This is a genomic window from Dasania marina DSM 21967 (assembly GCF_000373485.1).
Lineage (GTDB): Bacteria > Pseudomonadota > Gammaproteobacteria > Pseudomonadales > Dasaniaceae > Dasania > Dasania marina.
The window spans coordinates 910016-967686 of sequence record NZ_KB891575.1 but is presented as its reverse complement, the minus strand read 5'-3'; the positions used below and the strand labels follow the sequence as shown (position 1 = coordinate 967686).

General features: G+C 45.9%; 48 protein-coding genes (2 of these 48 running past the window's edge). 13 read left to right on the top strand and 35 right to left on the bottom strand.

Going from position 1 to position 57671, the window contains the following annotated elements:
* A protein-coding gene (locus B067_RS0104470; RefSeq protein ID WP_019528861.1) for a GGDEF domain-containing protein crosses the window boundary here: on the top strand, window positions 1-1687 show its 3' portion. It extends 83 nt beyond the left edge of the window; only the last 1687 of its 1770 coding nucleotides appear in the window; the start codon falls outside the window, past its left edge; the stop codon is at window positions 1685-1687.
* 67 nt (window positions 1688-1754) lie between these two features.
* Here the strand turns inward: B067_RS0104470 and fba are convergent, their stop codons facing one another.
* From fba to tkt, 4 genes are all read right to left on the bottom strand, one after another.
* The gene (gene fba, locus B067_RS0104465) at window positions 1755-2819 is read right to left on the bottom strand and encodes a class II fructose-bisphosphate aldolase (RefSeq protein ID WP_019528860.1); all 1065 of its coding nucleotides are present in this window, start codon (window positions 2817-2819) and stop codon (window positions 1755-1757) included.
* 247 nt (window positions 2820-3066) lie between these two features.
* Entirely contained in the window at window positions 3067-4224 is a 1158-nt protein-coding gene (locus B067_RS0104460) for a phosphoglycerate kinase (protein WP_019528859.1), read from the bottom strand.
* A gap of 53 nt (window positions 4225-4277) precedes the next feature.
* A complete protein-coding gene (locus B067_RS0104455) occupies window positions 4278-5285 on the bottom strand; it encodes a type I glyceraldehyde-3-phosphate dehydrogenase (RefSeq protein WP_019528858.1) in 1008 nt (335 codons plus the stop codon).
* Between the two features lie 5 nt (window positions 5286-5290).
* Window positions 5291-7294 (bottom strand): transketolase, encoded by a 2004-nt coding sequence (tkt, locus tag B067_RS0104450; protein ID WP_019528857.1) that lies wholly within the window; start codon window positions 7292-7294, stop codon window positions 5291-5293.
* 199 nt (window positions 7295-7493) lie between these two features.
* Between tkt and B067_RS0104445 the strand changes: the two genes are divergently transcribed.
* The 5 genes from B067_RS0104445 (at window position 7494) to B067_RS0104425 (ending at window position 12875) form a co-directional block, all read left to right on the top strand.
* Window positions 7494-8498 carry an ArsR/SmtB family transcription factor gene (locus B067_RS0104445; RefSeq protein WP_019528856.1) on the top strand — a complete coding sequence of 335 codons (1005 nt, stop codon included), beginning with the start codon at window positions 7494-7496 and terminating at the stop codon, window positions 8496-8498.
* A gap of 49 nt (window positions 8499-8547) precedes the next feature.
* Window positions 8548-9759: a methionine adenosyltransferase gene (gene metK / locus B067_RS0104440; RefSeq protein WP_019528855.1), complete on the top strand. Its 1212-nt coding sequence runs from the start codon at window positions 8548-8550 to the stop codon at window positions 9757-9759.
* A gap of 71 nt (window positions 9760-9830) precedes the next feature.
* The gene (gene ahcY / locus B067_RS0104435) at window positions 9831-11195 is read left to right on the top strand and encodes an adenosylhomocysteinase (protein ID WP_019528854.1); all 1365 of its coding nucleotides are present in this window, start codon (window positions 9831-9833) and stop codon (window positions 11193-11195) included.
* A 111-nt stretch (window positions 11196-11306) separates the two neighbouring features.
* Window positions 11307-12134 (top strand): methylenetetrahydrofolate reductase [NAD(P)H], encoded by an 828-nt coding sequence (metF, locus tag B067_RS0104430; protein WP_019528853.1) that lies wholly within the window; start codon window positions 11307-11309, stop codon window positions 12132-12134.
* Window positions 12135-12149: 15 nt separating this feature from the next.
* A complete protein-coding gene (locus tag B067_RS0104425) occupies window positions 12150-12875 on the top strand; it encodes a 16S rRNA (uracil(1498)-N(3))-methyltransferase (protein ID WP_019528852.1) in 726 nt (241 codons plus the stop codon).
* A gap of 96 nt (window positions 12876-12971) precedes the next feature.
* Here B067_RS0104425 and B067_RS0104420 read toward each other — a convergent pair whose 3' ends face one another.
* The 9 genes from B067_RS0104420 to pilG form a co-directional block, all read right to left on the bottom strand.
* Window positions 12972-14288: an NAD(P)/FAD-dependent oxidoreductase gene (locus tag B067_RS0104420; protein ID WP_019528851.1), complete on the bottom strand. Its 1317-nt coding sequence runs from the start codon at window positions 14286-14288 to the stop codon at window positions 12972-12974.
* A 503-nt stretch (window positions 14289-14791) separates the two neighbouring features.
* Window positions 14792-15262: a chemotaxis protein CheW gene (locus B067_RS0104410; protein ID WP_019528849.1), complete on the bottom strand. Its 471-nt coding sequence runs from the start codon at window positions 15260-15262 to the stop codon at window positions 14792-14794.
* Entirely contained in the window at window positions 15259-16230 is a 972-nt protein-coding gene (locus tag B067_RS21150; protein WP_156820739.1) for a chemotaxis protein CheB, read from the bottom strand. Before B067_RS21150 ends, B067_RS0104410 begins: the two co-directional genes overlap by 4 nt.
* Before the next feature lie 12 nt (window positions 16231-16242).
* Window positions 16243-22200 carry a hybrid sensor histidine kinase/response regulator gene (locus tag B067_RS0104400; RefSeq protein ID WP_019528847.1) on the bottom strand — a complete coding sequence of 1986 codons (5958 nt, stop codon included), beginning with the start codon at window positions 22198-22200 and terminating at the stop codon, window positions 16243-16245.
* Window positions 22201-22225: 25 nt separating this feature from the next.
* Entirely contained in the window at window positions 22226-23101 is an 876-nt protein-coding gene (locus tag B067_RS0104395) for a CheR family methyltransferase (protein ID WP_019528846.1), read from the bottom strand.
* Window positions 23102-23150: 49 nt separating this feature from the next.
* Window positions 23151-25247: a methyl-accepting chemotaxis protein gene (locus B067_RS0104390; protein WP_019528845.1), complete on the bottom strand. Its 2097-nt coding sequence runs from the start codon at window positions 25245-25247 to the stop codon at window positions 23151-23153.
* 60 nt (window positions 25248-25307) lie between these two features.
* Entirely contained in the window at window positions 25308-25850 is a 543-nt protein-coding gene (locus B067_RS0104385; RefSeq protein ID WP_019528844.1) for a chemotaxis protein CheW, read from the bottom strand.
* 32 nt (window positions 25851-25882) lie between these two features.
* Window positions 25883-26245 (bottom strand): twitching motility response regulator PilH, encoded by a 363-nt coding sequence (gene pilH, locus B067_RS0104380; protein WP_019528843.1) that lies wholly within the window; start codon window positions 26243-26245, stop codon window positions 25883-25885.
* Window positions 26246-26323: 78 nt separating this feature from the next.
* The gene (gene pilG / locus B067_RS0104375; RefSeq protein WP_019528842.1) at window positions 26324-26710 is read right to left on the bottom strand and encodes a twitching motility response regulator PilG; all 387 of its coding nucleotides are present in this window, start codon (window positions 26708-26710) and stop codon (window positions 26324-26326) included.
* A 285-nt stretch (window positions 26711-26995) separates the two neighbouring features.
* Between pilG and gshB the strand changes: the two genes are divergently transcribed.
* The 5 genes from gshB (at window position 26996) to B067_RS0104350 (ending at window position 30713) form a co-directional block, all read left to right on the top strand.
* The gene (gshB, locus tag B067_RS0104370) at window positions 26996-27949 is read left to right on the top strand and encodes a glutathione synthase (RefSeq protein ID WP_019528841.1); all 954 of its coding nucleotides are present in this window, start codon (window positions 26996-26998) and stop codon (window positions 27947-27949) included.
* A gap of 12 nt (window positions 27950-27961) precedes the next feature.
* Window positions 27962-28855, top strand: coding sequence for an energy transducer TonB (locus B067_RS0104365; RefSeq protein WP_156820738.1), 894 nt, complete (start codon window positions 27962-27964; stop codon window positions 28853-28855).
* 30 nt (window positions 28856-28885) lie between these two features.
* Complete coding sequence (locus tag B067_RS0104360) at window positions 28886-29467, top strand: YqgE/AlgH family protein (RefSeq protein WP_019528839.1); 582 nt, start codon at window positions 28886-28888, stop codon at window positions 29465-29467.
* Window positions 29468-29470: 3 nt separating this feature from the next.
* Window positions 29471-29899 carry a Holliday junction resolvase RuvX gene (gene ruvX, locus B067_RS0104355; RefSeq protein ID WP_019528838.1) on the top strand — a complete coding sequence of 143 codons (429 nt, stop codon included), beginning with the start codon at window positions 29471-29473 and terminating at the stop codon, window positions 29897-29899.
* A 223-nt stretch (window positions 29900-30122) separates the two neighbouring features.
* Complete coding sequence (locus tag B067_RS0104350) at window positions 30123-30713, top strand: hypothetical protein (protein WP_019528837.1); 591 nt, start codon at window positions 30123-30125, stop codon at window positions 30711-30713.
* An 11-nt stretch (window positions 30714-30724) separates the two neighbouring features.
* On the opposite strand, the gene B067_RS0104345 is transcribed toward B067_RS0104350, so the two are convergent.
* The 18 genes from B067_RS0104345 to B067_RS0104255 form a co-directional block, all read right to left on the bottom strand.
* Window positions 30725-31753 carry a transporter gene (locus B067_RS0104345; RefSeq protein WP_156820737.1) on the bottom strand — a complete coding sequence of 343 codons (1029 nt, stop codon included), beginning with the start codon at window positions 31751-31753 and terminating at the stop codon, window positions 30725-30727.
* A 130-nt stretch (window positions 31754-31883) separates the two neighbouring features.
* A complete protein-coding gene (gene hldE / locus B067_RS0104340) occupies window positions 31884-33314 on the bottom strand; it encodes a bifunctional D-glycero-beta-D-manno-heptose-7-phosphate kinase/D-glycero-beta-D-manno-heptose 1-phosphate adenylyltransferase HldE (RefSeq protein WP_019528835.1) in 1431 nt (476 codons plus the stop codon).
* A 149-nt stretch (window positions 33315-33463) separates the two neighbouring features.
* A complete protein-coding gene (locus B067_RS19640) occupies window positions 33464-35404 on the bottom strand; it encodes a nucleoside-diphosphate sugar epimerase/dehydratase (protein ID WP_035801182.1) in 1941 nt (646 codons plus the stop codon).
* 570 nt (window positions 35405-35974) lie between these two features.
* Window positions 35975-36574 (bottom strand): sugar transferase, encoded by a 600-nt coding sequence (locus B067_RS0104330; RefSeq protein ID WP_019528833.1) that lies wholly within the window; start codon window positions 36572-36574, stop codon window positions 35975-35977.
* Window positions 36567-37733 (bottom strand): DegT/DnrJ/EryC1/StrS family aminotransferase, encoded by a 1167-nt coding sequence (locus B067_RS0104325; RefSeq protein ID WP_019528832.1) that lies wholly within the window; start codon window positions 37731-37733, stop codon window positions 36567-36569. The genes B067_RS0104330 and B067_RS0104325 overlap by 8 nt, the downstream gene beginning before the upstream one ends.
* A gap of 69 nt (window positions 37734-37802) precedes the next feature.
* Complete coding sequence (locus B067_RS21775) at window positions 37803-38468, bottom strand: hypothetical protein (RefSeq protein WP_156820736.1); 666 nt, start codon at window positions 38466-38468, stop codon at window positions 37803-37805.
* Window positions 38437-39066, bottom strand: a complete 630-nt coding sequence (locus B067_RS0104315) for a GNAT family N-acetyltransferase (protein WP_019528830.1) — start codon at window positions 39064-39066, stop codon at window positions 38437-38439. Before B067_RS0104315 ends, B067_RS21775 begins: the two co-directional genes overlap by 32 nt.
* A 1187-nt stretch (window positions 39067-40253) precedes the next feature.
* Entirely contained in the window at window positions 40254-41321 is a 1068-nt protein-coding gene (locus B067_RS0104305) for a glycosyltransferase family protein (protein WP_019528828.1), read from the bottom strand.
* A complete protein-coding gene (locus tag B067_RS0104300; protein ID WP_019528827.1) occupies window positions 41312-42535 on the bottom strand; it encodes an oligosaccharide repeat unit polymerase in 1224 nt (407 codons plus the stop codon). Before B067_RS0104300 ends, B067_RS0104305 begins: the two co-directional genes overlap by 10 nt.
* A complete protein-coding gene (locus tag B067_RS0104295; RefSeq protein ID WP_156820735.1) occupies window positions 42528-43574 on the bottom strand; it encodes a hypothetical protein in 1047 nt (348 codons plus the stop codon). The genes B067_RS0104300 and B067_RS0104295 overlap by 8 nt, the downstream gene beginning before the upstream one ends.
* A 10-nt stretch (window positions 43575-43584) precedes the next feature.
* Window positions 43585-44781, bottom strand: coding sequence for a hypothetical protein (locus tag B067_RS0104290; RefSeq protein ID WP_019528825.1), 1197 nt, complete (start codon window positions 44779-44781; stop codon window positions 43585-43587).
* 3 nt (window positions 44782-44784) lie between these two features.
* Window positions 44785-45615: a hypothetical protein gene (locus tag B067_RS0104285; RefSeq protein WP_019528824.1), complete on the bottom strand. Its 831-nt coding sequence runs from the start codon at window positions 45613-45615 to the stop codon at window positions 44785-44787.
* Window positions 45608-46729, bottom strand: a complete 1122-nt coding sequence (gene wecB, locus B067_RS0104280) for a non-hydrolyzing UDP-N-acetylglucosamine 2-epimerase (protein WP_019528823.1) — start codon at window positions 46727-46729, stop codon at window positions 45608-45610. Before wecB ends, B067_RS0104285 begins: the two co-directional genes overlap by 8 nt.
* 125 nt (window positions 46730-46854) lie before the next feature.
* Complete coding sequence (locus B067_RS0104275; protein ID WP_169335541.1) at window positions 46855-47931, bottom strand: Wzz/FepE/Etk N-terminal domain-containing protein; 1077 nt, start codon at window positions 47929-47931, stop codon at window positions 46855-46857.
* Window positions 47932-48072: 141 nt separating this feature from the next.
* Entirely contained in the window at window positions 48073-49248 is a 1176-nt protein-coding gene (locus tag B067_RS0104270; RefSeq protein WP_019528821.1) for an O-antigen ligase family protein, read from the bottom strand.
* Complete coding sequence (locus B067_RS0104265) at window positions 49245-50372, bottom strand: glycosyltransferase (RefSeq protein WP_019528820.1); 1128 nt, start codon at window positions 50370-50372, stop codon at window positions 49245-49247. The genes B067_RS0104270 and B067_RS0104265 overlap by 4 nt, the downstream gene beginning before the upstream one ends.
* Window positions 50373-50551: 179 nt before the next feature.
* On the bottom strand, window positions 50552-51721 hold the full coding sequence (locus B067_RS0104260; RefSeq protein WP_019528819.1) for a hypothetical protein: 1170 nt from the start codon (window positions 51719-51721) through the stop codon (window positions 50552-50554).
* Between the two features lie 2 nt (window positions 51722-51723).
* Entirely contained in the window at window positions 51724-53220 is a 1497-nt protein-coding gene (locus B067_RS0104255; protein WP_019528818.1) for an MBOAT family O-acyltransferase, read from the bottom strand.
* Window positions 53221-53373: 153 nt separating this feature from the next.
* Between B067_RS0104255 and B067_RS0104250 the strand changes: the two genes are divergently transcribed.
* Window positions 53374-54195, top strand: a complete 822-nt coding sequence (locus B067_RS0104250) for a lipopolysaccharide kinase InaA family protein (RefSeq protein WP_019528817.1) — start codon at window positions 53374-53376, stop codon at window positions 54193-54195.
* A 27-nt stretch (window positions 54196-54222) separates the two neighbouring features.
* Window positions 54223-55440, top strand: a complete 1218-nt coding sequence (locus B067_RS0104245; protein ID WP_019528816.1) for a CDP-glycerol glycerophosphotransferase family protein — start codon at window positions 54223-54225, stop codon at window positions 55438-55440.
* Between the two features lie 7 nt (window positions 55441-55447).
* Here the strand turns inward: B067_RS0104245 and B067_RS0104240 are convergent, their stop codons facing one another.
* The 4 genes in view from B067_RS0104240 to B067_RS0104225 are tightly spaced (at most 53 nt apart) and all read right to left on the bottom strand, a layout consistent with a single transcriptional unit that may run on beyond the window.
* Window positions 55448-55840: an FAD synthase family protein gene (locus tag B067_RS0104240; RefSeq protein WP_019528815.1), complete on the bottom strand. Its 393-nt coding sequence runs from the start codon at window positions 55838-55840 to the stop codon at window positions 55448-55450.
* A gap of 53 nt (window positions 55841-55893) precedes the next feature.
* Window positions 55894-56682: a lipopolysaccharide kinase InaA family protein gene (locus B067_RS0104235; RefSeq protein ID WP_019528814.1), complete on the bottom strand. Its 789-nt coding sequence runs from the start codon at window positions 56680-56682 to the stop codon at window positions 55894-55896.
* 1 nt (window position 56683) lies between these two features.
* Complete coding sequence (rfaP, locus tag B067_RS0104230) at window positions 56684-57499, bottom strand: lipopolysaccharide core heptose(I) kinase RfaP (RefSeq protein WP_019528813.1); 816 nt, start codon at window positions 57497-57499, stop codon at window positions 56684-56686.
* Window positions 57499-57671, bottom strand: partial view of a glycosyltransferase family 4 protein gene (locus B067_RS0104225; protein ID WP_019528812.1) — the end only. 970 nt of this gene lie beyond the right edge of the window; only the last 173 of its 1143 coding nucleotides appear in the window; its start codon lies off the right edge, out of view — the gene reads right to left on this strand; it ends in the stop codon at window positions 57499-57501. Before B067_RS0104225 ends, rfaP begins: the two co-directional genes overlap by 1 nt.

Below are 57671 nucleotides of genomic sequence, written 5' to 3'. Positions count from 1 at the left end.
CCTGCGTCAGGCCAAGCTACACGGCTATGAAGCGCTAACCCGCGGCCCGGCTAACAGCCCTTTGCACAACCCACTGCAGCTATTCGACACCGCCAGTAAATCGGGCAACCTCTCCAAGCTGGAGTTTGCCTGCCGCGATGCCGCTTGTAAGCGCTTTAGCCAGTATGAAGCTGATGGCAAGCTGTTTATCAATGTTAGCCCTATTAGTTTAGCCGAGGCAGGCTATGAACACGGCATGACCGACTGGATATTGTCACAATATAGTATACCCGCTAAAAATATTGTTATAGAACTTTCCGAACAATACCCTTTAGATGATTATGATTTATTAAAGCGCTCCTTTGACCACTTTCGCGACAAAGGCTTTCAAGTCGCCATAGACGACTTAGGCGCCGGTTACGCCGGCTTAAAAGCCTGGTCAGAGCTGCGCCCTGACTATGTCAAAATTGATAGGCACTTTATAGAAAACATCAACGAAGACCCTGTAAAGCGCGAGTTTGTACGCTCTATACAAGAAATAGCCAAGGAGCTGGACTGCAAAGTTATCGCCGAAGGCATAGAAACCGCTGAAGAGCTAGCGGTAGTGCACGCCTTAAAAATTCAATTTGGCCAAGGTTATTATTTGGGCAGGCCTAAAGCCATACCCGCCAATTTTCACTCCATACAAGACAAACTGCTATCGATCAACAATCATCAAAGCATTATCTGCCTATCGCAGACCGTAGCCGACTTATCGCTAAGCTACCCAGCCATACATAAAAACTGGTCGCTCAACCGCGTCATAGATTTATTTCACAGCAACAAAGGCCTACGCTGCTTACCCGTTACCGAAGGCGACAGCCCGCTGGGGCTGATCGAGCGCCAAGCTGTTTTAGAGTTAATGACCGGCCGCTACAGCCGTGAACTCTACGGCCACAAATCAGTGCTAAGTTTTATGAGTAAGCAAGCTGTGATAGTGGACCTTAACACCTCTTTAGAAGAAGTCAGCCGTAAACTCACCACCAGCCAAAGCGACAACCTGCAGCAAGATTTTATTATCACCAACAATAGCGCCTATTACGGCATAGGCAAAACCAGCACCTTGCTACAAAAAATTACCGAGCAGCAAATTCGCTATGCCCGTTACGCCAACCCTTTAAGCCAACTGCCAGGTAATGTACCCATCTACGAACATGTGGATAAATTACTACAACAACAAAGCCCCTTCACCATAGCCTATTTTGATTTAAACAATTTTAAAGCCTTTAATGATTATTATGGCTATAACATGGGCGACCAGGTATTGCAGCTGCTGTCCGATATACTTAAAAAAATGCTTATCAGTGCCGATGATTTTATTGGCCATATAGGCGGTGACGACTTTATTGCCACCTTTGAACGCAGCGACTGGCTGCAGCAATGCGAAATCATTAAGCGTGACTTTGAGCAACAGGTGAAACGCTTTTACAGCCCAGAAGTGCTAGAGAAACAAGGGCTATGGCAGATTGACAGGCAGGGCAAAAAACAATTTTTCGGACTGCTAACTTTAGCCATAGGCCTAGCCCAACCCGATATACACGATTGTAAATCCCATCACGATGTCGCGGCCCTAGCAGGAGAAGCTAAAAAACAGGCCAAGCGCAGTGACAGTGGCATTTTTATTTCTCGCCGCCGCCGACCGCAGGGCGAAGCCTGCGTACCACTGTAACCCCATACACTTTTATCTAGACAAAAAAAGGCGGCACTAAGGCCGCCTTACTACGCTATTTTTACGCTTAGTTTACTTTTGCATCTAACTCGCCAGCTTCATAACGCTGGAACATAGCCTCTAAAGACACAGGCTTAATCTTGCTGGCGTTACCCGCTGTACCAAAGGCCTCAAAACGCGCTTGCACGATATCGCGCATGGCGTTGATGGTTTGCTGTAGGTATTTACGGGGATCAAACTCGGCAGGGTTTTCCGCCATATAGCGACGTATCGCGCCAGTAGAAGCCAAGCGTAAATCGGTATCTATATTCACCTTACGCACACCGTGCTTAATGCCTTCGCAGATTTGCTCTACCGGCACACCGTACGTTTCGGGGATGGCACCACCAAATTCATTGATAATCGCCAACCAGTCTTGCGGCACTGAGGAAGAACCGTGCATCACCAAGTGGGTGTTGGGTATACGCGCGTGTATGGCCTTGATACGAGCTATATCTAAAATATCGCCAGTAGGTGGTCGGGTAAATTTGTAAGCCCCGTGCGAGGTACCACAGGCTATGGCCAAGGCATCAACATTGGTTTGCTTAACAAAGTCAGCAGCTTCTTCAGGATCAGTAAGCATTTGATCGTGGCTTAATTTACCCACGGCACCGACGCCATCTTCTTCACCGGCTTCGCCGGTTTCTAATGAACCCAAGCAACCTAACTCACCTTCTACCGACACACCACAGGCGTGAGCCATGGCCACAGTTTGCTTAGTCACATCAACATTGTATTGATAGCTAGCAGGGGTTTTACCATCGGCCTCTAAAGAGCCGTCCATCATGACTGATGAAAAACCTAATTGAATAGAACGCTGACAAATGGCTGGGCTGGTGCCGTGATCCTGATGCATAACCACCGGAATCTCAGGAAACTCTTCTATGGCCGCCAATATCATGTGACGCAAAAACGGCGCACCGGCGTACTTACGAGCACCCGCAGAGGCCTGCATAATCACGGGGCTGTTGGTAGCACGGGCTGCTTCCATAATGGCGCGTGTTTGCTCTAAGTTATTAACGTTGAATGCAGGCACGCCATAACCGTGCTCGGCGGCGTGATCCAACATTTGACGCATGCTGATAAGTGCCATGATAGTTTCCTTTATAATTGACCTAAGTTTTAAATATTTCTGTCTTTATCGCAGCGCTATGCGTAACGCGGCTGTATTTTGTTTTTCAAGCCGTTAAGCTTTTAACGGCTATGGATACCGGCGCAAGGCCGGTATGACGGTGTAGTTTTCTTTCGTCATACCGAACTCGATTCGGTATCCACATATTCACACCAGCTACCACAATGTTTTGCTTACCCCTTGCAGCTTGCCACTTACAGCTAGCTTTTTACCCTTTCGCCCGCTGCTCCAGCATAGCCACCGCGGGTAATACCTTCCCTTCTACATATTCTAAAAACGCGCCGCCGCCGGTAGAGATATACGATACTTTATCGGCGATATTGTATTTGTCTATGGCGGCTAAGGTATCACCACCACCGGCTACCGAAAAGCCCTCACTGTTGGCTATGGCCTCGCTTAAAGCTTGGGTGCCAGCGCCGAATTGGTCAAACTCAAAAACCCCTACCGGACCATTCCATAAGATAGTTTTGGCCTTGCTTAAGATCTCGGCTATTTCGGCTGAAGCTTGCGGGCCTATATCAAAAATACTGTCGTCGGCTTGCACCTCGTCGGCATTTTTTAACTCGGCGGCACCGCCCCACTCTTTGCTAGTCACTACATCTCTAGGTACCGGTATGGTGGTTTTGGCCATCAATGCTTGCGCTACGGGGATTAAGTCGTGCTCACACAAGGACTTACCCACTGGCTTGCCGCTGGCCGCCAAGAAGGTATTGGCTATGCCACCACCCACGATTAACTGATCGGCCACCTCCGATAAAGTTTCTAACACGCTAAGCTTAGTTGAAACTTTTGAGCCGCCTACTATCGCCACTAAAGGCCTAGCAGGGTTAGCCATAACTTTGGCCAAGGCATCTAACTCACCAGCCAATAAAGGCCCAGCGCAGGCCACCGGGGCAAATTTGGCCACACCGTGGGTAGACGCTTGGGCGCGGTGGGCGGTGCCAAAGGCGTCCATCACAAATACATCGCAGAGGCTGGCATAGGCTTTGGCTAGCGCTTCGTCGTCGGCTTTTTCGCCCTCGTTAAAGCGCACGTTTTCTAATAAGGCCAGCTCACCATCGGCCAGCTCTACGCCTGCGCGCCAATCGCTAATAAGCGGCACCTTGCGGTTTAGCAGGCCACCCAAATGCTCGGCTACGGGTGCTAGTGAATATTGGCTTTCATACTGGCCTTCGGTGGGACGGCCTAGGTGTGACATCACGATAACTTTAGCACCTGCCTTCAGGGCTAACTCAATGGTGGGTAACGCGGCGCGTATGCGGGCATCGCTGTTGACCTTGCCTGCGCTAATGGGCACGTTTAAATCTTCACGGATTAATACACGTTTGCCGGCTAAGGCCAGGTCGGCCATTTTAATGACGCTCATTGAGAGTTCCTTTGACTGCTATCCGTTATCATTATTAAGGCTATATCGTTATTTTACTGCTGCTGATACCAGTACTGGCTGATATCCAGCATGCGGTTAGCATAGGCCCATTCGTTATCAAACCACACCAACACATTAACCAAGCGGCCATTAACCCGCGTTTGTGCTGCGTCTACCACGCCCGAGCGGGTATCGTGGTTAAAGTCACAGGAGGCCAGCGGCTCATGGCTAATACCTATTATGCCCTTGAGTTGCTGCTCGGACGCCGCTTGTAAGCGCTCATTAACCTCAGCACTAGTAGCAGTCTGTTTGACGATAATCGATAAGTCCATCGCCGACACATTGGTAGTAGGTACCCGCAAAGCTCTGGCAGTAAAACGGCCGCTAACACAGGGCAGCAACCTATCGATGCCTTGAGCCAAGCCCGTATCCACAGGGATAATAGACTGGCTGGAAGCGCGGGTTTTGCGCAAGTCGGTATGGTGATAGCCATCCAGCACGGGCTGGTCGTTCATCACCGAGTGTATGGTGGTAATGCCACCAGACTCTATGGTGAAAGCCTGATGCAAAATATCGATGACCGGCACTATGCAGTTACTGGTGCAAGAAGCCGCCGAAGCTATAGTGTCGCTGACACTGAGCTGCTGATGATTGACCCCATACACCAAGGCATTAATATCGGCCTCACCGGGCTGAGAGAGTAATACCCGCTTCGCGCCCTGAGCCAAATGCTGCTGCAAATCGGCTTGGCTATCAAAGCGGCCGCTGCATTCCAACACCAAATCAACCTGATGTTGCCGCCAGGGCAAGTCGCTGAGGGATCGGTGATGGCTAATCGCTATGCTATCGCCATTCACCAGCAGCGCACCGTCACTGCTACTCACTTCGGCCTTAAAGCGGCCGTGGGTGCTGTCGTATTTGGTGAGGTGCACTATGGTGGGCAGGTCGGCCGGCTCATTAATGGCCACCACTTGCATATGCTCGCGGTAGCCACCCTCATAAAGGGCGCGCAATACGCAGCGCCCTACGCGGCCATAACCATTAATTGCCAAGCGTATCATGGTGTTTACTCAGCTATACAATCGTTGATCGCTTCAACAACGTTTTCAACGGTAAAACCAAAGTGCTTCATTAAGTCAGCCGCAGGGGCTGACTCGCCAAAACTATCCATGCCTACGATGCGGCCATCTAAGCCCACGTATTTGTACCAAAAATCACGGTGCAAAGCTTCCACCGCCACACGGGCTAAGACATTACTAGGTAATACGCTTTCGCGGTATGCGGCATCTTGTCTGTCGAATACTGAGGTAGAAGGCATAGAAACGACGCGGATGTTTTTACCCGCCTCTTTACTAGCCAAGGCAGCTTTGGCAGCCATCACTAAGCCCACTTCCGAGCCGGTAGCAATCAAGATGGCATCGGGCTCGCCATCGCAATCACTTAAGATGTAACCACCTTTGGCAATATTCGCCACTTGCTCATCAGTACGAGTTTGGTGCTCTAGGTTTTGACGGGAGAAAACCAGAGCAGCGGGGCCATCGCGGCGCTCTAGCGCGGCCTTCCAGCTAACCGCTGACTCTACCGCATCACAGGGGCGCCAAGTATCCAGATTCGGGGTGGCGCGCAGGGCCGTTAATTGCTCTACCGGCTGGTGGGTAGGGCCATCTTCACCCAAGCCTATAGAATCGTGGGTATAGACAAAAATGCTGCGTAGCTTCATTAACGAGGCCATGCGAACGGCATTGCGAGCGTATTCCATAAACATCAGGAAGGTTGCACCGTAGGGGATAAAACCACCGTGTAAGGCGATGCCGTTCATCATCGCTGACATGGCAAACTCGCGCACGCCGTAAAACAAGTAGTTACCCGAGGCGTCGTCAGCAGTGATGCCTTTAGAGTCATTCCACAGGGTTAAGTTAGAGCCCGCCAAATCGGCAGAGCCACCTAATAGCTCAGGCAACAAGGGGCCGTAGGCATTAAGAGTATTTTGTGAAGCTTTGCGCGAGGCAATAGTGGCGCCATCGGCCTGTAATTGTTTGATGTAGGCATCGGCTTGGGCGCTAAAGTCTTCAGGCAGGTCGCCACTGAGGCGCCTAGCTAGCTCTATGGCCAGTTCAGGATGGGCTTCTGCATAGGCTTCGAAGCGCTTATCCCAATCACTTTCTAGGGCTTGGCCTTGCTCTTTGCCGTTCCAACCCTGGTAGATATCAGCGGGGATCTCAAAGGGCGCGTGGGTCCAGCCTAAGGTCTCGCGTACTAGCGCAATTTCATCATCACCTAGCGGCGCACCGTGGCAATCTTCTTTGCCTTCTTTATTCGGCGAGCCTTTACCAATAATGGTTTTGCAGCAAATCAAAGTAGGTTTATCAGAAGCGTGGGCCTCTTCTATCGCCATCTTAATCGCGGTGCTGTCGTGGCCGTTGACCGCAGGTACTACATGCCAGCCATAAGCTTCAAAGCGCTTGGGGGTATCGTCGGTAAACCAACCTTCTACTTCACCATCTATAGAGATGCCGTTGTCGTCATAAAACGCAATCAGCTTGCCTAGGCCTAAAGTACCGGCTAATGAACTGGCTTCGTGAGAAATGCCCTCCATCAAACAGCCATCACCTAAGAACACATAAGTGTGGTGATCGACCACATTGTGGCCGGGGCGATTAAATTGCGCCGCTAACGCCTTCTCGGCAACCGCCATGCCCACAGCATTGGTAAGGCCCTGACCCAGAGGGCCGGTGGTGGTTTCTATACCGGGGGCATAACCGTATTCGGGGTGGCCCGGGGTTTTGGAGTGTAATTGGCGGAAATTTTTCAGTTCTTCTATGGGGAGATCATAGCCGCTGAGGTGTAGTAGCGAGTAAATCAACATGGAGCCATGGCCATTAGATAGCACAAAGCGGTCGCGATCAGGCCAGTTTGGGTTGGCAGGGTTGTGCTGTAGGAAGTCGTTCCACAGAACTTCGGCTATATCAGCCATGCCCATAGGGGCTCCCGGATGGCCGGATTTGGCTTGCTGCACAGCATCCATACTGAGTGCGCGGATGGCGTTAGCTAATTCGCTACGTGACGGCATTGATTGGAACTCCAAGAAGGTCATTTTGAAAGCCGGCTATTTTCTCCCACCCACGACTATACAGCAATGCCCAGAGCGCATTTGCTGACTAAAAATAGTGCTTTTTAATCGAATTCCCTAGTCTAGCACCAGCAACCCACTAAAAATCTATATCGAAATATTTTGATATAGATAAAAACAGCTGTTAGACTGCGCGCCTATGAACACTCAAACAGCCCCATTAGTTGACCACAGCAGCACGCAAGAGCAAGCACTAGCCTATGCGCAAACCCTGCTGGCCCTGTGCAAAGCCAGCGCCGATCACCTGCGGCTGGATATTTTGCGGGTACTGAGCCGCGACTCGTTTGCGGTGTTAGAGCTGTGCACCATACTGGACTACAAGCAATCAGGGCTTAGCCATCATTTAAAACTATTAGCGACTGCGGGCTTGTTAATTACCCGCCGCGAAGGCAATACCATTTTTTACCGTCGCGCCCAGCACGCCAGCGATCACCAGCTAGACAGCTTGCAGCGCAGCATTTTTAACGCCGCCGATCAGCTCAGCCTTAGCCCCGAAGTGGAACAACGCCTACTAGCGATACAAAACAGCCGCGCGCAACGCTCCCGTGATTTTTTCAATCGCCATGCTGACAGCTTTAATAAGCAACAAGAACAAATTGCCGCCTACGAATTATACGGCAGCCATACCGCCAGCCTGGTCTTGAGCAATGGCAACAGCGCCGGCAATGTTTTAGAAGTAGGCCCCGGCGAAGGCGCTTTTTTAGCGGAGCTAGCGCCACACTTTACTACCGTTTACGCGCTGGATAACTCCGAGCAAATGCTGAGCAAAGCGCAAGCCTTTGCGCAACAACAAGCCTTAAACAATATTGAATTTATCCACGGCGACAGCAAACACCCCGCCTTAAAGAATATTGCTGTCGATAGCATAGTGGTGAACATGGTGTTGCATCACGTGCCCTCACCCGCCGCTATGTATAGCGACTTGGCGCAGCTGTTGAACAGCCAAGGCCGTTTATTCATCACCGACCTGTGCAGTCACGATCAATTGTGGGCACAGCAATCCTGTGGTGATTTGTGGTTGGGTTTTGAACCCGAAGATTTAAGTAACTGGGCCGAAAGCGCCGGCTTAATCGAAGGCCAGAGTGTGTACCTCACGCAACTCAATGGCTTTCGCGTACAAATTAGAGAATTTATTAAGCCCTAGGGCTGCCCCCTATTAACGTAGTTTTACCCAGTATTGTAAGGAATTAACCATGGCAGAATATTCTACATTTACCTCTGAGTCGGTTTCAGAAGGCCACCCCGATAAAATGGCCGATCAAATTTCTGATGCTATTTTAGACGCTATTATTGCGCGCGATAAGCACGCTCGCGTAGCGGTAGAAACTTTAGTAAAAACCGGCATGGCCGTGGTCGCCGGTGAGGTTAGCACCTCTTGCTATGTGGACTTAGAAGATATTATTCGCGACGTAATTACCGGCATAGGCTACAACAGCTCGGCGGTAGGCTTTGATGGCGCCAGCTGTGCGGTGTTAAACGCTATAGGTAAACAGTCACGCGACATCAACGTCGGTGTAGACCGTGCTAGCCCCGAAGAGCAAGGCGCTGGTGATCAAGGTTTAATGTTTGGCTATGCAACTAACGAAACTGAGTCGCTAATGCCCGCCGCAGTTTACTACTCACACCGTTTAGTTGAACGCCAAGCGAAATTACGCAAAGAAGGCATACTGCCTTGGTTGCGCCCCGACGCCAAATCGCAGGTTAGTTTACGTTATGAAAACGGCAAGCCCGTCGCCATAGACGCGGTGGTGTTATCAACCCAGCACGACCCAGAAATTGGTTTAGACGATTTACGCGAAGCGGTATTAGAAAATATTATTTTGCCGGTACTGCCTGCCGAGTGGCTGCACGCCGACACTAAATATCACATCAACCCTACCGGCGTTTTTATTATCGGCGGCCCCGTGGGCGACTGCGGCTTAACCGGCCGCAAAATTATTGTTGATACCTACGGCGGCATGGCTCGTCACGGTGGCGGTGCGTTCTCGGGCAAAGACCCCTCAAAAGTTGACCGCTCGGCCGCTTATGCTGGCCGTTATGTGGCTAAAAATGTAGTGGCTGCTGGCTTGGCCGAACGCTGCGAGCTACAAGTGTCTTATGCTATAGGTGTGGCTGAACCCACCTCTATTTCGGTAAACACGTTTGGCACTGGTACAGCCACTGACGATCAATTAGCGGCAGCGATACGCAAAGTGTTTGACCTGCGCCCTTACGGCATTAACAAGATGTTGGATTTAGAACACCCCATGTATCAGCTCACTGCTACCTACGGCCACTTTGGCCGCGAGCCTTTTGAGCATACCTATACCTGGAAAGACGAAAACGGTCAGCAACAGTCGGATACCTTTACCGCCTTTAGCTGGGAAAAAACGGATAAAGTTGATGCACTGAAAGCGGCGCTTTAAGTGCATCAAGAATTAAGCTGCAAGTTTTAAGCGGCAAGACAAAACAAAACATTTAATTTTAGGATTTTATTATGAGCGATTATAAAGTAGCCGATATTTCTTTAGCCGATTGGGGCCGTAAAGAATTAGACATAGCCGAAACCGAAATGCCTGCCTTAATGGCTATGCGCGCCAAGTACAGTGCCAGCCAACCTTTAGCGGGCGCTAAGATTTTAGGTTGCATACACATGACCATACAAACTGGTGTGCTTATCGAAACCTTAGTGGCTTTGGGCGCTGAAGTACGCTGGTCTTCTTGTAATATTTTCTCTACTCAAGATCACGCTGCTGCAGCCATTGCCGCCGCTGGTGTACCGGTATTTGCGTGGAAAGGCGAAACCGAAGAAGAGTATGAGTGGTGTTTAGAGCAAACCATTTTAAAAGATGGCCAGCCTTGGGATGCCAACATGATATTGGATGATGGCGGCGACTTAACCTTAATGCTGCACAATCAATACGGCAGCATGCTAGATAACATCCACGGCATTACCGAAGAAACCACCACCGGCGTACACCGTTTACAAGAGATGTTAGACAAAGGCACTTTAAAAGTCCCTGCGGTTAACGTAAACGACTCGGTAACCAAATCGAAAAATGACAACAAATACGGCTGTCGTCATTCGTTAAACGATGCCATTAAGCGCGGCACCGACCATTTGTTATCGGGCAAAAAAGCGCTCGTAATAGGCTATGGCGATGTGGGTAAAGGTTCTGCCCAGTCGCTAAACCAAGAAGGCATGATAGTACGCGTTGCAGAGATAGATCCTATCTGCGCTATGCAAGCCTGTATGGATGGCTTTGAAGTGGTTTCACCGTATAACGACGGCATCAATACCGGTAAAGTAGCCGACACCAACAAAGCACTGCTCAACAACACCGACTTGATTGTGACCACTACCGGCAACTTTAATGTTTGCGATTCTGCTATTTTACAATCGCTAAAATCCGGCACAGTCGTATGTAACATCGGCCACTTCGACAATGAAATCGACACCGCCTATATGCGCAAAAACTGGCAGTGGGATGAAGTTAAACCACAGGTACATAAAGTCTACCGCGACAAAGCCAGCAATGATTACCTGATTTTACTATCGGAAGGTCGCTTGGTAAATCTAGGTAATGCTACCGGCCACCCTTCTCGTATTATGGACGGCTCTTTTGCCAACCAAGTACTGGCGCAAATTTATTTGTATGAACGCAAATTTGCCGACCTAGAAGACAACTTAAAGCCAGCTGCAATCACCCTAGAAGTATTGCCTAAAAAACTGGATGAAGAAGTGGCAGCCCATATGGTTAGCGGCTTTGGTGGTGTCATCACCAAACTGACCAAAGAACAAGCCGAGTACATTAATGTATCCGTAACCGGCCCGTTCAAAACTGACACTTATAAGTATTAATACCAGTAATATTTATAACAGTCGCTAGTGACCTAGTCACTAGTCGCTAGAAAAACATTATGATCGCTAGCTCCACTAGGGACTAGCGACTACTAACTAGAGACTTTCACAATGTCTAAACGATTTTCTTTTGAGTTTTTCCCTGCCAAAACCGATGCAGGCAAAGAAAAGCTTAAATTAGTACGCTCTGAGCTCAACCAACTCAATCCTGACTTTTTTTCTGTCACCTATGGTGCTGGCGGTTCCACCCGTGACAACACCAAAGACATCGTGCTGGAAATGATAGGCGAAGGCATAGACACCGCCCCGCATTTGTCTTTTGGCAGCGATAGCAAAGAAGAAATACTTGAGCTCATCAATGGTTATAAAGATGCCGGCGTTAACCGCATGGTAGCCCTGCGTGGCGACATGCCTTCGGGCTTGGGCGCGCAGCGCTTAGTATATGCCAGCGAATTGGTTGCCTTTATACGCGAGCATACTGGTGACCATTTTAATATAGAAGTGGGCTGTTACCCGGAAATACATCCTGATGCCGACAACTATGCGCAGGACATACAGTTTTTAAAAGAGAAATTGGATGCCGGTGCCAACAGCGCTATTACCCAATACTTTTTTAATGTCGACGCCTATTTTCACTTTTTGGAAAAATGCGCCAAGATAGGCATAGACAAGCCCATATACCCCGGCATCATGCCTATCATCAATCACCACAATCTAGCGCGCTTTTCAAAAACCTGTGGCGCTGAAATACCACGCTGGTTGGGCTATAAATTAGAGTGTTTAGAAAACGACCCCGAAGGTTTAAAAGCGTTTACCACCGACTTTGTCAGCGGTTTATGTGAGCGCTTATTAGCTGGCGGTGCACCGGGCTTGCATTTTTACACCATGAACTTGGTAGAGCCCAATAAAGCTATTTGGCAAAACTTAAAACTTTCTTAATCAGGCTGGCTGCCCATGCGTATCCCTAGAATCTTTACCTTAAGCAATATGGCCAGCGGCCAATCTGTTGAACTAGAGGCGCAGGCCAGCCACTATTTAAGTAAAGTCTTGCGCATGCAAACTGACGCTGCCCTAATATTATTTAATAATCAGGGCGGCGAGTTTGATGCCAACATAGTTAGCATTGCGAAAAAATCCGTCAGCGTTGTTATAGGCGAGCACCGCAGCGACAATAGGCAATCGCCCTTATCGGTACACTTAGGCATAGCCATGTCTAAGGGCGACCGTATGGATTGGGTAATGCAAAAAGCCACCGAGTTAGGCGCCAGTGAAATTACCCCACTGTACACCGATCGCACCGAATTAAAATTGAAAGCCGATAGAGCCGATAAAAAACACAGCCACTGGCACAATATAATCATCAGCGCCTGCGAACAATGCCAGCGCAACCTATTGCCGCAGCTACACCAGCCCAGCAATCTGCAGGATTGGTTAAACAGCGCCCAGGCCGATAAAAAGTTAGTACTGCACCACCGCAACAGCCAACAACTCAACCCCGCTGACAGCCCCAGCAGCGCCGCCATTTTAATAGGCCCCGAAGGCGGTTTAAGCGATAGCGAAATTCAACTGGCCGAGGCGCAGGGGTTTAACGCCCTAAGCCTAGGCCCAAGAGTATTGCGCACTGAAACCGCCCCATTAGTCGCGCTAACCTTATTACAATCGCTATGGGGCGATATATAAACCAATAATTATTTTCTGGAATAAAAAAGGCCTCAACAACAGAGGCCTTTCTTCTTACGCTTTTCATCTAGGAACTAGGAACTAGGAACTAAAACCCTACCCTTTTGCTTTATCTATCATATCCCTTAAATAGAAAAAGCTAGAGCCCAACAAATACCCCGGCTTACGTAACAAGGTTCCGCCAGGGAAAGTGTGATGTTTTATTTGATTCCAAATATCGTAGCGCTCTGTATTGCCCATCGCTTTTTCAGCCAGCACGCGACCCGCTATATGGGTGGCAACCACACCAAAACCCGAGAAACCCTGCACAAAGTAAACATTGTTTGCGTATTCACCCATGTGCGGCATACGGTTAACCGCTATATCTATATGGCCACCCCAAGCATAGTCAACTTTCACATCGGCTAACTGAGGGAATACTTTCAGCATATCTTTAAACATGGCCTTGCCTATGTCTTTGGGATCTTTACCGCTGTAAATAGTTTTACCGCCAAATAATAAACGATTGTCGGCGGTTAAACGGAAGTAATCTAATATATGGCGCATATCGCACACCGCCTGGCCGTGTGGAATTAATTTTTGTACCCGCTCTGCCGACAGTGGTTCTGTGGCAATAATATAGGTGCCAGCAGGCATTATTTTTTTCTGTAATTTCGGTGCAGCTTTACCCAAATAGCAATTGGCGGTCATGATGACCTGCTTGGCTTTTACCCGACCGTGCGCGGTAGTCACTATAGGCTCATCACCGCCCTGCACATCCAGCACCGGTGAGTGCTCATAGATGCGTACACCTAAAGCGGCTGCGGCTTTTGCTTCACCCACGGCCAATTTTAAGGGATGTAGGTGACCGTTGCTTTGATTGTCTAGCGCACCTATATAGCTATCACTATCGATATAACTTTTTACATCCTGCTGCGAAATAATACTCAAGTGTTCGGCGCCGCCCCACTTTTCCTCCTCGGCGACAGAGTCATGCATGTAGTTCACATGCGACTTACACATAGCCGCCAATAAGTAACCCTTTTTGATATCGGCATTGATGTTATATTTTTCGGCTCTTTCGTAAATAATTTGTTTACCTTCATTGCTCATGTCGGCAAAGGTTTGGGCGGTATCATAACCAAACTTAGCTTCCATCTCGTCGTAGCTATCGCGCCAGCCGCCTATGATTTGGCCGCCGTTACGGCCCGAGGCCGCCCAACCTACTCTAACGCCTTCCAGCAAGACGACATCGTGACCCTGCTCGGCCAACTCTATAGCCGCTGAGATACCAGCAAAGCCGCCGCCTATAATGCACACTTCGGCTTCAATATTGCCTTGCAGGCGGGGATAGTCGGCCACTTCACCTACGGTAGCGGCATAATATGAATTAACATGCTGGCCATTAGCATCTTTAAATACGGAACGTGACATCGTAAAACTCCTACAACATAGCCTGCGCTCACCATAGGATAGGCAAACAGCAGGGTGGGGAAATTAATTTAACAGGGCTATTCAGATACTAGGGGGGTATTACCAATAGGTAGCAAACATCACCACCCACACCGCAGATAGAGCAAGGGGGTTACGGCCAGCTGCGCCAGAAGGTAAGCGGGCAGCGATATGATCTAGGCACAATGAACACATAAATAAATGGGCTGTCTACTGAATGATCATTCATTATAATGCAGTAAAACCCCCTGTCTACAATTTTTCTAAAAATATTTAATTATACATATAAAACAATAAGTTAAAATGAACAAACATTCATTATTATGATAGGGCCTGGCACCAAAGTAGAGATTAAACTGCTTTTACTGCAGGGCAAAATGCAAAAAACCGAGCCTAGCTCGGTTTTTAAGGGGGATCTTTGTCGCCTCGCCAGCGTAACGCTGGCGAGGCCCTCTGTACTAAAGCGCGGTATTACCCGCTCTGCATTACAACAACGCCAATACTTGCTGTTGTATGTAATCTACATTGGGAATAACCGCCTGCTCGCCGTTCACCAGCACATGGCCTAATTCAGCAGGTCCGGTTTCCACCTCTTCGTTGATAATCTCACTGGGCTGTATACGCATTAAGCGCGGTACGCTTTCGGTAATAAGGCCGCAGAAAGGTAGCCGCGCATCGTCGATCAGGGTGTTTAATACCGCTATGCGGCGGTTGGCGCTTTGGCTGGCAAAGGGCTCTTCGTTTATCGCCTCAAAGGACACCACCGGCACCTCTATACCGCGCCAGTTAATATTGCCTAAAAACCAGGTGGGTAAGTCACTGTGCTCTGTACTTGGTTCCATATAGGGGATAATTTCCGCTACGGTTACATTGGGCAGAACTAGCTGCTTGCCGTTCATAGGGATTAATAAGGTGGCCAACTCATCGTTGACCGTTGTTACTGCTTGTTCACTCATCCTATAACCTCTTGCTGGGCAACGGGCTGTTTAATTATTTGGGCCAACTGCAGTGCCAGTTCTTCTGGGCTGCCTTGAAAACTGACGCAACCCGTATTAATCGCAGCTTCAGGCATGGCGGCGCTGACACAACTGGCTGGGCTTTGCGCCCACACTTGGCCACCGCAAGCCTTGACTACCCGACAGCCAATTTCGCCGTCATTGCAGGTGCCGCTAAACACGATCACCCCTAGTTTTTTCCTATATTCTTTGGCCAACTCTGCCACCACTTGATCTATCGCCGGCTGATAAGGCCCCTGCCAGGCTTTGGTGGTTTTGATGACCTGACCAAAGGGCAAAAATCGCAACTGCGCATCGGCCGGCACCACTAAGGTTTCGCCTGCAACTAGGCTATGCTCTGTGCTTATTTGTTGTAAGGGGTAGGCCTGTTCGCCGCCCATGCCCCCCGATAAATAATGGTCAAAGTTAGCCTCTATATGCTGCGCATAAACAAAGGCTATGGGTAAGCCCTGAGGTAAAGCACTTAAAAAACGCTTGATCATTGCTGGGCCGCCTAGCGAAGCTGCCAATACCCAAACTTGTTCAGCCGTACCTAAGCGCTGCCGGCGCAAGCCGTCATTTTCTAAACTCAGGCTTTCTACTTTTTGTAATAAGCGCTTTTGCCACAGCTTATAGCGCTGCTCATCCTGCGCGGTAGGCAGCTCATCATTCACCAATATAGGTTTGTCACTGTCATCACATAATATGTGCAGGATATTTTCGTCGTGTTGTGCACTACTATCCAATACCCACATATCCAGCTGGCTATCGTGATGCTGCCCCAAATAATCTATTAAAGGTTGGCTACTCTGGCTCACATCGATAGTCACTATCAAAGGGTTTAGCGCCCCCCCCAACAAGGCCATTAGCGCCTGCCGGCCAAGCTCACTATCGGTGACTAGTGCCACCCGCCTAGCATGTACTGTCACGGGCTTAATACGCTATCGCCCTGCGACAACGTCGGTCAATTCCAATATAGTTTCTAGCAACACGGTCTCTTGATAGGGCTTACCTAGGTAATGATTCACCCCTAAGCTCATGGCCCGCTCTCTGTGTTTGTCGCCAGTACGCGAGGTAATCATAATAATAGGTAGGTCTTTTAAACGACTGGTATGCCTTACCCTGCTAGCCACTTCGAAACCGTCCATGCGGGGCATTTCTATATCTAACAGCATCACATCGGGGATACGCTCCATATCGTTAAGCTGCGCAACCGCGTCTAAGCCATCTTTGGCCAACACCACCTCCATGCCTTGGCGCTCCAAGAAGCGCGACGTCACTTTACGTACAGTTACCGAATCATCCACTACCATAACCTTGGTAATACGATCTTCTGGATAGCTGCCTTCTTCTTGTTCTACTAACAAGCCTCTGTGAGCGTGCATGGCGTCGGCGCGTATCATCGCCGGTAAATCTAAGATGATAACCACGTTACCATCACCCAGCACCGTGGCACCGGACAAACCTTGTACCATGCTGAACTGTGGGCCCATGGGTTTTACCACAATTTCACGCGAGCCCATCAGATGATCCACTTGTATTGCCACAGAGTGATCAGCGCCACGCACTAAAATCACCGGCAAGGGCATGCTGCGGCCTTCTAGGTTGGGCATTTCGCCACGGTTTAATAAGGCGCCCATATAACGCAGCAAATAAGACTGGCCGGCGTATTCAAACAGAGGTGCATCGGGTTGATAGTAAGCCTCTAGCTCAAAGGGGCTAACCCGTACAATGCCCTCTATGGTGTTTAGCGGTATCGCATAGTTATCGCCGCCTATGTTAACCATTAGCGCGCGGTTAACCGATACGGTAAAGGGCAGACGCACAATAAAGCGCGTGCCTTGGCCATAGATAGACTCTATGTCCATGGTGCCACCCAGCTGTTTAATTTCGCTGTGCACCACATCCATGCCTACGCCGCGACCCGAAATCTGGGTGATTTTTTCGGCAGTACTGAAACCGGCCTGCAAAATAAATTGTAAAATTTCGTGATTAGAGAGGCTGGCATCCTGCTCCATTAAGCCACGCTCTATGGCCTTTTTCTGCACCGCAGCTAGATTAACACCGGCACCATCATCGGACAGGGTTAGTACGATCTCCCCCCCTTCCCTAGCCAGGTTTAGCGCAACAGTCCCGCGCGGTGATTTACCCGCCGCTTGGCGCTGCTCTTTAGTTTCTATGCCATGGTCTACCGCGTTACGCAGCATATGCTCTAAAGGAGCGACCATGCGCTCTAATACGGTACGGTCTAATTCGCCTTCGACATTATCTAAACGGAAGTCGACTTTTTTATCCAGCTCGCCACTCACCTGCCTAACGATGCGGCGCAACCTAGGCACCATGCGCGAGAAAGGCACCATGCGTGAACGCATCAGGCCTTCTTGTAATTCGGTGTTGATACGCGACTGCTGTACTAACAGGGTTTCCATGTCGCGGGCTTTATCGGCCAGCGTGCCCTTGATATCAGTCAAATCTGAAGAGGACTCTAACAGCGAGCGCGATAATTGTTGCAGCTGCGAGTAACGATCCATTTCTAGAGGATCAAAGCCATCAAGGCCTTCACTCTCTACCTGCTCTTGGCGAAATAGGATTTGTTGTTCGGTTTCCATATCCAAGCGACGCACTTGCTGCTGCAAACGATCGACGGTGATTTGCATATCGTCTAGCGAGAACACCAATTCCGATATTTGCTCTTCGGCACGGCCACGTGAGATGGAGGTTTCACCGGCGAGGTTAACCAACTCTTCTAGTAACTGCGCAGAAACTTTAACCACTTCTTGCGGCCCGCGCTTACTATCGACAGGCAAGGGTTTTACACTATTGTTGTCAAACGCAGGAGCAGTGAAAGGGGCGACTTCTTTTTCAACTTTAGTCGAACCTAGCGGCAGATTAAATTCGTTGCGTTTCTCCGCTGTTGGCATAATGTCGAGCTTAGCGGTTTGCGCTGCTACATCAGTAACCGTATTGCCAGACGATGGTTTAACCGCAGGCAGCTCGGCCGCCAGGTCAGCAACACTTTCGCCCTGCTTGAGCTGCTCAACAATAGCCACTAACTGATCTTGGCTGGCTAAGGTTTCAGCCATCAACGCGTCATCGGCTTGTAAATTATCTAGATCTAAACTTTCTAAACGGGTTTCAAAGTCATGGCTTAAGTCACCTATGCTGCTAATGCCCGCTAAGCGCGCGCCGCCTTTTAAAGTATGCAGAACTCGCAGTAACTCATCGGGATGGGCGCGATTGTTTCTATCCTCACTCCAAGCATGGATGGCCTCGTCTAGCGACTCTAATAGCTCGCCCGCCTCCTCCATGAAGATTTCAATAATCTCCTCGTCCAGCTCTTCATCATCGTCATCTTCGGCTTGTTGTGCCACAGACTTAGGCGCTATTGCGACGGGTTCTGGTTCTGGTTCTGGTTCTGGTTCTGGTTCTGGTTCTGGGGAAGATTCTAGAGCAGCGCTTTCAAAATCAATGCGCTCTATAGAGCTTTCGTTATCATTTTCAATTTCGACAGTTACAGGTTCAGTAACGAGGCTCGCCGCCTGCATGCTGAAGTCTTCTATCTCGATTAACAGCGCCTCATCGAAGCCGGGGGTTTGATGACCGGCAATCTGATCCAGCATATCAATTAAGGCATCGTTACCCTGTGAAGCCAAGGCACAAAACGCCTCACCTTTTTCGCCAGCATCTATGGCCTGTCTATAAAGAACCTGCATGGCTTGTGCAAGCTCGACAAAGGCCGGCATATTAATCGCTTCGCCGCGCTCTATCATTCTGGCAAATTGCGCAAGCAACTGTGAATAGTCGCCGTCACTTAATTCATCCTTAGGCCAAGCGATGAGTGTTTGATCAGCATCGCTAACCACATCCAAGCTAAGAGTAAGAAATTCGTTCAGTGCCTGCGGCGGTATGCTGTTATCTTCGGCATCGGCATCGGCGGCAATCGCTAAGCGCTCTTGATGCAAAACGGATAGCTGTACTAAAAAGTCTTCACTACCCGGCAGGGTTTGTAAGGGCGTGCTGCCCAGTTGCTCAGCACCCTGTAATATATAAGCAGAGGTTTGCTCTAACACTTCAATGATGGGGTGGTCGGCCTTCATCTGCATGGCGCGCAAATCTTTTATTAAACCTTCCACCGGGCCCACTATCATCGCCACTGGGCCAATGCCTGCCATATTGGCGCTACCTTTTAGGGTATGCAGGGCACGCTGTAAATCATCGGTTAAATCGGCAGGGCCGGCCAACTCACGGTAGTGAGCAATAAATTGATTTAATACCTCACGGTGGGTAGCAGCCTCACCAGCAAAAATTTCCAGCAGCTCGCTATCAATCTCTTCCTCGGGCTCATCTGCCAACTCTAACGCTAAAACATCCTCGGTAATGGCTTCGGCGGGGTCCTCGATCTGCAAAACGGGGGCATCGTCTAGCTCTTTCGACGCGGTTTCAGGCGCCTCTACCACCGGTTCATCACCGGCTATATACGCTTCAGCCCTAGCAATAAAGGCCTGTGCAGTTGTACCGTCTATGCTTTGCCTATGCTCAAACGCACTGACCAAGGCGGGAGCATAATCCGCAACTTCAGCGGCCAAGTTTAAATGCGCGGAGTCTAGCGCTAAGGAACCATCAATAATCGTATTGAGTAAGCTTTCTATCGCCCAGGCTAATTCGCCTATAGCCGTTGCACCGACCATGCGGCCACTGCCTTTTAAGGTGTGGAAGGCGCGACGCACCGTATCGCTAGCGTCGGCATTAGCGTGATCAGCCTGCCATTGTGGCAAGTATTCGCCTATGGTTTCTAATACTTCCGCGGCTTCTTCAATAAAGATTTCAACAATTTCTGGATCGTAATCCTCGTCGTCTTCTATAGGCGCTGCGGCGACAGCTGCTGCCACGGGAGCATCGCTAAGGTCTTCGTCGCCAAGTGCCTCATCCATTTCAAAATCAATAACGGCGTCATCAGCATCGGCGACATATTCTGCCTCCATAACCTCGGCTAAGGCAGAAATATATTCAGGAGCTAGCTCACTAACAACTTCGGTCAGCTCGGGAAGTTCAGCCTCTAATAGTGGCGGCTCTTGTGCGGGTGTTTCGGCTACTAGCGCAGGTGGCTCGGCATCCAGTAGCGGCGGCTCCACGTCTAATACAGGAGGCTGTTCATCAATTTCCTGTGACCTCTGCTCAGCCTCTGCCGATAACAGTGGTGGCTCATCCACGTGGGCAGCATCTTCAGCGGCAACGGGATAACCTAACTCGGCGACGCTGTCTGCAGCCATATCTAAAATCATACTGCCGTCGCTTTCTGGATCTTCAACTAGGCGTTCTAAATAATAATCTATAGAGGTAATCGCATCCGCTAGGGTATCCAATACCTGCCAGTCGGGCACGCCCTTGCTAACTAGCAGGTCGTGACTGATATAGGTTTCGCAGGATTGTAAAATTTTGCTGGCGCGCGCTAACGGCACCATGGACAGGCTACCAATAATGTTTTGTAATTGCGCGGGCACTTCCGTCAGGCAGTTGTGATCCCATTGCGTGGCGACAAACTCTATCACCGCATCTTTAGCCTGTTCTAAACCTACCCGCGACTCACGCAATACTGAACCGAAGGCCGCATCCAAATGCCCCTGCGCTTCTTCGCTATCATTAAATAGCTGCTGTTTTTTCTCTGGCTCTACCAACTCTTCCGGTTTAAGTTCTAGAGAGATTGCGCTAATCCCTGCCAGAATTTGGGCTATCTCTTGCGCGTCAATATCGGTAGCCAATTGTTTGGCAAAACTGGTATATAGCTCTTGTAATTGTTTTAGCTGACTACCCAAACCCAATATCGCCATGGTGTCACAAACACGACGAAATAGCGGCAGTATTGCAGCCAAGGCAACACTATCCGTAGCTGCCATTTGCATTTGCTGCTGTATATCGGACAGCTCTTTCACTAGGGCAATGATAACCGCGTGCATCGCCGCGCTGTCGGGGGTGGCTAAATCACCACCCTCTAGATCGCCTTCGCCCAATAGCGAACCCGCTAGATTAAAATCGTTTTTGATTTCTTTAATATAACGAGAGTTGGCCTTGCTACGCGCCACATAATAAAGCAGGTTTTTGACTAAATCTTCAGGGTACGGCGCCAGTACAGCCTGCTCACCTTGATCAATAATGTTTTTTATTTGCTTATCAATTTGGCGCAGTAATATTTTTACCGACACGCTGGTTTCTATAGAACCATTTAACAAGCCTTCTAGTACAGCGATACACACCCGCCATATAGCTTGTGAGGACTGCCCTTCTGACACCTTCACCAAGCGCGCACAAACTTTGGCTAAATAGTTGAGGTTTTTCCTAACATCTTTGCCACGGATTAATCCCAGCAAAGCGATTTGATACATCTGCCGCAATTTATGCGCAATCTCTGCCAGCTCTTTCCCTGAAATACTCAAGGCCACGACGTCATGGATATCATTAGCCACGGACATGTCGGGGGCAAACAATACTGTTTCTGACAACAGTTGTTCGCCACGCACGGCGCGCAAATCATTTAATACCGGCAGTAAAATAGAAGGCAAACCGTGACGCGACGCTTTTACCCGCTCTAAATAACGAGGTAACTGCACCATGGCCGCATGCAACACTTGCAGGGCATCTTCAACGTGGTTTTCGTGTATGCGGTTATGGGAAATAGCATCCGCGACGTATTCCATTTCTTCGGCCAGCAAAGCTGCGCCAAAAAACTCGACCATACGCAATGTGCCTAACACCTGATGTATATGTGTTAAGCAAAAGCGTAACTTTGTCGCATCATCACGATTGGCAATATAGGCATCTAAAGCTTGCGCGGCCTGTTTGAGAGTTTCTTCTATCTCTCCAGCTACCCAATCTAGCGCAACATAATCTCGACGCTCAACCATTCTCTATGGCCCTTTTTTTATCAATTCAATCAGCGGTAACATGTTCATCAGCATGGATATAGGCCAGCACATGTTCATCGGCCAGCCTCTTCATATTCGGGTGACGCCAGTTAGTCACCTCACCTGCGCCCATGACAAGTAAACCGCCGGGCTTCAAGCGCTCAGCAAACATATCCAGTAACTGTTTATGACGCCTACGCTGAAAATATATCAATACGTTTTGGCAATAAATAATATCCATTTTTATCGCTGGCGCTTGTGCTAGCTCTAGGATATTACCTTGCGTAAAACATAGCTTTTGTTTCAGGCCAGGGACTATGTGAAAGTGTTTATCACCCTGCTCTGAAAAGTATTTTATCTTTGCTTCTACCGGCACGCGCTCTAACTTACGCGGCGCATAGGCACCTCGCCTAGCATAATGCAGTGCCGTTGAGCTAATGTCGGTTGCCGTTACCCCTATAAAAACTTTGGCCCGGGTGTAATCAACCATATCGTTGGCAACCATGGCGAGTGAATAGGCTTCTTCACCGGTTGAACAACCCACACTCCATATTTCTAAAGTGTCATCCTGTGGCCTTAGCTGTGCATCTAAACGTTTTAATAAAAACTGCTTAACTGCTTTAAACGCATCTGCATCTCTAAAAAAACTGGTTTCTTTTACCGAGATGCGGTCAACCAACAAGGACCACTCTATCGCCCCTTGCGGCACGGCACTGACTTGCTGAAAATAGGCATCGTAATCACTAATACCTATTTCCCGCATACGCAACACCAAACCCGCTTGTAAAATAGAACGGTGTTGCATAAAGCATATGCCGGTACGCTGCTCTAATAACTGCTGCCACTGCGCATATTGCGTATCGCTTAATGGCGCTGGTGACTCAAAAGCCCACGACGCCATTAACCGTTACATCGCCAGAACTGTTGCTTGCTACGCACACTGAAAATTATTAAACCTCCGCTAAGTCCACATCGATTTCGGTGATATCGCCAGCCATATCATCTCCCAACAATACATCTTCCTCTTCAGGCAGTTTGAAACCGGCTACTGATTGTTTCAGTTCATTAGCCATGCCGGCCAATTTACCGATAGATTGCGCTGTAGCGGTAGTACCTGATGAAGTTTGTGAAGTGATTTCTTGGATAACATTCATCGTATTGGATATGTGGCCCGCTGATGATGCCTGTTGGCGCGCAGCGTTGGAGATGTTTTGTATCAATTCTGCCAATTCCTGCGATACCGTTTCGATTTCTTCCAGTGCTGTACCCGCGTCTTGTGCTAAGCGCGCACCACGTACCACCTCGGCAGTGGTTTGTTCCATCGAGATTACTGCTTCGTTAGTATCCGACTGAATGGTTTTTACCAGCGCTTCTATCTGTTTCGTTGCCGCTGATGAACGTTCCGCAAGACGCTGTACCTCATCCGCAACAACCGCGAAGCCCCTACCGGCGTCGCCCGCCATCGATGCCTGTATCGCGGCGTTAAGTGCCAGAATGTTAGTTTGGTCGGCAATGTCGTTGATCAACGATACGATGTCACCAATCTCTTGCGATGATTCACCCAATCGCTTGATACGTTTTGACGTTTCTTGAATCTGTTCACGAATGTTATCCATGCCGTGTATGGTGTTTTGCACCACCTCAGCACCGGTGTTTGCGATGGTTACCGAGCGCTCCGCAACGCTAGCCGATTCGGCAGCGTTTGAGGATACTTGGTCGATGGTCACCGCCATCTCGTTTACCGCAGCTGACGCCCCGGCAATTTCTTGTGCTTGGTGCTCAGAAGCCTCGGCTAAGTGTAAGGCTGTGCCCTGAGTTTCCTCTGCCGCCACCGATACTTTTACCGCGGTGTCGTTTATTTGCGATACCAATATACGCAGCTGATCGATAGTGAAGTTAATCGAGTCAGCGATGGCGCCGGTGAAATCTTCCGATACCGTTGCAGTGGTGGTTAAGTCACCGTCCGCGAGGTCGGCTAGCTCATCCAGTAAACGCAAAATCGCGGTTTGGTTACGCTCATTGGTATCCGCAGTTTCATTTAAGCGGGCACGGGTATTACGAAAGTTTTGTATACCTATCATAAATACCGCAAAGATGGTGATACCGATAAACACCAGGGCGGTGGTGGTAGTAACGGTGCGTTCACCTTCTAACGTATTAATACGCGATGCCAGTTCACTGGTTTGCTCCATCATGAGGGGAGCGTCAACTAAGATTTTATCGGCCGCTAAACGCGCCTTTAACAAATCGGGTGATGCTTGGAATATTTTGTCTACCGAGCCGCTTACAAATTCAAACAGCTCACTAATGCCCTCTAAGCTGGCCTTAGCCTCGGCATCGGTAACCCGATTAATACCCATCACACGGTTGCCTTTCAACATGCCGTCCAACACGCTACCAAACAAACTCGCATCAAGGTTAAATTGATCAGCTGCCACTTTCGCAGCGTCACCACCTTGCAGCATTTTATCAACGTTACGGGCGATACGTTCTGCTAACCAGGATTGCCTTTGCGCTACCGCGACTTGATCGGCTGGGGCTTTATTGTCGGTCAGTATCTCTACAACGCTGTTATATTCTTCCTGCAGCACAGGTATAGATTCGTTGAGCGTTCTGGCAACGTCATGCAAAAACAGTATGCGATCACGGTTTTTAACAATGGTTTCAGCCGAGGTATTAACCTGCGCCCAGGTTGAACCCAGCGTCGACAACTCATCGGTTAACATCGCCTGTGGCGAGGGCAGGTCGCCCTTACCATTAAGCAAGGTGCGCAAGGTGTCGTTAAAGCTACTACGCGACGTATCCAGCTGCTTAAAGGCCTCTGGGTCACCGCCGGTCGCTTGCCGCGAACTGGTGGCAATTTGCTGCGACAAGATACGCAACTCGCCCGTCATCTCTAAGTATTGTGCATCGTGGCCCGCATCTCGCAATACGATATACGCATTAATAACCGCCCCCACCAAGCCTGCGGCCAGCAATACTATAAAGAATAGTATGGTGCGATTCGTCGACAGCTTATTAGCTGCACCTTTTGTTTTAGCATTCATGCCCGGAACTCCCAGCCCAATATCCGATCGTTAATTACATTTTATTATTAAGCCGCCAGATTAATTGGCCGCTGCATTCATAAAATCTGCGTTCTGTGCCAGCTTGAAGGTGCTAAACACCACCCAAGTGTCACCGTTCTGTTGATAACTGCCCGCCAAAAAAGGTGCCAAAGCTTCAACGCCAGCTGGCAACTCATTACTGAAGGTATCAACGGGGAAATGCTGCATACCGTGCACCTCATTCACTATCAGGCCGGTATACAGCTCACCTAACTCTAAAGACAGCACACGATGATTTTTGCGACCACCGCTTAATGCACCACCAAAAAAAACTTCTAAGTCGATTAGCGGTAGTAACTTACCCCGCACATTGGAAACACCACGCACCCAAGGCTTAACCCCCGGCAAACGGGTAGCGGGAGGCTGCACTAAAATTTCAGACACTTCGCCCATAGGAGCCACAAACCGATAACCCCCCAAGGTAAAACCTATACCCGACCACAGCGGTACAACATTGGCCTGCGCAGGCAGGCCTTTAGCCAACTGCAAACTGCGGCTGGCTATATCTTGCAAGGTGGCAAAAGCTTGTAGTTGTTTACTCATAGCAACTCACTGTCGTTATGTGCACCTATGGCTTAGCCCAGTACTTCATTAATCGCGCTCATAAGCACGGCATCATCAACCGGCTTGGTTAAGTAACCCTTGGCACCTTGGCGCTGGCCCCACAACCTATCGGTTTCCTGATCTTTGGTGGTCACGATGATCACAGGGATATGGCTGGTGCTGGCATTTTTGCTCAGCTGCCTAGTGGCCTGAAAGCCATTTAAGCCTGGCATCACGATATCCATAAGCACAACATCGGGTAATTCAGCCTTGGCCGTAGCCACACCCTCTTCACCGCTACCGGCAGTAAGCACCTGGTGACCATGTTTATCAAGAATCGTCGACATTTTGTGTGTTTCGGTAGGCGAGTCATCAACAATCAATACTCGAGCCATAAATCATTCCCTCTAGATACTGTATGCAGAGCCCAGTTAAGAGCCTTCATTATTTATTATTATCACTGCCAAACGTGTTTACGCTTCGCTGACATGGGCCTGTATAGCGCCCAATAATTCATTTTTACTGAAAGGTTTGGTGAGATATTGATCAGAGCCCACTATACGACCCTTGGCCTTATCAAATAAGCCATCTTTACTAGACAACATAATCACGGGTGTAGACTTAAATTCACTGTTGTTTTTGATTAGTGCGCAGGTCTGGTAACCATCGAGACGCGGCATCATAATATCGACAAAGATGATATCGGGCTTGCTGTCGGCAATTTTCGCCAAGGCATCAAAGCCATCGGTAGCGGTAATAACTTCACAACCCACTTTTTTTAGCAGGGTTTCCGCCGTACGACGAATGGTTTTACTATCATCGATGACCATGATTTTTAAATCTTCAAAGTTTACTTCCATACCATCGACCTTTTTATCTTTTTAACTCGCTGTACCTGCGCAGTTATGGATTATCACAAAACTTTTTAATATTTAACACAGTTTCAAGCTTTTATCCATAAACCCCAGATAATTCTAGGGAAAATCTATTTTTTGCTGTTTTATAGCAAGCCTTGATTTGTACCGCACAGCCACGTAACTTAAAGCAAATTACCAGTATAGAAGCACAATGCAATATCGCCCAGCTGGAACTGAGAAACAACTAACAGAATTTAGCCACCACATCGATTAAAGAGCAGACCCACTATGACTATTCACCTAGGCGTGGTAATGGACCCTATAGCTAGCATCCATTACAAAAAAGACAGCACCATCGCCATGTTATGGGCTGCCAGCGACAGAGGCTGGCAGATTAGCTATATGCGCCAGCAAGACCTCTACCTCAGCAAGGGCGAGGCACGGGCAAGCGCCGCGCCGCTGCAAGTTTTTCGCGACCCCGAGCACTTCTATGAGCTGGGCGCTAGCCAAGATATTGCCTTAGGCGACCTCGATGTCATCCTTATGCGCAAAGACCCACCTTTTGATAACGAGTTTCTCTACAGCACCTACATCCTAGAAGCCGCCGAGCGTCAGGGCGCGCTGGTGGTTAACAAGCCACGAAGCTTACGCGATCACAACGAGAAACTGTTTGCCACCGAGTTTCCCGATTGCTGCCCACCGCTAGTCGTTAGCCGTGACCCCGCCCGCCTGCGCGCCTTTCACCAGCAATACCAGGACGTGATTTTTAAGCCTCTAGACGGCATGGGCGGCGCGTCCATTTTTAGAGTAAAAGCTGATGACCCCAACTTAGGCGTCATCCTAGAAACCCTCACTAACTTCGGCCAAAGTACTATCATGGCCCAGCAGTTTATCCCCGATATCAGCAATGGCGACAAACGTGTACTGCTGATTAACGGTGAACCGGTACCTTATTGCCTAGCACGCATACCCGCCCAGGGCGAAACCCGCGGCAACATAGCCGCCGGCGGCACCGGCCGGGCCCAGCCCTTGAGCGACCGCGACCGTTGGATAGCGGCACAAGTAGGCCCCATCGCCAAAGAGCGTGGGCTGTTATTGGTAGGCTTGGATATTATTGGTGACTACCTCACCGAAATTAACGTCACCAGCCCCACCTGCTTACGCGAGATCGATAGCGCCTACCAAACGGATATTGCGGCTATGCTAATGGATGAAATTCAACAGTTGCTAGCGCAAGCGTAAATGGCTGTCACCATGGCCGCGACTCTACCCCCACAAAACCCCGGCGACTTGGCTAACGACCGCCTGGGTTTTGCCCTGTGCCTAGCGCTGGCGCTACATGCGGCTATTATTTTAGGTATTAGCTTTAGCCCCGAAGCCCGACAGGCCGTGGCTACTAAGCTGGAAATCACCCTTTCCCAGTACCGCAGCCAAACCAAACCCAAGCAGGCGGACTTTTTAGCGCAAAGCAATCAACAAGGCAGCGGCACGCTTAAAGAAGCCGCCATGCTCACTACCCGCGATAAGGCCCAGTTTCACGACAACACCATCCGTGAAATTGCCCCCCAGCAGCAGACCAGCCACAGTGCCGCGCAACAAAAAACCAGCCCCGTACTGGTAACTCAGAGCAGTTCCACCCATCAACAGCTACAGCGCGTCAGCCAAGATGAACAGCAGGAAAACCGCGAGCAGCAAATCAATGAGCTGACCGTAGCCCAACGTAAACAGGAAATCTCCAGCCTAGAAGCCAAACTCGACATGCAACGCCAGGCCTACGCCAAACGGCCGCGTATACGCAGGCTGACTTCGGTAGCCACCCAGCAGTCCGAGGATGCCCTCTACCTGCACCACTGGCGCGAGAAAATTGAAGCCATAGGCAACCAAAACTACCCCGCCGCCGCCAAGCAACAGCAAATATTTGGTGAGCTGCGCTTAGTGGTGTCACTGATGCCCGATGGCAGCGTATTTGATGTCAAAATCCTAGCCTCTTCCGGCCATAAGATTCTCGATCAAGCCGCCATACGTATAGTGCACCTAGCCGCCCCCTACCCGGCCTTCCCCGCCGAGATGCAGCGCAAAGTGGATGTGTTAGAGATCATACGCACCTGGCGCTTCCATCAAAACAAACTCACCTCCAGCAGCGAATAGACTTGAGATTGGCCAATTCACCCCCATACTATGGCTATGAACAACGAAACTACTAGCAGCAACCTTACTGGCCATTTTTTAATCGCCATGCCCAGCCTCAATGGCAGCGCCTTTGGCCATACCATTACCTATATCTGTGAACATAACGAGCAGGGCGCGATGGGCATAGTACTTAATCACCCGCTGCAGCTGAACCTGGACGACATCTTCGCCCACTTAGAGATAGACGACGTCAGCGCGACTAGACCCGATGCCGTTCTGGCCGGCGGCCCGGTACAAACGGAGCGTGGTTTTGTGCTACACGAACATCATCAAGACAAAACTTGGCAGGGCACCCAAAGCCTAGCCAACAACATCTACCTCACCACTTCGCAGGACATACTCGATGACATGGCCCACGACCGAGGCCCTGAGCACAGTTTAGTAGCCTTGGGCTATGCTGGCTGGGGCGCCGGGCAATTAGAGGCCGAACTCGCCGAAAACGCCTGGCTCACCACCCCCGCTGACAACGATATTATCTTCCGCACGCCTATAGAAAAACGTGCCAGCGCCGCCGCCGCCAAACTGGGCATAGACTTATCACTGATTTCACCACAAGCCGGCCACGCCTAATTAATGAATGCCCATAAAGCCATTACCGTTATCGCCTTTGATTACGGCCTCAAAACCATAGGCGTGGCGGTAGGGCAAAGCCTTACCCAAACCGCCAATCCCTTAGCTGAAATTAAAGCCAACGATGGCGTGCCCACAAACTGGCAGGAGATAGAGCAGCTGCTCAAAGAGTGGCAGCCCGACACCTGTGTGGTAGGCCTGCCCTTAAATATGGATGGCAGTCGCTCCGAGATGTGTACCCGCGCCGAAAAGTTTGCTCGCCGCCTCAACGGCCGCTTTGGCGTTAACGTCACGACCATGGATGAAAGGCTGTCTAGCTTTGAGGCCCGCGGCGACATTATCGAGCACACCGGTTCGCGGGATTTTAAACAACAGGGGGTGGATAGCTGGTCGGCCAAACTAATTTTAGAGAGCTGGTTTAATCAGCCCTAACGCTAGCGACTATTCAGCTGTTAAGTAGCCACTCGCCAACCACCATGTCACCTCCCAGCCATTAACACCTAGTCACTAGCCAGCGCCTTAGCACGTTTTGTTCTACCCTCTACGAGCAAAACCCGCGCCCAGTTCACAGCCTTAACGTCAGCTCGCCCGCAACTAGAACAGGCCGCGTAAATAGTGTTGGCCACAGCAGCATGGGCTATTTCATACTGCAACCATGCTTAAAACACTCCCCTATTTACTGTTACTCATCGGCCTACTGCCCAGCGCCCAGAGTTATGCACAGACCGAAGACAACAGTGCCTCAGAAATACAATGGCTGGCCGCCTATGGCTTATCTTTTGGCGGTGCCGATAAAGTAGAGAGCCTCTATAACCGCTACGATGATAGCTTTGAAACGAGTGGCTTGGCCTCGCTGGGCGCAGGCGTTGCGCTGCCCTTAGCCCGGTTGCCGTTAACTCTGGAAACACTAGTCTCGGTACATTTTGACAATGCCGAAGCCAAACAAGGGGACGCCAACCTCGACTATAAAACCATCGATGTGCTGAGCTTTTACCGCCAGGGTGCCCATCGCATTGGCCTAGGCTTTAGCCACCACCTCAACCCCCGCTTTAAAACCAATAATGGCCTTACCGATGAGGCCGCGCGCTTTAACGACACCACTGGCACAATCGTAGAATATAATTACCTCTACGCTCACAGCAGTGCACTGGGCGTTAGGCTTACCGATATACGTTACACCGGTAGCCAGCAAGGCCAGCGTATTAACGGCAGCAATATCAGCATTTTTATCAAAACGTTTTTCTAATCAGCGCTCAGTTATTGGCTTAACTGCCAACCCAATACCAATGAATAATCCGCCTCCATTTGCGGGCCATCAAGATGCTGGTAAACCGGCTTAATCACCTCCAGCGCTAAGCGATGCGTTTGCTCGCCGGGCATTATCCAGTTGATACCCACAGCCACATCAAGCCGTTCGCCGGCACGCAAATTAGGGTCTGCGGTGGGTACCATGCTGCGCATCATGGGGTTAAGTTCGCTGTCTATACCGTCAATATTATCCCAGTGCTCATAGGCCACACGAGTAGACCAACTCAAGCTTTCAGCAAACGGCCTGGCATACCAAGCGGTAGCCATATAGCGATCGCCTAGCGTGTAATCATTATCGTTGTCACCCAGGCGTATGGTCGCTTTAGTTTGCGCGCCCCAGGAATAATGCGCCTGCTTAACCGTATAGGTAATGCCCGGCATAATATCGTAGGTGCCCGAGCCCAATTGCATGGGGTAAGGCAGCTGCACATCCTTGCCCATGCTCATGGCGGTGTTATCTTTTTCAGCTATGGAGCCCGTCGGTAAGCTCACCGTAAAATTTAGAATTAAATCGCTGCTGTCGGTTTTTTGGTAATTAAACAAAGCGCCCAGTTTTATATCACCTAAGCCATCACTGTGGGTACTAAAGGGAGTATCAACCGTCATGCCGCCGCCCATATTCATCATGCCCATACGCATATTTAAATCCATGTCGTATGCAATGATGGGGAGCATTAGCATAAGCGTGAGTTCATCCGTAGGTGCGTACATGCCGCCTAGCATATGCATTTTCATGGTCATTGTTTGGGGCGAGTTCATATAGCCTTGCTGGTGTATCTCGGTAGTAGAAACACTATCACTACCGTCGAGGTTGCCATCCATCTCCATCTGCATATAGCGATAAGACAGCATCCACTCACCCGCATTATGCGTATGCTCACCCATCACGCCTATAGGGCCATGACTATCAGCGCGAAAGCTACCGTCGGCTATTGCTGCTGTGCTAAGAAGAGAGGCGAATAAAACCCGTGACCACATACATTGTTGCTCCATAAAAATCATCGTGCGAAAAGATTACATTATGGAACCATGCTAACAGTGAGGGCAGGTGTGGTGAATGCGTCACGTTGTCGCAGCAAGTGCTAGTCGTGACGCTAGGTGGAAAATACTAGCGGTTTTTTTCTAGCACTTTTTCAACAATGGAGGTGGTGGAGCAACTGTCGAATAGTGACAACACTTTTACTTCGCCGCCGTAAGCTTCGACTATTTCCCAGCCCACTACGCCTTCCTTATCGTAGTCGCCGCCCTTGGCGAGTATGTCGGGCTTAAGCACTTCTAGTAATTTTTCGGGGGTGTCGTCTTCAAAGGGGATTACCCAATCCACCGACTCCAACTTAGACAGCAAAGACATGCGGCTCTCTACCGGATTAATCGGTCGGCCAGGGCCTTTTAAACGGGTGATGGAAGCGTCGCCATTAACCGCCACCACTAGGCGATCACCCAGCTCTTTAGCCTGTTCTAAATAGCCGGCATGGCCGGGATGTAAAATATCGAAACAACCGTTGGTAAACACCACTTTTTCGCCATGAGCGCGGGCATCTTGCAGGGCAATTTGTAACTGCTCTAGGCTTAACATGCCGCGCTCTGAACCCTGTTCGCTGTTAATGGCACGGCGCAGCTCTGGTGCGCTAATTACCGCAGTACCCAGTTTGCCGACCACTATACCCGCCGCCAAGTTGGCTAAGGCCACCGCCTGTGGCATGGGCTCGCCCGCCGCCAAAGAAGCGGCCAGTACCGAGATCACCGTGTCGCCGGCACCGGTAACATCAAACACTTCCCGAGCTCTGGCCGGCAGGTGCAGCTCTGGCTCGCTGGGGCGCAGCAAGGTCATGCCGTGCTCACCACGAGTAATCAGCAAGGCCTGTAGGTCGTGCTCAGCCATCAGCTGCTCACCCTTAGCCACCAGTTGTTGCTCATTAGCACAGTGGCCGACGATAGCTTCAAACTCAGGTAGATTGGGGGTTAATAACGTGGCGCCACGGTAGCGACTAAAATCGGTACCTTTGGGGTCGACCAATATGGGAATATTTAAGGCCTTAGCCGCTTGAATTAGAGGCTGCGGATCTAACAGCGCCCCCTTGTCATAATCCGACAGTATCAGGGCGCCCATGCCCGGCAGCATGGCTCTGGCCTTTTCGCTAAGGCCATCGGCCGCAGCAACGCTAAAAGCCTCTTCAAAATCCATGCGCAGTAATTGTTGGTGGCGACTGATGACACGCAATTTGGTAATAGTAGGCCCACTCTCGGCCTGCTGGAAATGACAGTGCACCTGCGCCGCCTGCATGCGGGCGGCGAGCACCTCAGCCTCATCATCCATACCGACTATGCCAGAGAGCGAGGCTCCTGCCCCCAAGGCCGCAATATTTAAAGCCACATTAGCCGCGCCGCCAGGGCGGTCTTCCACTTGTGACACTTTCACAACGGGCACTGGCGCTTCCGGGGATATACGGTTAGTGCCACCATGCCAATAGCGATCTAGCATTACATCGCCCACAACGAGGACTTGGGCTTGGTCAAAACGTGGCATGGTGAGTTTCATCTATGGGGGATCTCTAAATATAGTCTACAGGCGGGTATTATTACGTGAACCAGAGGAAATGGCTAATGCACTCGGGAAGAAATACAACTAGCAAAAAGCATAAGGCTAATGTTCTGTGCTACTAGGGCCCTGCATAGCCCCTTTCATATTTATTGACGGGCCGAATCAATATCAGCCACAGCAGCCACCTTAGCCACGCTAGCAGGCTTTATTTGATTCCATACTAAATCATCAATAGCATTGTTAGGGGCAAAGCCTAATGGTGCAGCTTTTAAAATAGCACGTACCTTTTCGCAATCAAAGGCATGACAGCCATGGTCTAACTGATCAAGAATAAGCTCAACCTCAGGCCAAGATAGCGATAATTCCTGCGCTTTCATAATTCGAGGATGCTCGGTACCTTGGGGGTTATCACCTATCAAAAGCTCTTCAAACAGCTTTTCGCCGGGGCGCAGGCCGGTATAAACAATTTCAATATCCCCTTCAGGGTTTGCTTCATTACGGAGCTCTAAGCCCATTAAGCGAATCATTTTTTTAGCTAAGTCAGCAATTTTAACCTGTTCGCCCATATCCAAGACAAAGACATCCCCCCCTTTACCCATAGTGCCTGCCTGCAACACTAGCTGGGCGGCTTCAGGAATGGTCATAAAATAACGAATAATATCCTTATGCGTGACGGTGACGGGGCCATGATTTTTGATTTGCTCTCTGAATAGTGGCACTACCGAACCCGACGAACCCAGCACATTACCAAATCTCACCATAGAGAAGCGCGTTACCGCTTGGCGCTCAGCCATACCCTGCAAGACCAACTCAGCCATACGCTTGCTAGCCCCCATAATATTGGTGGGACGCACAGCTTTATCCGTAGAAATCAGCACAAAAGTCTCAACTTTGGCTTTAACCGCGGCTTCAGCAGCATACCAGGTGCCGAAAACATTGTTACGCACACCCTCAATCACATTATGCTCAACCAAGGGCACATGTTTATAAGCTGCGGCGTGATATACCGTTTGTACACCAAAACTACTCATAATCACTTGCAACCTATGCTCACGCTGCACTGAGCCAACAATGGGTTTCACCTCTACTGCTAAGCCTCGATTACCCACAAGATTATTAAGCTCATTGTGGATGGCATATAAATTAAACTCCGACTGCTCAAATAGCACCAATACTTTAGGCTCATGCTCAATAATTTGTCTGCATAACTCGGAACCGATAGATCCACCAGCCCCCGTTACCATCACCACTTTATTTTTAATAATGTTGTCTAACAGCTGATTATTGGGCGCTACCGGATCGCGGCCTAATAAGTCTTCGAGTTCAATATCTTTAATCTCTTCAATTTTAGCCCTACCACTTACCACATCGGCCATATCCGGTATGGTTTGCACCTGTATCGCTAAGGGCTCTATCGACCGTAAAATTTCGGCACGCTCGGCTCGGGTGGCAAGGCCTGTGGCCAAGAGCAACTTTTTCACTTCATGCTTTTTAATTAGACGCTCTAACTTGATGGGGCTATAGACTCGTAGCCCCTGCAAAACACTGCCCTGTAAAGCTGTATTGCTGTCTACATAAGCTATTGGCTGATATTCTTGACCTTGGAATAGGGCATTGGCTAACTGTAAGCCCGAGGTTCCGGCCCCATAAATAATGACCTTCTCTTTTTGTAATTTTTGTAGGCGCCGCACATAGTCACTCACCAGCAAGCGAGAACCACCCACAAAAATCATCGCTAATCCCCAATAAATAAATGGGGCAGATCTAGGGATAGGTGCTTTTAATAAAAAATTAGATGCAGAAAATATCAATGCTGAGAGAGAGACTCCCGTCACAATCATCAAAAGAGCATGACTTGACAAATGCCGAATCACCGCGCGATAAAGGCCAATACGAACAAAAATCGCTAAAGTCGCAGCCGTAGTAATCACCAAGCTATAAATAACCAAATGACTTTCTATACGGTAAAATTCCTCAAGGCGTATACTTATTCCTCCCCACAAAGCCAAGGGAACGCACACTAGATCAGCCAACACTGACATAAGCCGTTTTTGATAACGGGGTAAGCTAAGTATTTTTTTAATCATTATCAACTCCCTGCAACCAGCGCCTAGCGAAAAACTGTTTCTAAGCCAACAACGATAACACACTTAACACGTGCAAGCCGCATACACTACAGGAGACAAAAACACAAAATGCGCCTCATATGCTGCACGAAAAAAATCTAAAACTAAATACTATAAGGCTACTGCAAGCTAAAGCTCAAAGAAGTAGGATTTAGCATTTAAATATAACGAACATACTCTAACGTAACGCGAATAAGACTCTCCTCTACTGGCACATCGTAAATAAAACCTTCATGAATAGATTTAAAATAAACACTAGAATAAGAGGCGTGAACTGAGCAAGTATTGCCTTCAAACAGCCTTATATGAGACTTCGATTTATTTTAATAGGCTAATCTTATAAGGACTCTAGCCTTGCTTCATCTACACCCAAACTTGGCAAAGCCTAGCACGACGATCAAAGCGAAGTTCTTCCTCATTCATAAATTAGCGTCCCCATCAAGAGCATGGCACTAAATCGTCTTAAATATAGAGCTACATTAATAAAAACAGTATGTGCCTATCTTTAAGCTGGAAATTTAGTGATTATCCTTAAGCCTTTCTTGAGAAAATTCTTGCTAACGTCTTAAAAATCAGAGCAACGTCATATGCCAAAGAATGCCTTTTAACATATTCCAAATAATATTGCTGTTTTATTGGTAGTATTACATCAACATAGGTTTTTTTTGGGTTTTTTTCACCCGCTAAGATTTCATTCTCATCTATCATTTCAATAGATGCCTTATCTGTAATTCCTGGGCGAACGGATAAAATTATCGCTTTAACCTCATCAGGGTAAAAATTAATATACTCTTCCACCTCAGGACGCGGACCGACTAAACTCATGCTCCCAAACAGTACATTAACCAACTGTGGCAGCTCATCAATTTTTAACTTGCGAATAAATCTCCCACAATTAGTTATCCTTGGATCAGAACCAACTGTTAAAAGGCCTTTTTTATCCGCACACATTATCATGGAACGAAACTTATAAATATTGAACCTAACACCATATCGCCCAATCCTTTCCTGCTTAAAAAAAATAGGGCCTGGAGAGTCTAACTTAACCCACAGCGCTATGATTAATAAAATTGGCGATAAGAGTGTTAAACCCACAATTGAGCATATAAAATCAAACAATCTTTTAAGCATCTGAAAATATTCTTTTAATTGTAGAAATAACTCTTGTTTGATCTGCATCCGTCATTTTAGTATACAAAGGTATAGAAACAATGCTTTTAAATATTCTTTCAGCTGCAGGGAACATTTCTGGAGTAAGTTTATATGTATCACGCCAATAGGGATGTAAGTGGAGTGGAATAAAGTGAACTGAACAGCCAATACCTTTATCCAACATCATCTGTATGAATTTATCACGTGTTATACTGGCTTGTTCAGAGAGTCTTAATGTATATAAATGCCAAGCATGGGTACAGCCAACCTCAGCTTCAGCAGGTAGTAATACTGGCAAGCCTTTTAGCTCTTTATTATATCTACTCGCCATGTATTCTCTTCTGTTCTGAAACCCTGCCAGTCTTTTTAATTGGTGGATTCCTATAGAGGCTGCAATATCTGTCATGTTATATTTATAGCCAGGCGCAACTACTTCATAAAACCAACTTGGCACGTTCGATCTATATCTATTAAATATATCTTTATTAATACCATGCAACCGCATCACTTTACATCTTTTAGCTAATTCGTCATTTGATGTAACTACCATACCACCCTCACCAGTGGTCATAGTCTTATTTGCATAAAAGCTGAATACCGTAAAATCAGTATCCAAAGTGCCTACTAACCGTTCATTATAAATCGACGGCAAGGCATGGGCCGCATCTTCAACAACCTTAACAAAATGTTTCTTTGCAACTTTTATAATTCCATCCATGTCACAGGCCAATCCAGCAAAATGAACAGGTATAACCGCTTTTGTTTTACCTGTAATTGCCGCCTCAAACAATGAAGTTGTTAAATTATATGTACTGGGGTCCACATCGACAAAAACAGGAGTAGCACCTAGATACCTAACCACTTCAGCAGAAGCAGTAAAAGTATAAGTTGGAACAATCACCTCATCCCCCGGGCCAACACCCAAAGCTTCTAAAGCCAGATGCAAACCCGATGTGGCAGAATTAACAGCTATTGCGTGAATCGATCTTTCGCCAAGAAACCCCTCAAAATCTTCTTCAAACTTTTTAACTTTTGGGCCTGTAGTAACCCATCCTGATCTAAGTGAATCTACAACTTCATTAATCTCATCTTCACCAATATCAGGTAAAGCGAAGGGTAAAAAATCACCTGCATTCATAGCACTATTCCACACATTGCCTGTACATTATCCATTCAAAACCCTAATTAATTATCTTCATGATAGATTTTAACAAAGAGAGAGTAATGACTCGAATAACTGTGTATCTTTTACACAGTAATCATCCAATTTGACATCTATTGATGGTTTTTTATAAAATCTTACGCGCCGCTTATTTTTATTATTAGACAAGGCGCCTTTCAACACACCTTCCCCGCGCACCAAAAAAAATTTATTTTCTTTTAACAGCCAAATTTCGTCGAATGAATCAAGTAAATACTGCTTAACTTGGCTCACATCATTCGAAGGTAATTGTTTTTCTCTATTACGCAAAACCTCACAATGGTAAAACTCATGATACCAAAAAGGAATAGAAACATTTCTAATGTATTCTGAAAGCTTTAATCGGGTAGAACCATTAGTGTAGTCATAAATATAATTTGACAACAATCGCTCTCTGGGCTCTCTTATAACAGTTGCAGTATATCTATGCTGATTTATTATTCCAAGACTGGGAAGCCCCCACTCATACGCCAACCAATTAGCTTCCGAATACTCCAGAAGAAAGCTGTTTAACTCAGAGTCAGAATATAAGTGTAACGGATAAGCCACTCCAAATTTATCAATTAAATTACCATTACTATTAACCCCAGGCACACCATATTCTCGTGTCAGCCAAGAAACTATTGACGAACCGGCACATTTATGAAAATGATGGTAATATATTTTTTCCAATATCTAACTCCATTATGTACATCAAGCGCTCACCCCTTTTTAACGTACCCACTATATCAAAGCCCAAGCTTTCATATAGCCCTATAGCACTATAATTAAGCTCATCAACTTCTAATCTATATCCATCACACCTAGCCCGCCAACGCTGCTTAATAATTGCTTGCATTAACAACTTAGTATTTCCTCTCCCTTGGACCCTGGAGCCAACAATAGCGACCTCGAAGTAATGACTCTTTGGCAAAGCCGCAGCTTTATCTCCTCCTAAGGTCTTCTTTATTGCCTGGGTTAGCTTAGTAATAATATTAGGACTTTTCAAAATTGAAGTTATTACATTAAGTATCATTGCCCACCGTAATTTACGGTACTCCTTCAAAAAAGCATCAGCATCAAAATACACAACCGCCCAAGAAAACATTTCATTATTTCTGATATAAAAAACCTCGGAATACTCTGACTCTAAAGCAAATCTATAGTAATCAATTAAGAACTTTCTCCCCATTAATGCCATAAAGTTATTTGTAAATACACGTAAATGCGCATCACTCAAATCATCCAGCATTGATATAGAGGCCGTTTTTAAGCTCAGACTAGAATCCATATCTTTCAGACGCAACCTTTTCTAAAAAATCAACAAATATTTCATATTGGCTTTCTTCTTTATATTTATCATGCGAAAAGTCCATCTCTTCTATAATTCCGCCCTTAAATTTCAAAATAAAATTATACAATCCTTTCCAGTTGAAATCAAAATTGGCGCCAATACCGTTTTGCTCAAGAATTTCTGACACCTCACCGGGGCAATTATTAATAACATAAAGTTTATTAGCTATATAATCGAAAAACTTAACAGGCATCGCAACAGAAGTTCCTTTAGAATAAGAAATCACACCTACATCGAACAAACTATATATATAATTCAAATCTGCGGGAGAAACGGATCCAAAATTATATATAGAATTACTGCTTCCTATCCAAGATTCAATACGAGATATTTGATTTTCATCGCCCAAACCAAACAAACAAACTTTTATATTGGGATCTTTCTCAAGANAGCACTTTATTTTTTTAATAAACTTATCTAAACCATAGCTATCGCCATAAGACCCTGCATATATTATTTTAATCGAGGCACGCTCTAAAAATGCTTCGACACTAGATATTATCTTATTATTTTTATAATAATTTAAGCCATCCAATTCTTCGCTGTACCCTAGATAAACAACTGTAGAAGAAACTTTTTTAACATCAAGCTTCTCTCTAAATGTCCTCGAACAATATACGACTCCGTCCGCTTTCTCCAGCCGCAGTGCTCTAATTTTTTTTAGAGGCCTTTTAAAAAAATTTAAGTGCCTCTTATTAGTGGTCTCAATAATCTCCGGGAACAAATCAAGAACATCATAGACTAAAACCACCCCCGTGAATGCCTTAACAACATGAGCTAACCACGAGCAAAATGGCGCTGGCTCAACACAGATAATATGAGTGAACTGCCTAAATTTTTTGTTCGTTAAAAATGAAGTCAAAAATGAAATTGCATAGAAAAACTCATGGAAAACTCTTGACACACTACGATTCCCATAACGCATGTATATCCATGAAAAACAAAGATCATACCCATTTTCTATGGCAATACACTTCAGAGAATTAATATCCCTTTTTTGCTTTGTACGATGCTCTACAGGTGGTGCATATATAGTGCATTTATACGCCCGACGAACCAAGGCCTTCGCAAGCATCGTTGATCGATATTCTTTCCACCCTTCACCCTCCAAGTTACCGTACGGATTAAAAATCAGACAGTTCATTTAACAACCTCCCGTACAGCTTATCGAAATCTCTCTCCCACGAATCACTAACCCTTATTGTCTTCTGAAAGCCTCTGTTATCGATTATATAATTAATATTTTTAAGTAATGTATTCCTATCATCATACTTACCACTAAGACCAAAACCTTTCTGCTCTGCTGACTTTGAGATCACACATTCAGAATTAATAAGTAATGGAACATTGCTCATCTGAGCTTCATAATATTTATTCGGAGCAGCCATTATAAAATTAAGATTTATAGGTCGATAGTACGCGAAGACCCCAATCGATCTCCTTGCAATATTCATACACTCCTCAGATTTTATTTTACCCACGTAACAAATATATGATCTACGCAAAATATCATTTAATAAATCTTTATCGTGAATAAAACCAGCTATTATTAGAGAGCATTTCCTGCCATCTTCATTCATTTTATCGAGCACATCCAAAAGCACCTCGATGCCATTCAAATTTTCCCTCAGTGAACCATAGGCAAAAATAAAAGGAGTAAGGGTTACATCTATTTTATAATTTTCTTCTTTGCTTTCATTACACCTTATAGGGATATTTCTAACAACTACTGTTTTATTTTTAAACTCAGGAAATCTGTCAGACCTAAACTCTTCCACCTCGACTATCAAATCTGCTCTTTTCCTTGCCAATACCGTGAAAAATTTTGTTAAAATACTATCCGACCTACGTATATCCAAAGCATCGATAGCATCCAGGCATACATACCCCTTATATCTAGACAAGAAAGGAATCAGCATTAGCTCTTCATTAGTTACGATCACAATATCGGCCTTTATTCTCCTCAGAAAATAAATGGCTTTCACGAGATATACCACATATGAAAAAATACTTCTCAACCCATGCGGCAGCCTGACGCCAGAATATATTGCACTCGGCAATATATTCCACTTTTCACTTCCACGAACAGCGCCATAATAAGTTATCTTGTCACCTTTCTTTAAAAAGCTTTCCATTATTTTTTTAACGCGCACATAATCGCTATTTGCTGTATGAAAAAAACCTATATCCATTTAAACCTACTAATCAGCTTGATTAAAAATATTTCTGCAGCAAAAACCATAACCATAAAAAATGGCTGCTCCGCTCTAATGAAAGGAATGAACCTAAAGAGCATCCAGACCATAAAAAACTCGCTCCCTCTGATACTCCTCACTAGTCGATAGCAAGTATAATATAAGCCAACGAGTATGATTGGAGATAAAGCCACCCCAAGATAGCCAAGCTGATGATACCCCTCACCAAAGATGGTATATGTTGTTATATAATTACCATCTCCTAATATCATACCTCCAACCTCCTCATGTAATCTATTTGAAGTTGAAGTTATAGGTTTCCCTTCCCATATAAATCTGGGAATAAAATTCAGCCAAGGAGCGGCAGTCCATTGCCAGCCATAATCTATACCGTGCACATCGACATAGCGAACGACATCTGAAATCCATGCCCTATACCCCATCTGTTCAACGAAAGAGCTATTACTTAATAGTTTTTCCAATGATAATCCATAAGCAACACCAGACCTTAACAATGCACCAAGGTTTACATATAAAATAAACAGCAAAAGCCCAATTGGACCCATCACAAAGAATGCAATGTATCTTTTAATTACTTTTAATTTAAAAAACCATATATATACTGGAGTCAGTATTAAGAATAATAATGGCAGTCGTGTCTCAGCAACCATTAGTAAATATAAACACATAATGGACATTGCAATATAAAAATTTTTGATTTTCCCTCTTAGGTGATAGTCGCCTATTGTTATTATCGTAAAAGGCAATAATATATATGAGACTGCTTTGAAAAATGACGACTCCAACACCCCCTCTGTTAAATATTGATCCACTCGTGCACGTATTAGCGCATCAATAAAACCACCACTTTCTATAATCAATGACATCGCATGCCAGGAATAAACCAACAGCCCCGCCACACCTAGAATAGTTATATTGCAATTTACATTATCATTATCATTAAAATAGTAACTTTTACTTTTAGCCCACCTTGCTAGAAATAGATACTCTATAAAAACCGATGCCACAACTCCCAATAATGCAAAGCGCCATAACCAACCGTCATCATGCTGACTTGACGGAAGTAATATAATGAAAACAACGACCACGACTACTAGCGTAGAAACAGAAATTCTTTTCGCAATAGAAATATCATAGGCCAGAAGCAAGATAAAAATTATCAAATACGGGTAAAATAAATAACTATCCATGTTTAAGTAATCTTCCTGACGCCACGATCCATAATACGGAGATAAAATTAGCAGCTATCAATACGATAATTGTTGTTCTGAAATCATCCCACAATACATACTGATACGACAAAAACAAAAATCCAGCTGATAAAATATTGGCAACAGAAATAGTCCAATATTTTTCACTCGTCAGAATGATAGAGCTTGCCGCTTTACCCAGCCCCTGCATTGTCAACAGTATCGCATACATGAATTCGTCATAATTTGTATCCACAAATATAACAAATAAAAAAAGAAAGAAAGATGCAACAAGAAAGACATCATATACTTTATAATAATATGCTACTTTACCATCACTGATACGCCTATAATGCTCCATTAAATAATATGAAATACTATTGCCAACAAAAACTGTAGCCCCGCCAATCTGCACAGCAAGCCAAACATAAAAAGCACTAGAGTCCGGCGACACCTCTAAGCCGTTTGTAACCACCAAATAAGTCATTAAACAAACAAGAAAAACTTCTATAGATTTTAATGAAACCTTTACACTTACTACAATAGGCAACGACAATAGTAATACACCAGCACACAAATAAACTGCAGAATTGCTTGCCAGACTTAGTAAATCACTGCATTTAATTTCCTTTTCTATATAACTAGCGATAATAAATATTGCAGGCTGCTGTATTACAACAAACGCTAATTGTATTTTTGGCCCATAGTTACTATTCCGATATGCATACGCAATAGTCACAGCCACTACTGAACTCAGTACAGACGACAGCGCAAGAGCAGCAGAAACATCCAATAAAACCGATATTGATAAGCCGACAAAAACGACAATTAAAAAAGAAAAAATAGCGGCTGCAAATTTACCTACTCGGAATCCATCTACTTGCAACCCAAAAACAACACCTAGTAGGAAAAGAGCTCCCAGCAAACCACTATATATTGAAATTTCAAAATAATGCAGAGCCGAATCTGGATCTTGACTTATCAATAATGCGATTATAGTTAACGATAGAAACTTTGCCGCCAACACTCCTGAGCTCATCAACACAAGCTTATTTATTACGCTCTTTATATAGTTCATCAATTATATTCATTAGTCTTTTAGTTGTATTCTTTTCATTGTACATTTGAACGGCTTTATTATGTATTCGACTCTTCGCTGCCTCTTTTATTTGCTTTTGATTCTCGAGGTAAAAAGTCAATTTTTTTCTAATTGCTGACTTTTTGTTCTCACACACCAAAACCCCTCCGGCATCCGCAAACAATTTCAAAAAAGGGTCGTCGTTTGTTTGCTTAATATATAGTATTGGTATGGGCAATGAGATCAAAATAAAACATTTACCAGGTATTTGATATACTGACTTATTCCCGATGATAGGCATAATATCAAATTTTTTTAGCCTCTCTATTGATTCTTCATACTCTATGTAATCATTACTGTTGTAATTAAAAAAACTTTTCTGTTTTGAGTATAGTTTTGCCAGCCTATCAAACGCAGCGCTTCTCGGCCCCGCCAAATAAAAATCCACTCTCACTCCCTCATTCGTTAGCTCCGCTAACGAATGAATGAGCGGCCTCATATCTCTATTAGATTTATATGCCACCCCTATATGACCAGCACTAACCATACCACCACAAAACGTTTTCTCCTTTTCTATTACTACATTCTGAAATCCATATTCAATCGCTTCTATGTTTTTCGCAAAATAAGTTTTACAAAACAAATTTTTTGTTTCATTCGTCGTCACCAGCACCAGGTTTGATGTTTTTACTATTTCTTTCTCGTCACGTACAGACCTCTTATAAAACCAAGGCCTCATTTTTTTTTCGACGTAACTCAAAGGATCTCCGTAATCAGCCACCCAAATAAACTCTTTCTCTTTTCTCGCCTTTAACACCCCAAGATGAGCTTCTACTGAACCTGACGCACTAATAACCACATCATCATCTTTTACGAGACTTACAATTTTCCGGTATACAAAATCACGCAAGCCCTTATATTTGTCTGGGTAGCAAAATCTGTACTCTATATTTCTTCTTAAAAATCCGGAGGCCTGACTATAATTTTCTACCCCCCCGGTCACATCCATGACCCTGTACCCTCTAGCCAGCCCTACACCTATCCCAAAGATATTAATACTTGCGAATTTATCTTTCAAAACCTCAGAATTTAAATAATTACCTATTCTTATAGCCTGTGAGTCCTCATACCTGCCCAATGAAGAGCTAAATATGTAAAGATTAGCCATACATTACCCTTTCATTATCAAATAATTACCGTGAGAACAACTGAACCTTAAAAAACTACTAGTGCTTTCCACCAGTATTGGGACATTGTGCTGTAAAGAAAAAAATGGCAGTCCACTTTGCACACCATTATATTCTTTTCTCTTATAGCACCCCCACACTACATCACCATATTCAAAGCTATACTTATTGAACGGCAGTACCATTGTATCTATCTTTATGGTTTTTATGCTGATATCGCATAGCTGTAAAAAACTGTACCCTTTAGCTTGCGCATAAGCCTTCGCCTTTTCTGGAGCTTTATCCTCAGTACCATTTCCAACGAAGATTATTCTTTTAACGACATAGTCTTTGCTATCATATACGACCCCTGAATTAACAAATCCCCTAAAAGGGTTTATATTATCAATAGTTCCACTAAAGCATTCAGACACAGGCTCATCTTGAAACATTGGCTTCACACCCATAAAAACTATGATTTTATAAAGCATTCTGTGCACTAAAGAGTATTTATTGGCATTAAGATTGTATTTATGAACAATAAAAGACACATCTGTAAATACACAAGTGAACAATGCCAACCAATAATCTTTTTTTGTCATGCATAGAAAGACAACTCTAGGCTTATTTTTTAAAATAAAAAATATTAGCTTTAACAATCCTTTTTTTATTAAATTTTCCCTGCATGACACAATCGAAAAATCAATATCTTCATTCATGCATATGTAAAAACTGCCTTCATTTTTCAACGAATATTCTTCTATGTAATATTTGTTGAAATCTTTATGCTCCCAGCCAACCGAAGTACGATCTATAAATAAATATTTATTATTCATGGCCGACCATTGCTTCCACTATCCTTTGACAGGCCTTACCATCTCCATAGGGATTGTGCGCATAACTCATGCGTTTATACTCATCTTTGTTAGTAAGTAACGCTGAGACACTTTCTACTATAACCTTCACGTCGGTACCCACCAACTTTACTGTCCCCGCATCGACTGCTTCTGGGCGCTCTGTTGTTTCACGCATCACCAGTACCGGCTTACCTAACGACGGCCCCTCTTCTTGAATCCCTCCCGAATCAGTTAATATAATATATGATCGATACATAAGATAAACAAAAGGTAAATAATCTTGCGGTTCAATTAAAATCACGTTTTCTAAATCACTCAGTAAACGATTGACCGGCTCTTGCACATTAGGATTAAGATGTACTGGATACAGAAACTGAACGTCCGGGTGCTTTTTAGCCAGTGCAGCAATAGCTTCGCAAATACGTTCAAAGCCTCCCCCAAAACTCTCGCGTCTATGGCCTGTAATTAAAATCAACTTGCGCTCTTTACTTACAAATGGGAATAACTGCTCAAGCTTGCTGCGCAAGCTTGCACTCTTCTCAATCTTTTCTTTTATCTCAAGTAGTGCGTCTATAACGGTATTGCCCGTCACTATAATACTTTCCTCTGCCACCCCCTCTTTTAACAAATTAGCTTTTGAGCCATAGGTCGGAGCAAAGTGATACTTAGCCAAAGCACCGGTCAGTTTACGATTAGCCTCCTCCGGCCATGGTGAGTATATATTACCTGTACGCAAACCCGCTTCTACATGGCCAACTGGGATTTGCTGGTAATAAGCTGCAAGTGCAGCGGATAATGTTGTTGATGTATCTCCGTGCACCAAGACATAATCAGGCTTAAATTCCGCCAGTACAGATTTTAAGCCTTGGAGTATGTTACAAGTCACATCTGTTAGCCCTTGCCCAGGTTTCATTATATTTAAATCATATTCAGGTTTAATCTCAAAAAGCTCTAATACCTGATCAAGCATTTCACGGTGCTGAGCCGTTACGCAGACCTTAGATTCAATATTATTATTGGCAGCCAATGCACGCACCAATGGCGCCATTTTTATGGCTTCGGGACGAGTGCCAAATACAGTCAAAATTTTCATATGCTATGTAGAACCCTTAATATCCATTACAAAGGCAGGAATCATCAAAAAGAAGCACCTAGCCCGGCCCGTGGATTATACATAGATCAGGTTAGAGTTGAACCAATTCGCCCGTATCAGTACAGCTATTTACAAGAGCTGTTTAAGAGACGGTTTCTTCTATTCTCTACAACCCACTTAATTAACGTAACTAACACACCAAGCAAGCCGCCCGCAAAAACTGCGAACATCAACACTAACACCTTACTAGGCCTTACACTTCTTTCTGGCTCTGCAGCCCAGCTGTCAATACTCGCCACTTTGAGAACATCTTTGTCATAGGCTATAGACTCTAAGTAGCTTATTCGCTCCTGAATTGGGCGAATTTCGGGAATGTATGGGTCTTTTTCTTTGCGCGATTTTAGGGCTTCTATTTCAGCCTCTAATACCTCATACCCCCTAATATAAAGCAGGCTTTCATCAAGCTTGCTAACTAAAGTTTTATTGCCAATACTGCTCGCTGCCGGCTTTCTAAAATCCAACTTTTTAGCAATAGCATACGCCTCTTCTAGCAATACAATTCTATCTTGTAATCTTTGGGCATAGACCATCCTCAACGAAGCAATCTGCTTATGATAAGCATCGATCGCCAGCGCTTTGTTAACACGCGCTGCTTGCAGTAGCTCTTGCTTGGTTTGATTATTGACATAGTGAATATAGCCATTTAGCCACTTAGCAGTGTACGCCGGATCAGTATATTGGTAGGCAACTGTTAAATAATCACTGTTTTTACCCGGCTTGGTGATATTCAATGATTTCAAAAAGTTGTTTTTGGCCAGCTCATTTACTGAGCCTGTTGAACCACCAGCCCTATAGATAGCCTCTATATCCTGTTTAAAATAGGCAGTTGCCATAGCAATAGAGTTGAGATTTTTTTGCAATAACGCAAAAGCTGACTCTTTAGTCACAGGGCTACTGGGGCGAGATATAGGCATAGCATCCCCCGAAGACTGTGACATATAACTATCAACGACATTTAGTATCGCTATATCTGCAGGTTGCACCTCACTTAAATAGACTTTTGCCTCATAGACTTTGGGTGTATATATTAGATAGGCAACAGCTAGGCAAATAGCACCTACTATTATAGCGGCTATAAGCGCCTTTCTGGCCCATAGCTCTGCCATTAGCTCAAATAGATCAATCTCATCCTGGGCCTGCACATTCGCCGAGTCCGAAGTTTGCATACATACTCTTCCATATTATTCATTAAAATTTTTAGGCGCCTAGTTTACAGCATTTATACAAGAGCTGAACACTGAATATGCTCCCTATCTATACTTATAGCCCTCACCACCTTATCACTACCCATGCTTAAGCGCATTAACAGGGGAGCCTCTCGTGGCTAAACATGCAAAAATGAACCAAAAACACAACCATGCCTCATTGGGTGAATTTATTAGCTGCTGTAAATCTGTCATCATTGCGACCCCGAAAAAGGCCATTGCGATTAAACAGCCAGCCTCCTTATATAGTGGCTGCCTGAACGCCCCATTTAGCACTGCAGCCACAGCGGAAAGAAAGAGTAATAGCCCAACCACACCAGTTGTTAGCCATATATTCAAATACAAATTATGCGCATGAGAAAACTTACTGGCTGTAATACCAGGCCTTTCCCCTAACCCCAACCCAAACCAAAAATTATTCTGTATCATGCGCCAAGATTCACCCCATATTTCAAAGCGATGCGAACTCCCGCGATTTAGAAAAAATCCAGGAAAATAGTAATAGATAGTCAAAGCTAAAGCCGTCAACACAAAGCATATACAGGTAGCCAATAGGAATTTTTTATTACTCCAAACGTACAGTCCCGCAGCAAAGGCTACCGCCACAGCAGTAGCTAAATATACCCCTCTAGATTTAGTTAATATTATCGCAACCAACGCCAAAACACAGACTGAACTCGACAACACAACCAAAAATCTTTCCCTGCCAAACAACGCCCAACCTAAAGTCAAGCAGAAAAAAGTGCCGTAGTAATGCCCCGCATGTATTGCTTGCCCAAAGGGCGTACCTGTTCCTAATCGATATCCGGCCAACAAAACATTTGATGCTAGAATACTGCTTAAACTCCACAAAAACCCCACAAAAAACAACAAGAACATCAAAGTATAAAAATGCTTAATGAATTGAGAATAATGGCTTAGCACATGCCAAACTACGCACACATATATCAACACCGCAATCGCCCGCCTAAGCTGCGAATCAGCAACATCGTTACTGCCCCACAATAAGGTTAAGCACCAGTATGCCATCATCACAACAACCAATTGCATAGCAGGGTTGTCTTTGACGTTTTCTCCAAAAACTTTAAAATCCAAACCTAACAATATTAGCCCTGGCAAAATAACCAATAGATAATAAGCCGACTTAGGTGAGGAATTACTAATCAAAAAAGTAGGGTATGCAAAGCATAATGCCAGCCCAATCAATACAAATATCGCTAGCGCATTTCGCGAACTAAAACTGGAGCTAATCACAATAAATTCTCAATTAGGTATTTTCGATATGACGCTATAGACTGCTCTACAGAAAAGTGCTCTATGGCATAAGCATACTGTTTATCTACAATAGCTTGCTGTGTGGTCATTTCCTCGCAAGCTATCGCTTCCATTTTATGCGCCAAACCTGCAACATCCCCCGCTTTAACCATATACTCATGCTCAATTGCTAAAGTTCTAAAAATGTCGAGATCCGAAAATATAACGGGGACTTTAGCCGCCATAGCCTCCACTAAGGCCAATCCAAATCCTTCTCGCAACGACGGGAAAACAAAAAAATCGAACGCCTTTAAATAGCAGCAGGCCGACTCTATATTACCTAATATCTTTACCTGAGAACAAATTCCTAGCGATTCACACAGCGCTTCTATTTTCTTTTTCTCTGCACCATCCCCCATCAGCACCAAAACTGCATTTGGGTTTAACGTGGCTATTTCACTAAAAGCCTTTACTAATACATCTGTACCCTTAGCCTTAACTAGCCTGCCAATTGAGCCATATACCACATCACCTGCTTTAACACCTATTGCAGCCCTTGCTTCATCTCTTTTCAGCAGTGATGACTCTATTTTTTTAAAGTCTATTCCATTGTGAATTACCTGAACTTTTGACGGATGCAAACCTGAAATATTACTTAATAAATAACGCTTAACACTGCCAGAAACCGCCACCAAATAACATCTTTCATCCATATATAACGAGCACGAAAATCGTCTAATCCATGACGCAAAGCCACGCTCTCCATGAAAAACAGCGACAACTTTAGGCCCTTTTATTATTTTTGAAATGATGGCTAATAAGGCAAACTCTTTATAGCGATGCACTAACACCACATCAGGGCGAGTTCGTTTTATATACTTTAACAGCTTAAAAAAAAGCTTGAGCCTAATGCCTTCCCAATGCTCCTCATCTAAATCAAGGCTTTCAACCTTATCAAACTTTGCATGAAGAGCACTTTCATCACTGCCCCGTAACAATAGTGTATGCGACTTTAACCCGGCAATTTTTACGGCATCAGAGATAGAGTACGCCACCGAACTAATACTACTATCAACAGACTTTAATATCTGAAGAACCACCTTACCCTGTTTATTATTTGTCATATTTATACCGCAATACCGTATTAATAATAAGGCTATCTACCTTTATACATTGCCACTCACAGGTGATTTGATAACCGCTGCCGTCCTAGCAAATCGAACCTTTCTACTCTCTTACCATCATAGCCGCCATACTATCACGAGCTAACGTAACGAGCAGCACCTCCCCGCAGCCCAGGCGCTCATTTATTATCCAGCCCATGACGCTCACTTTTAATGTGCATTACCTGCCCGCCACAGCATTCTAAATAGCGCAGCCTCTGCGCTCTTTGATGCTCAAAGTGCTCGTCCATACTGTTAACACTTAGCCTCACAGCTAGACCGCTATCTTTGCCCTCCATTATCTCATCTAACAAAGCGCTCCCGTATTCTGGCCTAGCATGGGAGGATTCAAAATACCATTTTGACAGCTTATCAGCGCTTATGATCTCAGTGTTATAGGCGTTATATATTGCAGCATCATAAACGGAGTAGGGTGCTACATTATACTTCTGTGCATATTCAGTATTTTCCACCACCAAGATTTTTTTCCAATCCTCGTAATTCGACCACAGCCCAGCCGCCTGAAGTACCTGTAAAAATCTAGCATGCAGAGGGGATACTACTATTGTCGCGTCAATATCATTCTTATATAGATAAGCTAATACTTCTCTATAGTAATACTTAAATCGGTCATGCTCTGATTCCACCTGCGCCTCTACACCGGCAACCACTAGCTTGTTTAAATAATCTAATTCTAATCGCCGAAAGTCTTTTTCTAAATAATTATTTATCTTTTCATTATAAAACCCTCGCTCCGTAACTCTATCACCATCACTAGCGCTATAAGAAAGCGTTTTATAACTATCTTTAAGCGACTTCACCGACAGCAATGTATTACGCAGGAATAAAAGTTTTTGGGAAATATCTGGGTTAGCATTTCTAAATATATTTGATGATATTTTGGTTTCGGAATTATCTATATCTTTTTGCAGACTATAATCCAAAACCAAGAGTACTTTCTTAACATCTGAATTTCTATTAGCGTATTTTAAAACACTATATATTTCATCGACATGGGCACCACTTAAAGCCAAATTGTAAGTACTGTAACCATTAAAAAAAACATGCTCGGGATCATACGCACGATAAGCGCGTGAATTACCCAATATCAAAGCATCGTAACGGTTACACTCTAATTGCGCTCGCTTATGCAAACGTATTTGATTATTGACTTCTGGTTTTTTAAAACTATCTTCTTTCGTATACTCCCCATACAAACCATAAGGATCAACCCGCCAGGTAAAACCCGCAGTAGCGAATATCACAGAAATAATAACTACCAACAATGCTATAAAATATCGTTTAAACATAATCAAAATTGAAAATATATAAATTCACTTAATTGAGTAAGATTTAATATTGCGATAATCAACATAAGCATCACAACAAAAAACCATTTGAGTGTTGGCCGCCACAACAGGGTAACCATACTAGACGCAGACCTCTTCGAGTCGAAGCCATAGGCTGGTCTATACTTTTTCATCAGATCTTGCGCATTAGGAAATAGCCAAACCCATAGAAACAACAACACAATGGCCGGCAGAGATTTCGATACTTCAAAAATTTCACTCGCATTGCCAGAAAATCCTAGCATAGCCATGACGATTTCTACTGCTGAATTGATATCTGCCGCCCTAAAAAACACCCAAGCAATCACTACCGCCAGCATGGTTAACACTCTCGATAGCGCTGCCAGTAAACATTGTTTAACTCTGCTTTCTGACCGCCCCTTACCTTCAGTGTCATTAGCCGAAACAAGGCTGCGCCAACCATGGTTAATCATCAAGTAAATACCATGCAGGCAACCCCACACCACAAACGTCCAGCCTGCTCCGTGCCACAAGCCACCCAACAACATAGTGACAAACAGGTTGATTAACCGCCTAACCCTACCCTTGCGTGAGCCGCCCAAAGGAATATAGAGATAATCTCGCAAAAACCGTGACAGCGTCATATGCCAGCGCCGCCAAAAATCGATAATATTATTAGCCTTATAGGGCGAATTGAAGTTTAGCGGCAGCCTAATAGAAAACATTCTAGCTATGCCTATAGCCATATCGGCATAGCCCGAAAAATCAAAATACAATTGAAAGGTATAAGCCAGCGCCCCCACCCAGGCATCATAAGCACTTAGTGGCAGTCCTGCCTCAGCATGTGAAAAAACATCACCGGCATAAGGCGCCAGATTATCCGCCACCATCACTTTCTTAAACAGGCCCATGGCAAAGATACTAATGCCTATCGCCAAATCGCTATACTGAATGGCTCTAGGCTGCCGCCGGGTAAATTGCGGTAGCATTTCTTTGTGGTGGACTATAGGGCCAGCTATTAATTGCGGGAAGAATGTGACGTACAGGCAATAATGCCAAAAGCTATGCTCGCTAGTCAGGCCTTTGGCGCTATCAACCAAATAGGTTATCTGCTGGAAGGTAAAAAAGGATATCGCTAGCGGTAATACAATGGACTCTAACGCCATCGGCGTTTCGGCAAAGTAGTTATAATTTAAAACAAAAAAGCCCAGGTACTTGTAATAGGCTAATAAGGTCAGGTTGGCAGCAACCCCAATAAACAGCCAAGCCCGCTTATACCGGGTTTGCCGCTCTATTAATAAGCCCATGCCGTAATTGGCGACTATTGAGCAGCCAATTAGAAGTAAATAATAAGCATTCCAATAGCCATAAAACACCAAGCTACTGAACACCAGGAAGATGATGCCAGATTCTTGCCTGTCGGCCGACTTAAAGTAGTTATAGCCCAGCCAAACCACGGGCAGGAATATAAAAATAAAGATATGAGAGTTAAAAAGCATGGATATGATTGATTATTCAAGAAAAACAGCATGTTATCATAGCAAGCTAAAAACCATGAACTCTCTCTTACTTACTCTAAAGCGTAGAATAGCCATGCATTCGTTTCTCAAGATTTGTATCATTGCCCCACCTAAGCCCTTGGCGACTTACCAATGATTACATGGCTAACCCCGACTAACGCAGCCCTAGCAGCCGAAATACAGCAACTTAATGCCGCCACACTACCCAATGGTTGGCAATCGGTGGACTCATCGCCCTATGCTAAGGTAGCGGTGAATGCTGACCACAGCCTGTTTTACAAAGCCTTTCTACCTCGTAATATTTGGGAGACGCCCAAGGCTTGGTTGCGGGGCAGCCGCGGCCAGCGAGCCATAACTCAGTCCCAAACATTGCCCAAGCAAGGTTTTAACACCCCAGCCGTAATTGCCTGGGGCAAGCTCAGCGGCGGGCGTGAGTTTATGTTAACGCTAGCGGTTAATGGCATAGGTGTAGGCAGTTGCATAGCCAGCTATTTCCGCCAGCCCAGCAACGCACAAGCTCTGTATTGGAAACGTGAACTGCTACGCTCGTTGGGTAAACTGGTTGGCCAGCTGCACAGCGCGGGTATAATCCACGGCGACCTCAGACCAAACAATGTGCTGGTGGAACTGGGCAAACAACCCTACACCTTCCACCTCATCGACAATGAGCGCAATCAATCCTTTAAACGCATACCCTATAAACTTATTGTAAAAAACTTGGTACAGATAGGCATGCTCGCTGACATAGACCTTAGCCGCACCGACCGTATGCGTTTTTACCAAAGCTACCTTCAGCACTATTCACGCTTTAACCGCGCAGCCGCCAGCCGCCTGTCATTAGAGGTTTACCAGACGACGATGCATAGGCTAAGCACCAAAAACCCTGACCGGCTAGGCTCACCCAACCTGCCTCGAACTCATGTAGATAATGGGCTTATTTACCCGCTGTCTTAATATCTTATCAATTTGCCAAGGCCACCCATGCATTCCAAGCGCACCCAAAAACGTCTACAGCAACTGGCCAGCCTGCTATCGCCACTGGCTAAGCTACTCTCTCTGGCAGTACGAAAAACAAACGGAGAACAACAGCTCTGGGGATTTCTATTAAGCGAACACCAAGGCTTAGACGGCAACCTGCGCGCTATGCTGGACTATGCTTACCAACAAGCCGACATCACGCCCTACTTGATTAACGCGCGCGATGACGAGATAGCGCAATACCAACGGCTATATCCAGGCATCACCGTAGTCTTCCCCCATAGCTGGCGGCACGGCCACTTTCGCCTGCGCAGCAACACCCATGCTTATTTTGTTACCCACGGCAGCCAAGAGTTGCGCGGCCTTTATAGCATGTTTAAGCCTTCGGTCATTAACCTATGGCATGGCATCCCGTTAAAAGGTATGTGTAATCTAGACTATAAGTTTAAGCGCGGCAGCTTAAGTAAACTGTTTAAACGCGGCCTAGGCATTGATGCCTTTTGTGTCTCCTCGATTACTGAGAGAGCCTTAATCGCCGGGTGCTTTTTAATGGACGCCCAACGCATCAAAGTGACGGGGATTCCACGTAACGACTGGCTCACCTGCCCTGCCGAGCAACTCCCTCAAGATCTTGCAGCCGATCAAAGCAAACTCAAAGCCCTGCTCAATGGTAAAAAGTTGGTTTTATACGCACCCACTTTTCGCGACTATGATCGTAAAGCCTGCGGCTTCAACTCTGAGAGTATGGCGCAGTTAACTACTACTTTATCCCAACACAATGCCGTATTAGGTATACGTGCCCACCCAAGAGATCAGGGCTTATTCAGCCCTTTTATAGACAATGCAAACGTTTTGGATTTGGATTATCGCCACTACCCCGAGCTAAACACGGTAATGCGCAACACGGATATATTAATTACCGATTACTCTAGCCTATGGGTAGATTTTTTACTGCTGGATAAACCTATAGTGGGCTACGCCTTTGATATAGAACAGTATCAAGGCAGTCGCGGCTTATTATACGATTATGATAACCAATTCCCCGGTCCACTCACGCAAACTTGGCAGCAATTGGCCTCCACGCTCGCAGCGCTGCTAGCACAACCATCGATTAGCGTTGCCGAAAAACAATTATGGCTTAAACGCTTTTTTCACCAGCCATTAGACGGCAGCCGCTGCCAAGCCATACACCAACTACTGGTCAATTCAGCAAAGCAATAACGCGAGATTATATTTCTTTGATAACTTCGATAAGCGCGGTAGTAGAAATAGAAGGCGTCCTTTCTAAGTAGACTACCTCGCAGATAGCTTGGCAAAAATCGAACTTACCGGCCCAATCATCACCCATCACCAACACATCAGCCTTTTGCGACTTGATGTACTCCATCTTCAGTTCTAAATCTTCTTCTAAAAAAACACTATCAACAACTTTTAGGCCTGACACAATTTCCATTCTGTCATGCTGGCTATAAATCGGGTTGCGCCCTTTTTTCTTAAAATTTAACGCATCAGAAGAAACACCCACCACTAGCGAGTCACCATACTCAGCCGCTCGCTGCAATAATCGCAAGTGCCCTAGGTGAAATACATCGTAAGTGCCAAACGTGATAACTCTTTTCATGCTGTTTCTCTGTTTCTTGCCAGCCATATTCCACAGCTATGCAACTATTTAATTTATAGCTTTGATTGATATTTACTGCGATGCCTGGCGGACAACTTATTATAGGCAGGTGCCAACCACTGTTTAATCACCTTAAGTTCACAATCATGTTGCTGGGCATAAGCTTGTAAAAATACACCCTGTAAATCTTCACTAAGCGAAAACTCTTTCGCATTTATTAAAAATCTCGCCAAATCACGGCCGGAGTCTTTTTTATTTAAGTAACTGGATCTGGCGCCATCTAAATCAACAAACCAAAAATCACGACCATTGTCTGCCACAATAATATTCGACCATTTAAGGTCACCATGACACAACTTAGCCTTATGCATTTTTGCCAGCGCACTAGCAATTTTTATTAGCAACTGCTGCGCGTCAATACTGCGCCAGCGCTCGCTATGATACAGCTGCTTTAAGTCTAGGCAGCCATTAGAAAAAGCCTCACATAAAAAGTAACTATCTTTCGTCCAACAATAGTCTTTATAGCCATAGGCTATAGGCTTGGCAACAGGCACTTCCGCGGCAGTCAATCGCATGCTGATACTATAAACTCGCTTAGCACGATTCTTACCCAACGCGGAACGCAAACGCTGCAGCCAGCCAATTGCGCTATAGCACTTAATAAACAACGGGGGATTGTCTAGCAAAGCTGCTTTAATCTTATCATCAGCTTTAAGCAAGGTAGCGCTTGCTAAGCACTGCGCCAAACTTTTTCCGCTAGCTAAAAAATGCTTAAGCCATGCTTCGTCTGCACAGTAAATTTTATCACCTGCATCGGTAGCCACTGCCTTCACAGCCAACATACTACTGCCACCACTTTTCACAAGGCGATGGCCGGCCGTGATCTTTTTGGTACAGCGCCATGGCTTTTTGATTAACGGCTAGCCAGAATTCCTTCTGCTTCACTGAAGGTGAGAGACCGGCCTGATAGATACGCATAAAGCGTAAACAATCTCGTTTAGTCAGGCCCGCATCCATAGCCGAAAAATACAAGCCGGCAATATCTTTAACTGCCCAGCGCTGCGGTGTTTTATTGCGCAGCTGCGCTCTGTGTAAATCTATTAAGTAGCATTTTGGGGCGCTTAAATCGACCAGCGATTCTTTCTCTAGCAGAAAGTGGCAAATATAATAATCTCGGTGATTAATGCCCGCGCCATGCATAACATGACTGACATGAGCCAACAGTTCTATTAATAATTTCTTATGGACAAAACCCGGGGGCTTATTTTTCCAGTTGGCACAGTAATCTTCTAGGCTAATGGTATTGCTCAAGTCATCGGTAACAATAAAGGATAACTGCGTAGCCGGGTTGCAGCCTTTTTTACCAAAGGCGGCAGTGGTTAAGGTATCCACCCCTAGTGACGCCAACTTTTCGGCTGCCGCAAACTCGTTGCTGGCACCCACAATAGGCAAACGAAACTGCACTAGGTTTTTGAATATCTCTTTCCAGCCTATACCGCGATGCACTTTCACAAAAAAGCTTTTGCCGTTGATTTGCGTTTGCAGTGTGGTGCGGCCTTCTTTGTTGCGATAAACCTCGCCTCGCAGCTTTTCCACTTCTTGAAAAGGGTCGCTGTCACCCCAGGCCTGCTCTATATCACCCCGTATATATAATTCCATCACCCACCTGCTTCTTGTTGTAACCGCTGATAAGTGCGCTCTAAAATATCAATACCGGTGGCATGCATGCTGTATAAGTCTTCACGCTGCGAATAGGCTATGGCGTTTTGCCGCCATTGTTTTGCCGCTTCTCGGTTAAGCATTTTTTGCAGCTGTTGATTCATCAGTTCTT

Excerpts from the sequence above, each read along its gene's own strand:
- B067_RS0104345 (WP_156820737.1), bottom strand. The coding sequence starts at position 31,753 with ATGTGGTCACGGGTTTTATTCGCCTCTCTTCTTAGCACAGCAGCAATA.
- B067_RS0104400 (WP_019528847.1), bottom strand. The coding sequence starts at position 22,200 with ATGGTTGAGCGTCGAGATTATGTTGCGCTAGATTGGGTAGCTGGAGAG.
- B067_RS0104235 (WP_019528814.1), bottom strand. The coding sequence starts at position 56,682 with ATGTTGGCTGTGAAGGCAGTGGCTACCGATGCAGGTGATAAAATTTAC.
- B067_RS0104295 (WP_156820735.1), bottom strand. The coding sequence starts at position 43,574 with ATGAGCTCAGGAGTGTTGGCGGCAAAGTTTCTATCGTTAACTATAATC.
- B067_RS0104330 (WP_019528833.1), bottom strand. The coding sequence starts at position 36,574 with ATGCTTAAAAGATTGTTTGATTTTATATGCTCAATTGTGGGTTTAACA.
- B067_RS0104260 (WP_019528819.1), bottom strand. The coding sequence starts at position 51,721 with ATGTTTAAACGATATTTTATAGCATTGTTGGTAGTTATTATTTCTGTG.
- B067_RS0104350 (WP_019528837.1), top strand. The coding sequence starts at position 30,123 with ATGCTTAAAACACTCCCCTATTTACTGTTACTCATCGGCCTACTGCCC.
- B067_RS0104290 (WP_019528825.1), bottom strand. The coding sequence starts at position 44,781 with ATGGCTAATCTTTACATATTTAGCTCTTCATTGGGCAGGTATGAGGAC.
- B067_RS0104245 (WP_019528816.1), top strand. The coding sequence starts at position 54,223 with ATGCATTCCAAGCGCACCCAAAAACGTCTACAGCAACTGGCCAGCCTG.
- pilH (WP_019528843.1), bottom strand. The coding sequence starts at position 26,245 with ATGGCTCGAGTATTGATTGTTGATGACTCGCCTACCGAAACACACAAA.
- B067_RS0104250 (WP_019528817.1), top strand. The coding sequence starts at position 53,374 with ATGATTACATGGCTAACCCCGACTAACGCAGCCCTAGCAGCCGAAATA.
- B067_RS0104300 (WP_019528827.1), bottom strand. The coding sequence starts at position 42,535 with ATGGATAGTTATTTATTTTACCCGTATTTGATAATTTTTATCTTGCTT.
- gshB (WP_019528841.1), top strand. The coding sequence starts at position 26,996 with ATGACTATTCACCTAGGCGTGGTAATGGACCCTATAGCTAGCATCCAT.
- B067_RS0104410 (WP_019528849.1), bottom strand. The coding sequence starts at position 15,262 with ATGAGTGAACAAGCAGTAACAACGGTCAACGATGAGTTGGCCACCTTA.
- B067_RS0104390 (WP_019528845.1), bottom strand. The coding sequence starts at position 25,247 with ATGAATGCTAAAACAAAAGGTGCAGCTAATAAGCTGTCGACGAATCGC.
- metF (WP_019528853.1), top strand. The coding sequence starts at position 11,307 with ATGTCTAAACGATTTTCTTTTGAGTTTTTCCCTGCCAAAACCGATGCA.
- B067_RS0104240 (WP_019528815.1), bottom strand. The coding sequence starts at position 55,840 with ATGAAAAGAGTTATCACGTTTGGCACTTACGATGTATTTCACCTAGGG.
- rfaP (WP_019528813.1), bottom strand. The coding sequence starts at position 57,499 with ATGGAATTATATATACGGGGTGATATAGAGCAGGCCTGGGGTGACAGC.
- B067_RS0104265 (WP_019528820.1), bottom strand. The coding sequence starts at position 50,372 with ATGACAAATAATAAACAGGGTAAGGTGGTTCTTCAGATATTAAAGTCT.
- B067_RS0104305 (WP_019528828.1), bottom strand. The coding sequence starts at position 41,321 with ATGGATATAGGTTTTTTTCATACAGCAAATAGCGATTATGTGCGCGTT.
- B067_RS0104460 (WP_019528859.1), bottom strand. The coding sequence starts at position 4,224 with ATGAGCGTCATTAAAATGGCCGACCTGGCCTTAGCCGGCAAACGTGTA.
- B067_RS19640 (WP_035801182.1), bottom strand. The coding sequence starts at position 35,404 with ATGATTAAAAAAATACTTAGCTTACCCCGTTATCAAAAACGGCTTATG.
- hldE (WP_019528835.1), bottom strand. The coding sequence starts at position 33,314 with ATGAAACTCACCATGCCACGTTTTGACCAAGCCCAAGTCCTCGTTGTG.
- metK (WP_019528855.1), top strand. The coding sequence starts at position 8,548 with ATGGCAGAATATTCTACATTTACCTCTGAGTCGGTTTCAGAAGGCCAC.
- wecB (WP_019528823.1), bottom strand. The coding sequence starts at position 46,729 with ATGAAAATTTTGACTGTATTTGGCACTCGTCCCGAAGCCATAAAAATG.
- B067_RS0104365 (WP_156820738.1), top strand. The coding sequence starts at position 27,962 with ATGGCCGCGACTCTACCCCCACAAAACCCCGGCGACTTGGCTAACGAC.
- B067_RS0104455 (WP_019528858.1), bottom strand. The coding sequence starts at position 5,285 with ATGATACGCTTGGCAATTAATGGTTATGGCCGCGTAGGGCGCTGCGTA.
- B067_RS0104445 (WP_019528856.1), top strand. The coding sequence starts at position 7,494 with ATGAACACTCAAACAGCCCCATTAGTTGACCACAGCAGCACGCAAGAG.
- ruvX (WP_019528838.1), top strand. The coding sequence starts at position 29,471 with ATGAATGCCCATAAAGCCATTACCGTTATCGCCTTTGATTACGGCCTC.
- tkt (WP_019528857.1), bottom strand. The coding sequence starts at position 7,294 with ATGCCGTCACGTAGCGAATTAGCTAACGCCATCCGCGCACTCAGTATG.
- B067_RS0104360 (WP_019528839.1), top strand. The coding sequence starts at position 28,886 with ATGGCTATGAACAACGAAACTACTAGCAGCAACCTTACTGGCCATTTT.
- B067_RS0104325 (WP_019528832.1), bottom strand. The coding sequence starts at position 37,733 with ATGAATGCAGGTGATTTTTTACCCTTCGCTTTACCTGATATTGGTGAA.
- pilG (WP_019528842.1), bottom strand. The coding sequence starts at position 26,710 with ATGGAAGTAAACTTTGAAGATTTAAAAATCATGGTCATCGATGATAGT.
- B067_RS0104395 (WP_019528846.1), bottom strand. The coding sequence starts at position 23,101 with ATGGCGTCGTGGGCTTTTGAGTCACCAGCGCCATTAAGCGATACGCAA.
- B067_RS0104315 (WP_019528830.1), bottom strand. The coding sequence starts at position 39,066 with ATGGATTCTAGTCTGAGCTTAAAAACGGCCTCTATATCAATGCTGGAT.
- B067_RS0104255 (WP_019528818.1), bottom strand. The coding sequence starts at position 53,220 with ATGCTTTTTAACTCTCATATCTTTATTTTTATATTCCTGCCCGTGGTT.
- ahcY (WP_019528854.1), top strand. The coding sequence starts at position 9,831 with ATGAGCGATTATAAAGTAGCCGATATTTCTTTAGCCGATTGGGGCCGT.
- B067_RS0104425 (WP_019528852.1), top strand. The coding sequence starts at position 12,150 with ATGCGTATCCCTAGAATCTTTACCTTAAGCAATATGGCCAGCGGCCAA.
- B067_RS0104285 (WP_019528824.1), bottom strand. The coding sequence starts at position 45,615 with ATGAATAATAAATATTTATTTATAGATCGTACTTCGGTTGGCTGGGAG.
- B067_RS0104420 (WP_019528851.1), bottom strand. The coding sequence starts at position 14,288 with ATGTCACGTTCCGTATTTAAAGATGCTAATGGCCAGCATGTTAATTCA.
- B067_RS0104385 (WP_019528844.1), bottom strand. The coding sequence starts at position 25,850 with ATGAGTAAACAACTACAAGCTTTTGCCACCTTGCAAGATATAGCCAGC.
- fba (WP_019528860.1), bottom strand. The coding sequence starts at position 2,819 with ATGGCACTTATCAGCATGCGTCAAATGTTGGATCACGCCGCCGAGCAC.